Annotated in this window: 56 protein-coding genes and 1 tRNA gene (2 of these 57 cut by a window edge); 41 read left to right on the top strand and 16 right to left on the bottom strand. The window is 64.0% G+C overall.

What is annotated here, in order from left to right:
• On the bottom strand, positions 1-810 hold the 5' portion of the coding sequence (gene uxaC, locus H163_RS0105735; protein WP_019963601.1) for a glucuronate isomerase. The gene continues 600 nt to the left of window position 1, outside the view; the window shows 810 of its 1,410 coding nt (coding positions 1-810); its start codon is at positions 808-810; its stop codon lies beyond the left edge, outside the window.
• A gap of 104 nt (positions 811-914) precedes the next feature.
• On the opposite strand from uxaC, the gene H163_RS0105730 reads away from it, so the two are divergent.
• On the top strand, positions 915-1,622 hold the full coding sequence (locus tag H163_RS0105730) for a GntR family transcriptional regulator (protein ID WP_019963600.1): 708 nt from the start codon (positions 915-917) through the stop codon (positions 1,620-1,622).
• Between the two features lie 283 nt (positions 1,623-1,905).
• Here H163_RS0105730 and H163_RS0105725 read toward each other — a convergent pair whose 3' ends face one another.
• On the bottom strand, positions 1,906-3,342 hold the full coding sequence (locus H163_RS0105725) for a helix-turn-helix domain-containing protein (RefSeq protein WP_019963599.1): 1,437 nt from the start codon (positions 3,340-3,342) through the stop codon (positions 1,906-1,908).
• Between the two features lie 161 nt (positions 3,343-3,503).
• Here H163_RS0105725 and H163_RS0105720 point away from each other — a divergent pair, with 161 nt between their 5' ends.
• Complete coding sequence (locus tag H163_RS0105720) at positions 3,504-3,797, top strand: response regulator transcription factor (RefSeq protein ID WP_019963598.1); 294 nt, start codon at positions 3,504-3,506, stop codon at positions 3,795-3,797.
• A 104-nt stretch (positions 3,798-3,901) separates the two neighbouring features.
• On the opposite strand, the gene H163_RS0105715 is transcribed toward H163_RS0105720, so the two are convergent.
• On the bottom strand, positions 3,902-4,906 hold the full coding sequence (locus H163_RS0105715; protein ID WP_040678141.1) for a helix-turn-helix transcriptional regulator: 1,005 nt from the start codon (positions 4,904-4,906) through the stop codon (positions 3,902-3,904).
• Positions 4,907-5,048: 142 nt separating this feature from the next.
• Between H163_RS0105715 and H163_RS0105710 the strand changes: the two genes are divergently transcribed.
• Positions 5,049-5,279: a YjiS-like domain-containing protein gene (locus H163_RS0105710; protein ID WP_026355498.1), complete on the top strand. Its 231-nt coding sequence runs from the start codon at positions 5,049-5,051 to the stop codon at positions 5,277-5,279.
• Between the two features lie 100 nt (positions 5,280-5,379).
• On the opposite strand, the gene H163_RS0105705 is transcribed toward H163_RS0105710, so the two are convergent.
• Positions 5,380-6,354, bottom strand: a complete 975-nt coding sequence (locus H163_RS0105705) for a complex I NDUFA9 subunit family protein (protein ID WP_019963595.1) — start codon at positions 6,352-6,354, stop codon at positions 5,380-5,382.
• Between the two features lie 175 nt (positions 6,355-6,529).
• On the opposite strand from H163_RS0105705, the gene H163_RS0105700 reads away from it, so the two are divergent.
• The 12 genes from H163_RS0105700 to H163_RS0105645 all read left to right on the top strand — a co-directional run bounded on the left by H163_RS0105700 (position 6,530) and on the right by H163_RS0105645 (position 16,303).
• Positions 6,530-6,615, top strand: a tRNA-Leu gene (locus H163_RS0105700).
• Between the two features lie 150 nt (positions 6,616-6,765).
• A complete protein-coding gene (locus H163_RS0105695; RefSeq protein WP_019963594.1) occupies positions 6,766-7,386 on the top strand; it encodes a ribonuclease D in 621 nt (206 codons plus the stop codon).
• Between the two features lie 251 nt (positions 7,387-7,637).
• Positions 7,638-8,297 (top strand): LPS export ABC transporter periplasmic protein LptC, encoded by a 660-nt coding sequence (lptC, locus tag H163_RS0105690; RefSeq protein ID WP_019963593.1) that lies wholly within the window; start codon positions 7,638-7,640, stop codon positions 8,295-8,297.
• Positions 8,294-8,839 (top strand): lipopolysaccharide transport periplasmic protein LptA, encoded by a 546-nt coding sequence (gene lptA / locus H163_RS0105685; RefSeq protein WP_040678140.1) that lies wholly within the window; start codon positions 8,294-8,296, stop codon positions 8,837-8,839. Before lptC ends, lptA begins: the two co-directional genes overlap by 4 nt.
• 96 nt (positions 8,840-8,935) lie before the next feature.
• A complete protein-coding gene (lptB, locus tag H163_RS0105680; protein WP_019963591.1) occupies positions 8,936-9,718 on the top strand; it encodes an LPS export ABC transporter ATP-binding protein in 783 nt (260 codons plus the stop codon).
• 72 nt (positions 9,719-9,790) lie between these two features.
• Entirely contained in the window at positions 9,791-11,359 is a 1,569-nt protein-coding gene (gene rpoN / locus H163_RS0105675; RefSeq protein ID WP_019963590.1) for an RNA polymerase factor sigma-54, read from the top strand.
• Between the two features lie 283 nt (positions 11,360-11,642).
• Entirely contained in the window at positions 11,643-12,233 is a 591-nt protein-coding gene (gene hpf, locus H163_RS0105670; RefSeq protein WP_026355497.1) for a ribosome hibernation-promoting factor, HPF/YfiA family, read from the top strand.
• A gap of 79 nt (positions 12,234-12,312) precedes the next feature.
• A complete protein-coding gene (gene ptsN / locus H163_RS0105665) occupies positions 12,313-12,780 on the top strand; it encodes a PTS IIA-like nitrogen regulatory protein PtsN (RefSeq protein WP_026355496.1) in 468 nt (155 codons plus the stop codon).
• A 191-nt stretch (positions 12,781-12,971) separates the two neighbouring features.
• A complete protein-coding gene (locus H163_RS0105660; RefSeq protein WP_019963587.1) occupies positions 12,972-13,982 on the top strand; it encodes a zinc-dependent alcohol dehydrogenase in 1,011 nt (336 codons plus the stop codon).
• Between the two features lie 4 nt (positions 13,983-13,986).
• Complete coding sequence (locus H163_RS0105655; protein ID WP_019963586.1) at positions 13,987-14,388, top strand: 6-pyruvoyl trahydropterin synthase family protein; 402 nt, start codon at positions 13,987-13,989, stop codon at positions 14,386-14,388.
• The gene (locus tag H163_RS0105650; RefSeq protein WP_019963585.1) at positions 14,385-15,470 is read left to right on the top strand and encodes a glycosyltransferase family 4 protein; all 1,086 of its coding nucleotides are present in this window, start codon (positions 14,385-14,387) and stop codon (positions 15,468-15,470) included. Before H163_RS0105655 ends, H163_RS0105650 begins: the two co-directional genes overlap by 4 nt.
• Positions 15,471-15,490: 20 nt before the next feature.
• Complete coding sequence (locus H163_RS0105645; protein WP_026355495.1) at positions 15,491-16,303, top strand: class I SAM-dependent methyltransferase; 813 nt, start codon at positions 15,491-15,493, stop codon at positions 16,301-16,303.
• A gap of 64 nt (positions 16,304-16,367) precedes the next feature.
• Here the strand turns inward: H163_RS0105645 and H163_RS0105640 are convergent, their stop codons facing one another.
• The gene (locus H163_RS0105640; protein ID WP_019963583.1) at positions 16,368-17,105 is read right to left on the bottom strand and encodes a RibD family protein; all 738 of its coding nucleotides are present in this window, start codon (positions 17,103-17,105) and stop codon (positions 16,368-16,370) included.
• Positions 17,106-17,508: 403 nt separating this feature from the next.
• Between H163_RS0105640 and H163_RS0105635 the strand changes: the two genes are divergently transcribed.
• The 6 genes from H163_RS0105635 (at position 17,509) to H163_RS0105610 (ending at position 24,333) form a co-directional block, all read left to right on the top strand.
• Positions 17,509-18,042, top strand: a complete 534-nt coding sequence (locus tag H163_RS0105635; RefSeq protein WP_019963582.1) for a cytochrome b — start codon at positions 17,509-17,511, stop codon at positions 18,040-18,042.
• Between the two features lie 251 nt (positions 18,043-18,293).
• A complete protein-coding gene (locus H163_RS0105630; protein ID WP_019963581.1) occupies positions 18,294-18,542 on the top strand; it encodes an acyl carrier protein in 249 nt (82 codons plus the stop codon).
• On the top strand, positions 18,542-19,723 hold the full coding sequence (locus H163_RS0105625; protein ID WP_019963580.1) for an acyl-CoA dehydrogenase family protein: 1,182 nt from the start codon (positions 18,542-18,544) through the stop codon (positions 19,721-19,723). The genes H163_RS0105630 and H163_RS0105625 overlap by 1 nt, the downstream gene beginning before the upstream one ends.
• 31 nt (positions 19,724-19,754) lie before the next feature.
• The gene (locus H163_RS0105620) at positions 19,755-20,663 is read left to right on the top strand and encodes an amino acid--[acyl-carrier-protein] ligase (protein WP_019963579.1); all 909 of its coding nucleotides are present in this window, start codon (positions 19,755-19,757) and stop codon (positions 20,661-20,663) included.
• A 1-nt stretch (position 20,664) separates the two neighbouring features.
• Entirely contained in the window at positions 20,665-21,675 is a 1,011-nt protein-coding gene (locus H163_RS0105615; RefSeq protein ID WP_019963578.1) for a DUF1839 family protein, read from the top strand.
• Between the two features lie 210 nt (positions 21,676-21,885).
• Complete coding sequence (locus H163_RS0105610) at positions 21,886-24,333, top strand: glycosyl hydrolase 2 galactose-binding domain-containing protein (protein WP_019963577.1); 2,448 nt, start codon at positions 21,886-21,888, stop codon at positions 24,331-24,333.
• Positions 24,334-24,419: 86 nt separating this feature from the next.
• Here the strand turns inward: H163_RS0105610 and H163_RS0105605 are convergent, their stop codons facing one another.
• The 4 genes from H163_RS0105605 to H163_RS0105590 are packed head-to-tail and all read right to left on the bottom strand — an operon-like array spanning position 24,420 to position 29,917.
• Positions 24,420-26,105 (bottom strand): alpha/beta fold hydrolase, encoded by a 1,686-nt coding sequence (locus tag H163_RS0105605; RefSeq protein WP_160118245.1) that lies wholly within the window; start codon positions 26,103-26,105, stop codon positions 24,420-24,422.
• 52 nt (positions 26,106-26,157) lie between these two features.
• Positions 26,158-27,312 carry a glycoside hydrolase family 5 protein gene (locus tag H163_RS0105600; protein ID WP_019963575.1) on the bottom strand — a complete coding sequence of 385 codons (1,155 nt, stop codon included), beginning with the start codon at positions 27,310-27,312 and terminating at the stop codon, positions 26,158-26,160.
• The gene (locus tag H163_RS0105595) at positions 27,312-28,688 is read right to left on the bottom strand and encodes a lipopolysaccharide biosynthesis protein (RefSeq protein ID WP_019963574.1); all 1,377 of its coding nucleotides are present in this window, start codon (positions 28,686-28,688) and stop codon (positions 27,312-27,314) included. The genes H163_RS0105600 and H163_RS0105595 overlap by 1 nt, the downstream gene beginning before the upstream one ends.
• Positions 28,685-29,917: a glycosyltransferase gene (locus tag H163_RS0105590; RefSeq protein WP_019963573.1), complete on the bottom strand. Its 1,233-nt coding sequence runs from the start codon at positions 29,915-29,917 to the stop codon at positions 28,685-28,687. Before H163_RS0105590 ends, H163_RS0105595 begins: the two co-directional genes overlap by 4 nt.
• 230 nt (positions 29,918-30,147) lie before the next feature.
• Here H163_RS0105590 and H163_RS0105585 point away from each other — a divergent pair, with 230 nt between their 5' ends.
• Entirely contained in the window at positions 30,148-31,233 is a 1,086-nt protein-coding gene (locus tag H163_RS0105585; protein ID WP_115336385.1) for a polysaccharide deacetylase family protein, read from the top strand.
• Complete coding sequence (locus H163_RS0105580; protein ID WP_019963571.1) at positions 31,230-32,387, top strand: glycosyltransferase family 4 protein; 1,158 nt, start codon at positions 31,230-31,232, stop codon at positions 32,385-32,387. The genes H163_RS0105585 and H163_RS0105580 overlap by 4 nt, the downstream gene beginning before the upstream one ends.
• A gap of 14 nt (positions 32,388-32,401) precedes the next feature.
• Here the strand turns inward: H163_RS0105580 and H163_RS0105575 are convergent, their stop codons facing one another.
• Both H163_RS0105575 and H163_RS0105570 read right to left on the bottom strand, forming a co-directional pair.
• The gene (locus tag H163_RS0105575) at positions 32,402-33,775 is read right to left on the bottom strand and encodes a hypothetical protein (RefSeq protein ID WP_019963570.1); all 1,374 of its coding nucleotides are present in this window, start codon (positions 33,773-33,775) and stop codon (positions 32,402-32,404) included.
• Positions 33,753-35,765 carry a GumC family protein gene (locus H163_RS0105570; RefSeq protein ID WP_019963569.1) on the bottom strand — a complete coding sequence of 671 codons (2,013 nt, stop codon included), beginning with the start codon at positions 35,763-35,765 and terminating at the stop codon, positions 33,753-33,755. The genes H163_RS0105575 and H163_RS0105570 overlap by 23 nt, the downstream gene beginning before the upstream one ends.
• A 432-nt stretch (positions 35,766-36,197) precedes the next feature.
• On the opposite strand from H163_RS0105570, the gene H163_RS0105565 reads away from it, so the two are divergent.
• The 3 genes from H163_RS0105565 to H163_RS0105555 all read left to right on the top strand — a co-directional run bounded on the left by H163_RS0105565 (position 36,198) and on the right by H163_RS0105555 (position 39,235).
• Entirely contained in the window at positions 36,198-36,905 is a 708-nt protein-coding gene (locus tag H163_RS0105565; RefSeq protein ID WP_019963568.1) for a WecB/TagA/CpsF family glycosyltransferase, read from the top strand.
• A gap of 129 nt (positions 36,906-37,034) precedes the next feature.
• Complete coding sequence (gene cobA / locus H163_RS0105560) at positions 37,035-37,907, top strand: uroporphyrinogen-III C-methyltransferase (protein WP_019963567.1); 873 nt, start codon at positions 37,035-37,037, stop codon at positions 37,905-37,907.
• Positions 37,904-39,235, top strand: a complete 1,332-nt coding sequence (locus tag H163_RS0105555) for a cobyrinic acid a,c-diamide synthase CobB (protein WP_026355493.1) — start codon at positions 37,904-37,906, stop codon at positions 39,233-39,235. Before cobA ends, H163_RS0105555 begins: the two co-directional genes overlap by 4 nt.
• Positions 39,236-39,322: 87 nt before the next feature.
• On the opposite strand, the gene H163_RS0105550 is transcribed toward H163_RS0105555, so the two are convergent.
• Positions 39,323-40,651, bottom strand: coding sequence for an MFS transporter (locus tag H163_RS0105550; protein ID WP_019963565.1), 1,329 nt, complete (start codon positions 40,649-40,651; stop codon positions 39,323-39,325).
• 240 nt (positions 40,652-40,891) lie between these two features.
• Between H163_RS0105550 and cyoA the strand changes: the two genes are divergently transcribed.
• The 5 genes from cyoA to H163_RS0105525 all read left to right on the top strand — a co-directional run bounded on the left by cyoA (position 40,892) and on the right by H163_RS0105525 (position 45,964).
• On the top strand, positions 40,892-42,097 hold the full coding sequence (cyoA, locus tag H163_RS0105545) for a ubiquinol oxidase subunit II (protein WP_019963564.1): 1,206 nt from the start codon (positions 40,892-40,894) through the stop codon (positions 42,095-42,097).
• Between the two features lie 12 nt (positions 42,098-42,109).
• Positions 42,110-44,113: a cytochrome o ubiquinol oxidase subunit I gene (cyoB, locus tag H163_RS0105540; protein WP_019963563.1), complete on the top strand. Its 2,004-nt coding sequence runs from the start codon at positions 42,110-42,112 to the stop codon at positions 44,111-44,113.
• 5 nt (positions 44,114-44,118) lie between these two features.
• Positions 44,119-44,742, top strand: coding sequence for a cytochrome o ubiquinol oxidase subunit III (gene cyoC, locus H163_RS0105535; protein ID WP_019963562.1), 624 nt, complete (start codon positions 44,119-44,121; stop codon positions 44,740-44,742).
• Positions 44,742-45,143 carry a cytochrome o ubiquinol oxidase subunit IV gene (gene cyoD / locus H163_RS0105530; protein ID WP_019963561.1) on the top strand — a complete coding sequence of 134 codons (402 nt, stop codon included), beginning with the start codon at positions 44,742-44,744 and terminating at the stop codon, positions 45,141-45,143. The genes cyoC and cyoD overlap by 1 nt, the downstream gene beginning before the upstream one ends.
• Positions 45,144-45,253: 110 nt before the next feature.
• Positions 45,254-45,964, top strand: coding sequence for an SURF1 family protein (locus tag H163_RS0105525; protein ID WP_019963560.1), 711 nt, complete (start codon positions 45,254-45,256; stop codon positions 45,962-45,964).
• Between the two features lie 21 nt (positions 45,965-45,985).
• Here the strand turns inward: H163_RS0105525 and H163_RS0105520 are convergent, their stop codons facing one another.
• The 3 genes from H163_RS0105520 to H163_RS0105510 form a co-directional block, all read right to left on the bottom strand.
• Positions 45,986-46,315 carry a hypothetical protein gene (locus H163_RS0105520; protein ID WP_147290381.1) on the bottom strand — a complete coding sequence of 110 codons (330 nt, stop codon included), beginning with the start codon at positions 46,313-46,315 and terminating at the stop codon, positions 45,986-45,988.
• Positions 46,316-46,383: 68 nt separating this feature from the next.
• Positions 46,384-46,821 (bottom strand): cobalamin biosynthesis protein, encoded by a 438-nt coding sequence (locus H163_RS0105515; protein WP_019963558.1) that lies wholly within the window; start codon positions 46,819-46,821, stop codon positions 46,384-46,386.
• Entirely contained in the window at positions 46,818-47,267 is a 450-nt protein-coding gene (locus tag H163_RS0105510) for a hypothetical protein (protein WP_026355491.1), read from the bottom strand. The genes H163_RS0105515 and H163_RS0105510 overlap by 4 nt, the downstream gene beginning before the upstream one ends.
• Before the next feature lie 220 nt (positions 47,268-47,487).
• On the opposite strand from H163_RS0105510, the gene H163_RS22275 reads away from it, so the two are divergent.
• The 4 genes from H163_RS22275 (at position 47,488) to H163_RS0105490 (ending at position 50,581) form a co-directional block, all read left to right on the top strand.
• Positions 47,488-47,907, top strand: a complete 420-nt coding sequence (locus H163_RS22275) for a DUF2946 domain-containing protein (RefSeq protein ID WP_040678137.1) — start codon at positions 47,488-47,490, stop codon at positions 47,905-47,907.
• 84 nt (positions 47,908-47,991) lie between these two features.
• Entirely contained in the window at positions 47,992-49,422 is a 1,431-nt protein-coding gene (locus H163_RS0105500) for a PepSY-associated TM helix domain-containing protein (RefSeq protein WP_019963555.1), read from the top strand.
• Positions 49,423-49,547: 125 nt separating this feature from the next.
• Entirely contained in the window at positions 49,548-49,961 is a 414-nt protein-coding gene (locus H163_RS0105495; RefSeq protein ID WP_019963554.1) for a carboxymuconolactone decarboxylase family protein, read from the top strand.
• A gap of 92 nt (positions 49,962-50,053) precedes the next feature.
• Entirely contained in the window at positions 50,054-50,581 is a 528-nt protein-coding gene (locus tag H163_RS0105490) for a glycine cleavage system transcriptional repressor (RefSeq protein WP_019963553.1), read from the top strand.
• A gap of 224 nt (positions 50,582-50,805) precedes the next feature.
• Here H163_RS0105490 and H163_RS0105485 read toward each other — a convergent pair whose 3' ends face one another.
• Positions 50,806-52,104 (bottom strand): Hsp70 family protein, encoded by a 1,299-nt coding sequence (locus H163_RS0105485; RefSeq protein WP_019963552.1) that lies wholly within the window; start codon positions 52,102-52,104, stop codon positions 50,806-50,808.
• A gap of 231 nt (positions 52,105-52,335) precedes the next feature.
• Here H163_RS0105485 and flgB point away from each other — a divergent pair, with 231 nt between their 5' ends.
• The 6 genes from flgB to flgI all read left to right on the top strand — a co-directional run.
• Positions 52,336-52,716: a flagellar basal body rod protein FlgB gene (flgB, locus tag H163_RS0105480; RefSeq protein WP_019963551.1), complete on the top strand. Its 381-nt coding sequence runs from the start codon at positions 52,336-52,338 to the stop codon at positions 52,714-52,716.
• 3 nt (positions 52,717-52,719) lie between these two features.
• Positions 52,720-53,136, top strand: a complete 417-nt coding sequence (gene flgC, locus H163_RS0105475) for a flagellar basal body rod protein FlgC (RefSeq protein WP_019963550.1) — start codon at positions 52,720-52,722, stop codon at positions 53,134-53,136.
• A 2-nt stretch (positions 53,137-53,138) separates the two neighbouring features.
• Entirely contained in the window at positions 53,139-53,480 is a 342-nt protein-coding gene (gene fliE / locus H163_RS0105470; protein ID WP_026355490.1) for a flagellar hook-basal body complex protein FliE, read from the top strand.
• A 50-nt stretch (positions 53,481-53,530) separates the two neighbouring features.
• On the top strand, positions 53,531-54,319 hold the full coding sequence (flgG, locus tag H163_RS0105465) for a flagellar basal-body rod protein FlgG (protein ID WP_019963548.1): 789 nt from the start codon (positions 53,531-53,533) through the stop codon (positions 54,317-54,319).
• A gap of 129 nt (positions 54,320-54,448) precedes the next feature.
• Positions 54,449-54,913, top strand: coding sequence for a flagellar basal body P-ring formation chaperone FlgA (gene flgA / locus H163_RS0105460; RefSeq protein WP_019963547.1), 465 nt, complete (start codon positions 54,449-54,451; stop codon positions 54,911-54,913).
• A 2-nt stretch (positions 54,914-54,915) separates the two neighbouring features.
• Positions 54,916-55,276, top strand: partial view of a flagellar basal body P-ring protein FlgI gene (gene flgI / locus H163_RS0105455; RefSeq protein ID WP_019963546.1) — the start only. The gene runs 752 nt beyond the window's last position; the window shows 361 of its 1,113 coding nt (coding positions 1-361); the start codon lies at positions 54,916-54,918; its stop codon lies beyond the right edge, outside the window.

Genomic DNA, 55,276 nt, shown 5'->3' with positions numbered 1-55,276 from the left:
CTTGTCGAAAAGATGAGCCGCCTCAGCTTCGCTCAGATTCTCGGTGCGGGCCGTGGCATGGCCATGATCACTCGAGGTGGCGCCGCCCTGCTCCTTGAAATAGGCGCGGCGGATGCGGTGCGCTTCCAGATAGCCGGACCACGTCGTGGCATCGGTGCCGCACAATTCGCCCAGCTTCTCGACGGTCTCGGTGAAGCCGGCATATTCGGGGTCAACGGCTTGATCCGGCCGGTAGGCGGTGACGACACGGCCCTTCCAGCCGCTTTCGCGGATCATGCGGTGCCACTTCAGATCGTCCAGCGCGCCTTCCGTGGTGGCGATCACCTCGATGCCGAAACGCTCGAACAGGGCGCGGGGGCGGAACTCGGGACGCTGCAGGCAATCGGCGATCTGGTCATAGGTTTCGTCTGCCGTTTCGGCCGACAGGCGCTTGGTCACGCCGAACACGTCTTGGAAAGCATGATCCAGCCACATGCGCGACGGAGTGGCGCGGAACAGGTGATAATTGGAGGCAAAGATGCGCCAGATCTTGCGGCCGTCGGTCTCCGTCCAGCCGCCGTCAGCGCGCGGCACGCCGAGGCTTTCCAGCTTTATGCCCTGCGAGCAGAGCATGCGGAAGACGTAGTGATCCGGGGTGACGAAGAGCTGGGCCGGGTCCGGGAAGGGATTGTTTTCTGCAAACCAGCACGGGTCCGTATGACCATGCGGGCTGATGATCGGCAGATTTTTCACGCCTTCGTAAAGGCCGCGCGCAATGCTGCGAACGCCGGGTTCAACGGGGAACAATCTGTCAGAATCCAGCAGCGCCACGTTTGCTCTCCTCCCGAGTGATGACTTAAGCCGGAGAACGGCTCTTTTCTTCGCGTATTTCAGCTAATATGCTAGTATCCAAAAGGAGTCAATGGGAGGAAAAAATGCCGGATTCGCTACACCTGCAAGCGCTGGAGCCTGTCGGGCGGCCGCTCGTCGCCGATGCGGTTTTCGAGCAGCTCCACCGGCAGATCCTGTCGCTGGAACTGCCGCCCGGCGCCAAGATTTCGGAGATCGACGTGGCCAGGGCCATGGGTGTTTCGCGCCAGCCGGTGCGCGATGCCTTCTACCGTCTGTCCAAGCTCGGCTTCCTGCATATCCGGCCGCAGCGGGCCACATCCGTGTCGGTGATTTCCGAGCGTGCCGTGTTTCAGGCGCAGTTCATCCGCACCGCCATCGAGGCGGAAACCGTGCGCGTGGCCTGCACCCAGCTGACGGAGGCAGATCATCAGGCGCTGGTGGATATCATCGAGCAGCAGCGCGAAGCCGTCACAGGCCAGCGGCCGCTGGATTTTCATGCGCTGGATGATCTCTTCCACAAGGAGATCTGCGAACGCTCCGGTCACGCCCATGCCTGGGAAATGATCCGCGAGAACAAGGCGCATATGGACCGGGTGCGCTTCCTGTCGCTGGCCTTCGCCTCGCAGGATGCCTTTGACGATCATTGCCGGGTGCTGGAGGCCATCCGCCAGCGCGACGCCGATGCGGCGGTTGCCCAGATGCGCAGCCACCTTGCCCGCATCCGCCAGCAACTGGAACGCATCCGCGCCGGCCACATGAAATATTTCGCCCACGAGACGGGGGAGTCTTGAGGGGAAGCGGTTTCAGGGGGGATGAGACGGAATTGCCCCGCCACAGACTCGGCGTCGCCCCGGACGCAGCGGAGCGGAGATCCGGGGGCCACTCGCTTCCAGAGCGGTGAAACTGAAGCGCGGCGCAGGGGCTAACTTAAGTTCGCTCTGCACTGCGGCTTGAGACAACGGAAGCTCTCTGCAAACGAGTAGACCCCGGCTCGCGCTCCGCTTGGCCGGGGCGGCTCGGTGTCTGCTGCCAGTGTGTGCTTCACAGTACCGGCCTTTCACCTCTCTTCCCGCTTCACCGCAATGAAAACGGCACGATCCCACGCGAATCCCGTTCCACCTGGATTTCCTTGTCGAGGGCGGGGAAGGCCCGTTCCGGGCAGCTGGCGCGCGGGCAGATACGGCAGTTGATGCCGATGCGGGCCGGGTTGACCCGGTCTGTCAGGCCCAGCTCGTCGCCATAGACCAGCATGTCCGCATATTTCAGTTCGCAGCCAAGGCCAAGGGCATAGCGCCGCTCGCGCTCACCGAAACGGGTGGCGGGCTTGGAAATGCTGCGGGCCAGGCAGAGATACTGCGTGCCGTCCGGCATCTCGCCCACCTGCGCCGAGACGCGGCCCTCGTTCAGCTCAAAGGCCTCATGCACGTTCCACACCGGGCAGGAGCCGCCATAGCGGGCGAACTGGAAGCGGGTGGCGCTGTGCCGTTTGATGACATTGCCCGCCCTGTCCACCTTGAGGAAATAGAAGGGCACACCCTTTTCCCCCGACCGCTGCAGGCTGGAGAGCCGGTGGCAGATCTGCTCAAGGCTTGCCCCCGTCGTCACCATCAGCCGGTCGAGGTCATGCCGGTAGGACTTGGCGAGGGACAGGAAGGCGCCGTAAGGCAGCAGCAGGGCGCCCGCGAAATAGTTGCGTAAGGCGAGGCGGCAGATCTCCCGTGCCGCCAGCGTCGAGAAACCGGCCTTCTCCACATGACTGGAAATGAGCTTTTCCGCCGTCAGATCCGCGACGATACAGCCGAGCTGGAATTCCATGGCCGGGCGCGGCAGGCCCCGGTCCAGCGTCACGAGCCTTGCGCGGGCATCAAAGGCGACGATGGCGCCATCTGCTGCCTGCCGTTCCGTGACGTCCACCCGCACGCCGTGGGTGTCCCGCAGCCAGGCGCTGAGCCGGCCGAAACGGTCCGGCGTCCAGGCTAGGCTCAGTTTGCTGGCCAGCTCCTCGGCGCTCACATCCAGCGCATCGACATAGTTGTCGATGTAGTGGAAATGGTCGCGCACCTGATCATAGGGCGGGGTCATGCGCGGGGCGCGGCCGCTGGTCTCCCCATGGGCATCAATGGCGTCGTCCAGCGAGGCCTGCTGCTCACTCATGCGCCTGAGGGTGCCGTAGAGATCCAGAAAGGCGCGGGCGAAGTCCGGCGTGTGGGTGGCAACGCTCTTCAGGTCCTGCAACCCGACGCTGCCGTCATGAAAGCGGGTGTCCGCCAGCGCCTCGCCAAGGTCGGCCACCAGCCGGTCAAGGTCGCTCGCCTCGAAACTGGCAAGATCGGCACCGAACTCGCGGCTGACGGCGATCAGCACCGAGGCGGAGACCGGGCGGATGTTGCTCTCCAGCTGATTCACATAGGAGGGCGACAGATCCAGCCGGCTGGCAAAGGCCACCTGCGTGAGACCTGCCCGTTCGCGCAGCTTGCGCAGCACATGTCCGGCGAAAAGCTTTCTGGCCATCGGTTTCTCAAATTGCGAAGATTTTACAATTTAACATGACACACTTTTGCATATCGCAGAAGGCCCACCAAATGGCTATGGTCCTTGCATCACACAGGCCCGGGAGGAGGTGGTTGCCCGGGAGGCGCCGCCGGACGGGCCTGCAACGAAAGGGAGCGCACATGCTGGATCAAGTCGTGGAGAGCTGGCACCATCCGGTCGAACTGCATCCGGTGATGCCGAAGCCTGTTGCCGGGCTCACGGTATCGCAGGAGCGGGTCGCCCTGCTCACCGAGCGCCAGAAGGACGTGATGCGCATGCTGGCCGACGGTCTGATCAACAAGCAGATCGCGCACCGCCTCGACATCAGCGTCGCCACCGTGAAGACCCACATTGCCGCCGCCGTGCGCCGCATGCGCGCCAAGAACCGCATTCACGCGGTGGCAATGCTGATTCGCGCCGAGGGCGGCTGCTGACAAGCCCGCGTGGCGCCTGAGCCTTGCCAGGGCCGGATGCAGCAGCATCCCCGGGCCTTGGCTAAAGCCCGCCAGGCAAACAGCTTCTGGGAGGAAGCCGCCGCTCATCCCTGATGGGCCGCGGACATCGCGGCGAGTTCCGCCGCGAAAAGAGGCCGGAGGGCGCTGGGCTCGATGAGCTCGGCGCCCGGGCCCAGCCAGCGCAGCAGCGGGAACAGCCGGGCCTGCGTTGTGTCCGTCAGGGTGATTCTCACCTTGCCGTTTCCCGCCGGTGAAAACACCGCATGCCGGTAGTACCAGTCCCGCGCCAGCGTGCGCGCCTGCTCATCACTCACCAGAATGATGCCGGACGGGTCTTCCGACTGCCAGCGCCGCATGGCGCGGGACAGCCAGGCACCATTCAGCAGGGCTTGCACCGAAAACTCCTTCGGCGGACGGAAGCGCAGGCCGCTCACCTCCATGTTGAAGATGCGGTCGGCCCGGTAGATCCTGAGGTCATCCGCCTCGACGGAGCGGCCCGCCAGATACCACAGATCCCGGTCGAAGATGACGCCCAGCGGCTCCACCTCATGGGCGCGCGGTTCCGTCCGGCTGGGGTTATGATGCTCGAAGCGCACGCGGCGGCCTTCCAGCAGCCCTTCCATGAACCGGTCCAGCGCCTCCTGCCAGCCTGCATTGGGCTCGATCGAGGGCGAATCATGGAAAATGTCCGGCGGCAGCGGCTCGACCCCGACGATTCGCTCGCCGTTTGTCAGCAGCTCCTGTGCCGGGCGGGGCAGGGAAGCGATGAGCTTGCGCTCCGCCGTTTCAAGATCAGCCGCCAGCGGCGTGGTGCGCAGGCCCCGCGCCACCGACAGCACGATCAGCAGCGCCGCCGTCTCGCGGCGCGTCAGGGCGACGGGCGGCTGGATATAGCCCTTGGCAAGGCGGTAACCGCCCTCCGCCCCGCGCTCTGCCTCCACCGGCACGCCAAGCGCAATGAGCCGGTCCACATCCCGGTATATGGTGCGCAGCGACACCTGGAACCGCTCCGACAGGGCGGTGGCCGTCACCAGCTTGCCGCTGCCAAGCAGCAGCAGGATGCCAAGGGCACGTTCGATCGGGTTCATGTCGGCCTGCCGGTTCTCAGGAAACAAAAAAGAATCAGAATGAGAACATAACAGGATCAAACCTGACTCGCAGCTGTCAGGTTTGGGCTGGCATCCTTGCTTTCACTGGCCCCGCAGAGGGCGAATGCAAGGAGGCAGGATCATGAATGGAAACGGCACATCAGACCGCAAGGCACCGGCAGCATCAGGGTTCTTGCCATTTCTGGCAGGCCTCATGGCGCATATTGGCAGCTGGCTGCATGAAGAGCGCCTGCGCCGCATACGCCGCCGCAACATCGCCCATCTGGACGAGCGGCTGCTCAAGGACGTCGGGCTGACACCATCGGGCCACTGGGTTGAGCCGCGGCCGAAAAAGCACAGGGGCGTCAAATGACGCCCCTGCAAACTCAACCGTGTTCCGTGGCCGTTCAGGCCCCAGATCCTTTCCCTGCGTGGCCTTTCAGGCCACCCAGATCCTTTCCCTGCGTGGCCCTTCAGGCCACGCGGTGGGCATCATACTGCCCGTGCTCGCGGAAGCGGGTCAGGTAGGACGGCAGAATGGCTGCCAGCGAGGACGGGTTGATGCCGAGACCAGCCAGCGTGCGGCCTTCGGCTTCGGCATCTGCCGAAACAACGTTGTCCACACGCAGCATCTTCACCTGGTCCACGGTCAGCAGCGGCTTGGGCAGCAGCTGCAGCACGCGTGCCTGCATTGTGGCCGCGCCAAAGGGCAGCGGCAGCAGCAGGCACTTCCGGCGGGTGATCTCCAGCATCAGCTCAAGGCATTCCTTGAAGCTCTTCACTTCCGGGCCGCCCAGTTCATAGACAGCGCCCGGCTTGCAGCCGCCATCCACAGCCTTGGCAACCGCAGCGGCAACATCACCGACATAGACCGGCTGGAACTTCGTGACCCCGCCGCCGACCAGCGGCAGGACCGGGGACATGCGCGCCATGGCAGCAAAGCGGTTGAAGAAGTCATCTTCCGGGCCGAACACGATGGACGGGCGCAGGATGACGCTGTCCGGCAGCGTTTCCAGAACGCCAGCCTCGCCGGCCGCCTTTGTGCGGGCATAGGCGGCGGGAGATGCCGCGTCAGCGCCGATGGCCGAGACGTGGACGATGCCGTTCAGGCCTGCAGCGCGGGCTGCTTCCGCAATGGCGCGCGGACCGAAGCCCTGCACGGCATCAAAGCTCTGGCGGCCGGACTGATAGAGAATCCCCACCAGATTGACGACCGCATCCGCCCCCTCGACGGCGCGGTCTACAGACCAGCGGTAACGCAGGTTCGCCTGAACCGGCATGATCTGGCCAACGCCGCCCAGCGGCTGCAGGTGCTCGGCCAGATCCGGACGGCGCACGGCCGCGCGAATCCTGTAGCCGCGGCGTGCCAGTGCAAGCACCACATGGCGGCCGAGAAAGCCGGAAGCACCGAAGACGGTAACGAGTTTTCCATTGAGCGCCGAATGCATTGCGGCCGGCTCCTTAGTCGCGTCACTTGAAGCAATGGGCCGCCCGGATGGCGGCGCACCTAGGGTTCTTAGCCCTTTGATCCCCGCCTGTGAAGGCGGCATGTGTGCAAATGCATTTTTCTCTCAAAAGGACGATTGACAAGCCCTCAGAGCACCCCTAAAAGCCCTCCTCACAGCCCAGGTGGCGGAATTGGTAGACGCACTAGTTTCAGGTACTAGCGCTCACAAGGCGTGGAGGTTCGAGTCCTCTCCTGGGCACCAAATTTCTGGATCACTACCAAGGTCCAGATCGAAAAGGTCCGCGAAAGCGGGCCTTTTTCGCTTTCAGGCCCTCCCAATGACTGCGCCGGATCTTGCCCGCTGCGAGGGAATGTGCTGAAAGAACCCGACGCAACTTCAGGATTTCCGCCGATGACCATCCGTTACCACAAGAACGACCTGCCCGATCTGTCCCACTATGAGGGTGTGGAGGCCGTGGCTGTGGACACGGAAACCCTGGGTCTCAACCCGCACCGCGACCGGCTCTGCGTGGTTCAGCTGTCGCCGGGCGATGGCACGGCGGATGTTGTGCAGATCGCCCGCGGCCAGAAGTCGGCCCCGAATCTCGCCCGTCTGTTCACCGACCCCGCCAAGGTGAAGATCTTCCACTTCGCCCGGTTCGATCTGGCGGTGCTCTACCAGTATCTCGGCATCACCGTGTCACCGGTCTGGTGCACCAAGATTGCCTCCAAGCTGGTGCGCACCTACACGGACCGGCACGGCCTGAAGGACATCACCCGCGAACTGGTGGGTGTCGACCTGTCGAAGCAGCAGCAGAGCTCGGACTGGGCGGCTGAAACGCTGACGGATGCGCAGCTTGCCTATGCTGCGTCCGACGTGCTGCACCTTCATGCGCTGCGTGCCCAGCTGCAGATGATGCTGGAGCGTGAAGAGCGAACCGGCTTCGCGCAAGCCTGTTTTGAGTTTCTGCCCACCCGTGCAAGGCTTGATCTGCTCGGCTGGGAGGAACAGGATATTTTTGCACATAGCTGAACAGGCGCTTCCGTCAGCTTGGCCGGCACTGCGTTGCATCTTTTTAACGTTCGTCGCATACCCCATATGCGGTTGCGTGTTTGGACGGCAGAATGACATGACTCCCGCATGGCGTGCAGTTGTGCGATCACCAAGTGGTGAGTCTGTGTGTGCGGCCACGAATCCGGCGCAAGTCTGCGTCAGGTGAATGTGCCAGGCCCTCTTGCGGGGCCCGCATGACAGTGTGACGCGGCCGCGAGCCGGGAGAAAAGATGGATCAGACGACACAGCGCTCCGGGGATGTGGCAGACGGACGGGTCAACAAGGCCCGTGTCAACGCGCGCCGCCACTCAGGCCGCGTGCGCGCCCTTCGCATCCTGCTGCCGGTGCTCGGACTGGTCGTTCTGCTGGGCATGGGCGGGCTGATCTTCGTCTTCAATCTCCTGAACAGCCTGGGCATTGGCAATGTGACCCTGACTTCCGAGGGGCTGGTCATGGACCGGCCGGAACTGTCGGGCAATGACGGTGACCGCACCTATCGGGTTCTGGCAGAGCGTGCCATCCAGCGTCTGACCAATCCGCGCATCATCGATCTGGAAATGATCACGGCCGAGATCGTCTCCAATCCGGAAGAAAAAGCGCAGATCACGTCCGACAAGGGCACCTATGACAGCAGCGCCGAGACGCTGCAGCTGTTCGAGAATGTCAGGATCAACTGGAGCGGCAAATATGCCATCGAGTTCCAGCGCGTTGATGTGGACATGAAGACGGGCGCGGTCGTGACGGACAGGTCGATGCAGGTGCAGTCGAAAGGCGGCGATATTCAGGCCAATGGCTTCACATATGATCAGGAAAATGGCATTGCCCGTTTCACTGATGGTATCAAGATGGTGCTGCGACCCGGCGCCGACAAAACGGAGAACCCGCAATGAAGGGTATCAGGACTTTGCTGACCCTCGCCGCACTGGCGATTGTACCCGTCGGGGCCTCCGCCCAGACCTTCAACAACGCGTTCCAGGGCTTCGGCCAGGACAATGAGCAGCCGATCCAGATCGAAGCCCGTGAGCTTCAGGTCGAGGATAATTCCAAGGTGGCAACCTTCACCGGCGACGTGGTCGTGGTGCAGGGCGAAACCACGCTGAAGACCCAGCGCCTGAAGGTCTTCTACGATGGCTCCGCCGCTCAGGGCGCTCAGCAGGATATCTCGCGCCTCGAGGCTTCGGGACGTGTTTTCATCACCTCGAAAGACCAGACGGCTACGGGCGATGAAGCCAACTTCGACATGGCTACCAACATGATGGTGATGACCGGCCGTGAGGTCGTGCTCAGCCAGGGGCCGAATGTGGTTGTCGGCAACAAGCTGACGGTCAATCTGACCACGGGTCAGGCGGATCTCGAAGCGCCCAAATCCGGCCGTGTGAAGGTCCTCATTCAGCCCAACAGCCTGAATAACACTCCGCCTGCCGGAAACTGAGTCCATCATCCGCCGCAAGGGAGAGCGGCGGCTGGTTGGCCCAGCGTGTGTGCAAGAGCTGTCTCTTACCGTGAGGATGCTTCCCGCGTGAAATGGTTGCCCTTCCCCTTTTCCGGCCGTGACGCCGCCGGACCCGAATCCGACGAAGCCTATGCCGGCGGCGCATTGACGGTCGAAGGCATCGGCAAAAGCTACCGCAAGCGCCAGGTGGTCAAATATGTCTCGCTGACGGTCAATCCGGGCGAGTCCGTCGGGCTGCTCGGGCCGAACGGGGCGGGCAAGACGACCACGTTCTACATGATCACGGGCCTGATCCGCCCGGATCAGGGGCAGATTACCCTCTCCGGCTTCGACATCACCAGCCTGCCCATGTACCGCCGCGCCCGCCTCGGCATCGGCTACCTGCCGCAGGAGGCCTCGATCTTCCGCGGCCTCAACGTGGAAGACAACATCCGCGCCGTGCTGGAAGTGGTGGAACCGGACAAGCGCCAGCGCGAAGCCGATCTGGATGAGCTTCTGGCTGAGTTCGGCCTCACCCATCTGCGCAAGTCTCCCTCGATCGCCCTGTCGGGCGGCGAGCGCCGCCGTGTGGAAATCGCCCGCGCGCTGGCAACCCGCCCGTCCTTCATGCTGCTGGACGAGCCCTTTGCCGGTATCGATCCCATCGCCGTGGGCGATATCCAGCAGCTGGTCCGCCATCTCACCCAGCGCGGCATCGGCGTTCTGATCACCGACCACAATGTCCGAGAAACGCTTGGCCTGATCGACCGCGCCTATATCATTGCCTCAGGCGAAGTGCTGACCGAAGGCGCTCCGCATGACATCGTGGCGGACCCGGATGTGCGCCGTCTTTATCTCGGAGAGCAATTTACGCTTTGAACAGGGCGCTGGTGCTGGGTTATAAGCAAGAAACGGACCAAAAAGCACCAGGATAGGAAACGCCCCCCGCCCATGGCAATCTCGACCAAGCTTGAGATGCGGCAAAGCCAGTCGCTGATCATGACGCCGCAGCTCATGCAGGCGATCAAGCTGCTGCAAATGTCCAATCTCGATCTGGTTGCCTATGTGGAGGCGGAGCTGGAGCGTAACCCCTTGCTGGAGCGCACGGAAGGTGGCGACGGCACGGGGGTGGCAGACGGGCAGGGCAGCGACCATGACGGTGCGCAGGATACGCCCGGCGGTGACGGTTTCGAGCCTGGCAGCGGTGAATTCAGCAGCAGTGACGGCGCCCCTTCCGAATGGCTTAAGAACGATCTGGAGCCGCAGGCCGAGAGCATCGCGTCGCAGATGGACACCGATCTCGGCAACGTTTTTCCCGATGAGCCCGGCGTGTCCGCAGCGCCGGAACCGGCCTCGCTTCTGGGCATCGACAGCCACAGGGCCAGCAGCTCGGCTTCCTCCGAGGACTATAATCTCGAAGCCTTCGTGGCTGAGGAAGAATCCCTCATTCAGGTGCTGATGGACCAGATGCATCTGGCTTTCGCCGATCCGGTGGACAAGATCATCGGCCAGCACCTGATCAACAGCCTCGACGAGAACGGCTATCTGCAGCTCGATCTGGAGGAAGCCGCTGCGCAGCTCGGCATTCCTGCTGCCCGCATCGAGGCCGTTCTTGCCGTGATGCAGGGGTTCGAGCCCTCCGGCGTCTTTGCCCGTTCGCTGGCCGAGTGCCTGGCCCTCCAGCTGAAGGAGCGCAACCGCTTCGACCCGGCGATGGAAGCCATGATCGCGCATATCGAGTTGCTGGCGCGCCATGATTATCCGGCGCTGCGCCGCATCTGCGGGGTGGACGAGGAAGACCTTGCCGACATGATCGCCGAGATCAAGGCGCTGGACCCTAGGCCGGGCCGGGCCTATGGCTCGTCCATCGTGCAGACGATGGTGCCGGACGTGCTGGTGCGCCCTGCCTCTGACGGCGGCTGGACGGTGGAGCTGAACACCGACACCTTGCCACGTGTGCTGGTCAACCAGACCTACTTCGCCTCCATCACCCGCAACGCCCGCAACGAGACCGAGCGCAGCTATCTGACCGATTGCCTGCAGACAGCGAACTGGCTGGTGAAAAGCCTCGACCAGCGGGCCAAGACCATCCTGAAGGTGGCGACCGAAATCGTGCGCCAGCAGGACGGCTTCCTGACTTATGGCATCGAGCACCTGCGGCCGCTGAACCTCAAGACCATTGCCGATGCCATCGGCATGCATGAATCCACGATCAGCCGTGTCACCTCAAACAAGTACATGGCAACCCCGCGCGGCATCTTCGAGCTGAAGTATTTCTTCTCCTCCGCCATTTCTGCGACGGAAGGGGGCGATGCCCATTCGGCAGAGGCCGTGCGCCACCGCATCAAGCAGATGATCGATGCCGAATCGCCGGACGATATTCTTTCCGACGACACGATCGTGAAGCGCCTCAAGGACGATGGCGTGGACATCGCCCGCCGCACTGTGGCCAAATACCGCGAGGCGATGAACCTCGGTTCTTCCGTGCAAAGACGCAGGGAAAAGAAGGGCTTGTCCTAAAGACAGCAAAAATTAATCGCACTCTCGTCCAGTAGGTGCTCACAAAGCCAAATTGTGATCCTATATGTTTTGGACGGGAGGTTTGATCCGCCCGGCCACTGAGGCTGCCAGAGCCGCCAATTGACTTTACGGGCAGTGCCGCCTATAGCACCGGCCGCGAAAGCAATGTCAGGGGTGTGGCGCCGAAGTGCCAACTGGGTCATGCTGTACCGTCCGGGGGTAAAAGCCCCGTGAGCCGGCTCCGGCCGGCAGGAAACGGTCCATGGAACAAGAAGAGGTCCCCATGACACTGCGGATTTCGGGTAAGAACGTTGATGTTGGCGATGCAATGCGCGTCCATGTCAACGACCGGATCGCCGACGCCCTGTCGAAGTATTTCGACGGGGGGTTTAACGGGCACGTCACGCTGACGCGCGAAGGCGCGGGCTTCAGGACGGAATGCTCGCTGCATCTCGACACGGGGATCGTGTTGCAGGTGTCCGGAGAGGACCATGATCCGCGCGCGAGCTTTGACCGCGCAGCGGACCGCATCGAAAAGCGGCTGCGCCGCTACAAGCGCAAGCTCAAGGCGCATCACAGTGCTGCAAATGGCACGCCGCGTGAATTCTATGATGCAGCGTCCTACGTACTGGCGTTGCCTGAGGAGGAAGAGGAAGTGCCGGCGGATTTCAATCCGCTGGTCATCGCCGAGACCTCGGCCCGGATCAAGACCCTCACCGTCGGCATGGCGGTCATGGAACTGGATCTGTCCGAAGCCCCGGTCGTCGTCTTCAAGAGCGCCGCGAATGGCGGCGTGAACGTCGTCTACCGGCGCCCGGACGGAAACATCGGCTGGATTGACCCAGCCTTGATTGGACAGCAGGCGGCCAACTAGGCCATCTTGTCCTCAAGTTCTGCACTCCCGGCGGGGCAACCTGCCGGGAGCGTTTTTGAGGACCAAACGGAAAAGAATGATGGATCTGAGCGATCTGATATCTCAGGAAGCGGTTGTCGTCGGTTTGAAGGCGAGCAGCAAGAAGCAGGCTATTCAGGAGCTGGCCACGAAGGCCGCGGAACTGACCGGCCTGTCCGAGCGCGAGATCTTCGACACGCTGCTGCAGCGTGAGCGGCTTGGGTCCACCGGCGTCGGGCATGGCGTGGCCATTCCCCATGGCAAGCTGGTGAAACTCGACAAGCTGGTTGGATTCTTCGCAAGGATGGAGAAGCCGATCGACTTCGATGCGCTGGACGACCAGCCGGTCGATCTCATTTTCCTGCTGCTGGCCCCGGAAGGGGCAGGCGCGGACCATCTCAAGGCGCTGGCACGGATCGCCCGCCAGCTGCGCGACACCAAGGTTGCAAGCGGCCTGCGTACGGCCGTTGATTCCCAAGCCGCTTTCGCGCTTCTGACCCAGCCGCAGTCGTCTTCGAACGCGGCCTGAACTGGCGGCGGGCGCGCCAGGCGCCAGAATGACTGAGTTTTGGAACACCCTGCCGGGCCTCCCCGGCAGGGTGTTTTCGTCTGAACTTCACGCCCAGGCACATTTTCCGCCATTCGGGCCTGTTCGTGTTGCTCCAGTCTGTGCCACCTTGCGTATAAGAGGTCAGACACGCCATTTGCAGGACAAGCCGGATGACCGCCGAACAGGATGCCGGGCACGGACAGCAGACAGCCACGGCGCTCTGGTATGTGGAGGGCGGAGCTTGCCAATTGCGCTCCGGGGAGCTGCCGCCGCTTGCGCCCGGCCGCGCACGGTTGCGCACGCTGGCAAGCGGTGTCAGCCGGGGCACGGAGCGGCTGGTGCTGAGCGGGCTGGTGCCGGAGGCTGAATGGCAGCGCATGCGCGCGCCGCTTCAGGAGGGCGCTTTTCCTTATCCGGTCAAGTATGGCTATGCCGCCGTGGGACGGGTCGAGGAAGGCCCGCCGGAGCTGCTTGGCCAGACCGTCTTCTGCCTGCATCCCCATCAGGATCTGTTTGATGCGCCGCTGGAGATGCTGGTGCCGGTGCCGCAGGGCATTCCGGCGGAGCGGGCCATTCTGGCAGCCAACATGGAAACCGCGCTTAACGCCCTGTGGGACGGTGCGCCCGCCCCCGGTGACCACATCTGCGTGGTGGGCGGCGGCGTTCTGGGTCTGCTCTGCGTGTTTCTGGCGGCAGGCATTCCCGGCACCCGCGTGACGCTTGTGGACATCGATCCCTCCCGGGCAGAGATTGCTGCGTCCTTTGGGGCCGGCTTTGCCTTGCCCACTGAGGCGCCGGGGGAGCAGGATCTCGTCATCCACGCCAGTGCCTCGCCCGAAGGGCTTGCGGCCGCGCTCACCTGCGCCGGGGATGAAGCCACCGTGCTGGAGCTGAGCTGGTATGGCGCAAAGCCGGTATCCGTGCCGCTGGGGGCTGACTTTCACAGCCGCCGTCTGGTGCTGAAATCAACGCAGGTCGGGCGCATTCCGGCGCAGCGCCGCAACCGCTGGACCTTCCGCCGCAGGCTGGAAACGGCGCTGTCGCTGCTGGCTGATGACCGCCTCGATGCGCTGCTGCACCCGCGCCTTCCCTTCGCCAGCCTGCCCGGGCGCCTGCCGCAGGTGCTTCTGCATGACCGTTCGGCTCTGGCACCGCTTGTTATCTACGACCAACCGGAGTGAGTGAATGTTTGCCGTTGAAGTCCGCGACCATGTGATGATTGCCCACTCCTTCAAGGGGGAGCTGTTCGGCCCGGCGCAGGCGCTGCATGGGGCGACTTTCGTGGTCGATGCTGCCTTTCTGGCTGACCGCCTGGATGTCAATGGCGTTGTCATCGACATCGGCCGCGCCCATGAGGCACTGAAGGAAGTGCTGTCACCGCTGAACTACCGCAACCTCGATGAGGTGCCGGAGTTCGCCGGGATCAACACGACGACGGAGTTTCTGACCAAGCACGTGCATGACCATCTTGCGCAGGCAGCAAGGGACAACCGGCTGGGCCGTCCCGGCTCCGAAATCCGGGCGATCCGGGTGACCATCTCCGAGTCGCATGTGGCCCGTGCCTGGTATGAGGCGCCTGTGGCATGACACTGGACACGGCATCGCAGTCCACACCGGCCGTCTTTGCCTTTCCAGGCAATCTCGACATGCCGACCGGCGGATACGGTTATGACCGGCGCATCATCGCCGGGCTGAAGGGACTTGGGCGGGAGGTGGAGCTGCTGGAACTGGGGGAGGGGTTTCCCTGCCCTGAACCGGAGGTGCTGCGCAGAGCCGAAACGGCCCTTGAGGCCCTGCCGGATGGCACGCTGCTGGTGGTGGATGGCCTTGCCTATGCGCTGCTGGGGGCTGTGGCGGCGCGCCTCGCGCCACGGATGACGCTCGTCTGCCTGCTGCATCATCCGCTGTGCCTTGAAAACGGTCTGGACCCGCAGCGCGCCCGCCATCTGGAAGCCGCTGAACGCGAGGCCCTGCGCCATGCCCATGAAGTGATCGTGACAAGCCACGCAACGGCGGCACGGGTGCGTGAGCTTTTCGCCGTACCGTCTGCACATCTGCATGTGGTGGAGCCGGGCACGGACCGGGCGCCGCAGGCGCTGGGCAGCGGCGGGCCGGGCCTGCGTCTCCTGTCCGTTGGCTCCATCGTGCCGCGCAAGGGGCATGACGTGCTGGTGGAGGCGCTGGCGGGTCTGACGGAATTTGACTGGCAGCTGGAAGTGGCGGGCGGCTTTCTGGACGAAGCCTGCCACACAGCGCTCCTTCAGCAGATTGCGGCATATGGGCTGGAGCGGCGGATCACCCTGCATGGGGCGCTGCCCGGCACCGTGCTGGAGGCCGCCTATGCAGCGGCAGACCTTTTCGTGCTCGCCAGCCACTACGAGGGCTTCGGCATGGCCTTCACCGAGGCGCTGGCCCGCGGGCTGCCGGTCATCGGCAGCGGCGGTCTTGCGGTGGAGCGAAGCCTGTCCGGCGGCGGCGGGATCTATGTGCAGCCCGGCAGCGTAGAGGATTTGCGTGCGGCTTTGCGCAGGCTGATGACGGACAGCGCCTTGCGCCGGCAATTGGCGGCAGAAGCGCGTGCTGCGGTCGACCGGATGCCGGACTGGACGGAGGCTGCGCGCCGGTTCTCGGCTGCGCTCGACGCAGCTGCGATCCGCATTCCGGCCTGATCAGGAGAAAGGAAAGACGGATGGCGGGATTTTCGGCTGAGTGGCTGGCATTGCGCTCCCCCGTGGATGAGGCGGCGCGCAATGCCGCAGTAGAAGGGGTGTTCCTTGACGCCCTGCCTGAGGGGCGGCTGCCGCATTTGACGGATCTGGCCAGCGGCACCGGCGCAACCGTTGCTGCGTTTGCGCCCAGGCTGGGCGAGGGACAGCGCTGGCTTCTGACCGACCATGATCCGGCCCTGCTGGCACAGGCCAGGGCCAGGCTTTCGGGTCTGGCGGGCGTTGCCATCGAGTACCGGGAAACCGATCTTGCCACAGGTTTCGGAGGTCTTGATCTGACGGCCACGGATGGGGTGACCACATCAGCCTTTCTGGATCTGGTCACGGCCGGATTTGCCGATGCTCTTGCTGCTGCGGTCAGCGCTGCGGGCAAGCCTTTTCTCGCCAGTCTCACCTATGATGGCCGGGCCGCCTGTTTTCCGCCCCATCCGCTGGATGAAACCGTGCGTCTTGCGATGAATGCGCATCAGCAGACGGACAAGGGCTTTGGCCCGGCGCTGGGCCCGGATGCTGCGCCTTATACTGCGCGTGCTTTCGAGAGAGCTGGCTACCGGGTGGTGCAGGGCACATCCGACTGGCAGGCCGGGCCGGAGCATGGTGCATTTCAGGAAGCGCTTGTGCGCGGCTGGGCGGATGCCGCCGGCGAGATGGGCGTCGATGCTGCGGGCATTGCGGGCTGGCTTGCCTACCGTCTGGCGGAGATTGCCGCCGGCCGCTCAACCCTTCAGGTCGGGCATCTCGACATCGCCGCCTTGTCCCATTCCAGCTCTCGATGAGCTTGTCTCATTGAGAGCTGGTCAAGCCCGTGCGGCGCATGCGCGAGCATCGAAAGCCCTGGTATCAGGAATAAACCGGGCAGGACCGCAGGTCGCAGTCGAGCAGCACCTCGTCACCGGCCTGATGCGGCGTCATGCGCGGACGCAGGGCCTCCTGCAGGGTCTGGATCGGTGAAAGCTCAAGCCCCATCTTCCCCGCACCGATGATCATCGGTGCGATAAGCAGGTGCAGCCGGTCGAGAGTGCGGGCTGCGATGAAGCGGGAAATCGTCTGGCTGCCGCCTTCGATAAGGATGCGGCGCAGGCCCGCCTTTGCCAGTGCCTGCACGATGGCCGAGGGGCAAAGCCCGCCGCACGTGAGCCGCTCCAGCCGAAGCACCTCAACCCCTTCGGGCCAGTCCCCACGCGTCTCTGCCGCCGTGATGACAAGACGGCGGGTGCCGTCGTCCTCGAACAGGCGCAGCTCACGCGGTACGCGGCCACTCGGATCAATGATGGCACGGGCCGGGTTTGGCCCTTCCACAAGGCGCACGTTCAGCTGCGGATCATCGGCAATGGCCGTTCCGGCGCCAACCACCACCACATCACAGACCGCGCGCAACCGGTGCAGATGCGACAGGCAGCCCGAACCGTTGATGTATTTGGAATCGCCGCTCACCGTAGCGATGCGCCCGTCAAGTGACTGGCCGAGCTGGCCGACCACGCGGGTCTCCCCCGGGTTAATGCGGATCAGCGGCCCGAAGAGGCTCTCCCACCGCTGCGGCAGGGGCTTTGCTGGTGTCCGGGCGGCAGCCAGAACCATGCTCCATTCTCCGTCATCGGCAAGGGGCGCAATGCGGAGGGCTGGATCGCGCAGGGAAGACTTGCGCTGGAGAGAGGGGGGGGCCGCATGCGGCCTTTCCCCGGCTGCCAGGGGCAATGGCGTTTGTGTCGGCCTCACCTGTACCGTTCCTCCCGGTGTCTTCAAGGCTTTTGACGCTGGTGCATCACACCCTGATACTGTTCAGGCACTTTTACGGGCCTGATCCGTTTCGAAGTACGCCCCCGAAACAGTTTTAGCAGAGATAAATAGGGTTTACCTTACGTTTGTCGACTGTACGCGCGGGAGTGGCAGTTCGATGCCTGTCTCACGTAATCGTGACAGTCCTTTGACTTCGGCGGCAGGTGTGCAATCCTGTGACGCAAGGGAAGAGGGAGAGGCTGCGATGAGCGATGACGCATTCCGCTATGGCGGCACGGCGCGCCTGTTTCACTGGGTGACGGCTGGCTTCGTGCTGGCGATGGTGCCGGCCGGGTTTGTCATGATCCGTGTTGGTCCCGGCAGCCTGCAGAACAGCCTGTTCGACTTTCACCGCTCGGTGGGTGTGGTGCTGATGCTGCTGACGCTGGCGCGCCTCGTCTGGCGGCTGCGTCACACGCCGCAGCCTCTACCAGATGCCATGCCTGCCTGGCAGCGCCGGGCGGCGGGCATCGTCCATGGTCTGCTTTATGGGTTTGTGCTGCTCAATCCGCTGATCGGCTGGGTGGCGACCTCCGCCTATGGCGCGTCTATCGAGGTTTTCGGCCTCTTCACCCTGCCGCCGCTGACAGGGCAGGACCGGGAACTGGCGGCCAGTCTCTTCCGCCTGCATATGGCGATGGGGCTGGCCTTCACCGCCCTCGTCTTCCTGCACATCGCAGCGGCGCTGCATCATCATTTCGTGCTGCGGGATGACACGCTGCGCCGGATGCTGGGATGAGGCATGCCGGCCTTCTGCCCGCAAGCCCATGCGGGCATGCTGCCTTGGCGGGTTCCTAAGGGAAAAGACCCTAAGAACGCAGAGTAAGTTTATCGCGGGTTAATGAAAACGGATGAATTGCAGTCTTGATTTAACTGTATTGTATCTTTGCGCGTGCCATGATCCCTGCGATTGCCTATCCTCGCCGCAAAGTTCCATCACTGGCCCGGTGCGAGAGGGTATGGCTGGCGTTGTTTGGGGTTGATAATTCAATGACTGCTACGATCCGTGACCTGATTTCCCGGCATGGCGGATTGCCTGTGCCCGTCGATACGCTGCGCGATGAGGACGACCTTTACGAAGCGGGCCTGTCGTCCTTTGCTTCCGTGCAGCTGATGCTGGGGCTGGAAGATGCCTTCGATATCGAATTTCCCGAGACCCTGCTGAACCGCAAGACCTTCGCCTCGATCGCGGCGATTTCAGCGGCTGTTGCTTCGCTGACAGCCGGACAGGTGGCGTGATGAACGAGTTGCGGCCGGTTCGTGCCCTTGCCCTGGCTGAGCGTGCAAGGCGCGCTGCGGCCGTGGCTGGCGCCCATGCGGATGATGTGGACGCTTCCGGCCGCTTCCCGCAGGAGGCGCTGGATGCCATGCGGGCGGAGCGTCTGCTGGGTCTGCAGATTCCGGTAGCCCTCGGCGGCGAAGGCGCCTCCACCGCAGAACTGGCGGAAGTCTGCTCCGTTCTCGGTCAGGCCTGTTCGGCTTCGGGCATGATCTTCGCCATGCACCAGATCAAGGTGTCGAGCCTTGTGGCGCACGGACAGGGCGATGCGTGGCACGAAGGCTTCATGCGCCGGATCGCGGATGAACAGCTTCTGCTCGCCTCCGCCACCACCGAAGGTGGCATTGGCGGCAACCTGCGCAACTCCATCTGCGCCATTGAGGTGGCAGACGGGATCTGCCGGCTTGAGAAGGACGCGACGGTCATCTCCTATGCGGAGGCAGCGGATGCCATCCTTGTCACCTCGCGGGCAAAGGCCGACAGCGCGCCGTCCGACCAGGTGATGACCGTGTTTCTGAAAGGCCAGTACAGCCTCGACAAGACCCATGACTGGGACACGCTGGGCATGCGCGGCACCCGCTCGGACGGGTTCCTGTTCAAGGGCGAGGCACCGGCCTGTCAGATCCTGCCCAAGCCCTTTGCCGAGATCGCGGCCCAGTCGATGCTGGTCTATTCGCACATCCTGTGGAGCGGCGTGTGGTTCGGCATTGCAGCCGATGCCTTTGCGCGGGCACAGGCCTTCGTGAAGGCCGCAGCGCGCAAGAGCCCCGGCACCGTGCCGCCCGGCGCCTTGCGCCTGGCCGAAGCGTCCAACCTGCTGCAGCTGGTGAAGTCCAACATTCTGGCGGCGCTGCAGCAGTATGAGGCGGCGCGGGAGGACGAGACGCGGCTGTCCTCCATCAGCTTTGCCGTCTCCATGAACAATGTGAAGATCGCCTCTTCGCAGACGATCCTCGACATCATCAATCACTGCCTGCTGGTCTGCGGCATCATGGGCTACAAGAATGGTACGCCTTACAGCCTTGGCCGTCACTTGCGCGATGCCCATTCGGCGCAGCTGATGATTTCCAACGACCGCATTCTCGGCAACACATCCACGCTTCTGCTGATGAACCGGCAGGACACCAGCCTTCTCGGCTGAGACATTTCAAAAAGCGATTTCCGGGGGATACATGGACATGCAGGCTTCCCTTCTCGACCGGCTGTTTGCCGCCGGTCATCTCATCGACACGGGCGTTGACGGCCTTTATGGCCGGGGCGGGGTGTTCGAGGATGTAATCCAGCGCTTTGACGCGCTTGTGTCGGCCTTCGGTGCGGACCAGCATGCCGAAGCCATCCGGTTTCCGCCCGGCATGAACCGGGCTCACTTCGAGGGCTCGGGCTACATGAAAAGCTTCCCGCAGCTGGCTGGAACCGTGCACAGTTTCTGCGGCTGCGAGCTGGACCATGTGAACCTGCTGCAATGCATGACTGAGGGCGGCGACTGGACCAGGGGGCAGGCGGCAACGGATATCGTGCTGACGCCGGCCGCCTGCTATCCGCTTTATCCCACCGTGGCGCGGCGCGGGCAGCTGCCGGAGCGCGGCGGCATCTTCGATCTTCAGTCCTATTGCTTCCGTCATGAGCCGTCGAAGGATCCGGCGCGCATGCAGCTGTTCCGCATGCGCGAATATGTGCGCATGGGCACGCCGGACGAAGTAATGGCCTTCCGCCAGTCGTGGATGGAGCGCGGGCAGGAGCTGATTGCCAGCGTCGGCCTGCCGGTCGCCATCGATGTGGCCAATGACCCGTTCTTTGGCCGGGCCGGGCGCATGCTCTCCAACAACCAGCGCGACCAGAACCTGAAGTTCGAGCTGCTGGTGCCGGTGACCTCCACCGAGAAGCCGACCGCGTGCCTGTCCTTCAACTACCATCAGGACCATTTCGGCAAGACCTGGGGCCTGACCACGGCGGACGGCGAAGTGGCGCATACGGCCTGCGTCGGCTTTGGCCTTGAGCGTGTGGCGCTGGCGCTGTTTGCTCACCACGGCCTCGACACCGGCAGCTGGCCGGCCGGGGTGCGCAAGGTGCTGTGGGGCTGAGATGGCCGTAACGGACAAGGTGTTTCCGGCGCTTTCGCCCGAGACCTATCAGCGCCATGCCTTGCATGACCTGTCGCGCGACTGGCCGGAAACCAACTGCTATCTCGACATATGGATCGAGGTTCTGGCCTCTTTGGGCCTGCCGCCGGAGGCCGCGCTGGGCTTTGCCATCACGCAGGACTTCGAGGGCGACCAGTTCACCTTCTTCAAGGTGCCGCTGGAGGATCTGGAGGCGCTCTTCGGTCTGCGGGTGACGGAACTCGCCATCTACGACCGGGTGGAGCTGCATGTGGCAGAGCAGATCCGCCGCGGGCGCCTGTGCCTTGTCGAGCTGGACAGCTTCTTCCTGCCGGACACGCAGGGCACCGCCTACCGCAAGGAGCATGGCAAGACGACGGTGGCCATCAACCGGCTCGACCTTGAAGCCCGGCAGATGGACTATTTCCATAACCTTGGCCTGCACCGGCTGGAGGGAGAGGATTTCGACGGCATCTTCCATCGCAACGCCGCACCGGACGCCCTGCCGCTGCTGCCCTATACCGAATTCGTCAAGTTCCCGGCTGCGTTGCCGCAGAAGCCGGAGATTGCGCGGCGCGCCGCGAAGATCCTTGCCCGCCATGTTGCAGCCCGGCCCGAGGCCAACCCGGTGCGTGGCTTTGCGGCTATCTTTGCCGGGCAGGTTGAGGCGATTGCGGAACGGCCTTTCGGCTTCTTCCACCTCTATGCCTTCAATACCCTGCGCCAGCTGGGTGCGAATTTCGAGCTGTTCGCAGCGCATCTTGACTGGCTTTCCGCCAACCACGCGCAGCTTGGCGGGCTGGCGCCGCTTTCGGCTCACGCGAAGGCCATCTCCTCCTGCGCCAAATCCGTCCAGTTCCAGCTCGCCCGCGCGGTGATGCGCAAGTCCTTCGACCGGCTGACGCCAGCCCTGGCACCTGCCGCAGATGCCTGGGATGAGCTGGCGGCGGGGCTGGCGGCGGTTTGTGGTGATGCGGGTGACGAAGTTGCATAACGTTTGGCCGCAGCGCCCCTCTCCCCCCTTGAGGGGGAGATGTCTGCGCCAGCAGACAGAGGGGGGGAGCAGCGTTTCCTCAAACGAATGCCTGCCGTATCAAGCCGGTAGACTGTTTACCCCCCTCTGCCCCCTGACGGGGGCATCTCCCCCTCAAGGGGGGAGAGGAAGGGGAGCGAAACTGCAGGCTGCCCATGAAGGCCCGGGCGCATGAAGATGGCAGGGCGCAAGCTTCTCACCGCAGACTGGCGCATGGTGGTGCTGCCGGTTGGGACCGTTGCAACGCTTGAGGGACTGGCGGAGCTGGAGAGCATTCCCGCGCCCGTGCCCGGAACGGCGGCGGAATCCCTTGCGCAGGCAGGGCGGTTTGATCCGGCGGCCCCCACTCCGCTGCAGGACCGGGATATCTGTTACAGCGCCGAGGTCACCGTCCAACCCGGCCGTCACCAGCTGATCTTCGAAGGGCTGGCAACGCTCTGCGAGGTCTGGTGGAACGGCACTTGCGTGCTGGAGACGGACAACATGTTCCGAAGCTACGCCGTTGAGGTGGAGGCGCAGGCGCAGAACACGCTCGTTCTCGTCTTCCGGGCGCTGACCGGGCGGCTTGCCCGCAAGCTGCCGCGCGCCCGCTGGAAAACCATGCTCATTGATGAGCCCGCGCTGCGTGGCATCCGCACGACGCTGCTTGGCCACATGCCCGGCTGGTGCCCGGAGATTGAGGCCGTGGGGCCGTGGAAGCCGGTCTGGATCCAAAAGGTGGATGCAGATGCGCCGCAGGTGGAAGCCATCTCTGCGCTGCTCGATGAAGATGGCGCCGGTCATCTGACAGTCAGTCTGCGGGGACTGGCGGAGATGGCGGGGGCTATGATCCGCTGCGCCGGTCACACTGCGGAGCTGAAGCAAACCGGCTCTGGCAGATTCACGGCCGATCTCCACCTGCCCGGCGTGGCCCCCTGGTGGCCCGCCACCCATGGCACCCCGGCTCTGCATGACGTGGTGCTGGAGCAGGACGGCCTTGAGACCCGGCTTGGCCGCACCGGCTTCCGCCGCATCGGGGCGGACCGGGGGGCGGATGGCAAGGGCTTCGGCCTGGTCCTCAATGGCGTGCCGGTCTTTGCCCGTGGCGCGGTCTGGACGAGTGCTGACCTGTTGGCGCTGCGTGATGACCGCGAGGCCTGCCGCCCGCATCTGGAAGCAGCCGTGGCTGCCGGGTTCAACATGATCCGCGTGCCGGGCTTGGGCGTTTATGCTAGCGATGATCTGCTTGATCTGTGCGATGAACTGGGGCTGATGCTCTGGCAGGATTTCCAGTTCGCCAATTTCGATTATCCGATGGCTGATGAGGCCTTTGCTGCATCCGTCGAGGTGGAGGCGCGGCAGGCGCTGGCCCGTCTCAGCCCGCATCCCTGCCTCACCGTGTTGTGCGGCGGCAGCGAAATGCATCAGCAGGCGGCGATGATGGGCTTGCCCGCAGAGCGGCGCGCCTGCCCGCTTTCGGGAGAGTTGCTGCCGCGCCTTGCGGCGGAAGAGGCGCCGCGCATTCCCTTCGTGCGCAACTCCCCCTCCGGCGGCAGCCTGCCGTTCTATCCGGGGGAGGGCATCGGCCATTATTATGGCGTCGGGGCTTACCGCCGCCCGCTGGAAGATGCCCGCCGTGCCAATGTGCGCTTTGCCGGAGAGTGCCTTGCCTTCGCCAATCTGCCGGATGACGCGGGCCTTGCAGGCCGCAAACCGTCAGATGCGGACTGGAAGGCGATGGCTCCCAAAGACCGGGGTGCAGACTGGGATTTCGCGGATGTGCGGGATCATTATGTCAGGGAGCTTTACCGGGTTGACCCACAGGCACTCGCGGCGGAAGACCCGGCGCGCTACCTCATGTTGTCCCGCGCGGTCAGCGGCGCAGTGATGGCAGAGACCTTTGCCGAGTGGCGGAGGATTGGTTCTTCCTGCCGGGGAGCGCTGGTTCTGGCGCTGAGCGATCTTGCCCCCGGCTGCGGCTGGGGTCTGATCGCGGCGGGCGGTGAGCCCAAGCCTGCGTTGCAGGCCCTGGCCCATGTGCTGCGCCCCCTTCAGGTGCTGGCGCTGGATGAGGGCACCAACGGCCTTGATGTTCATCTTCTCAATGAGACGGCAGAGCCGCGCCGGGTGAAGCTCACCTTGCAGGCGCTGCGGGATGGCCATGTGCCAGTGCTGAGTGCCGCCCGCGAGATGGAACTTGCCGCCCGGTCAGGGCAGATCATTCCTGCGGTTGATCTCATCGGCAGTTTCTTCGACATCACCTATGCCTACCGCTTCGGCCCGCTGCCGCATTCGGTCACGGTGCTGCGCCTCACAGATGCGGAGACGGGCGAATGCCTCAGCGAGGCGTTCCAATTCCCCGCAGGCCGCAATTTGCCGCCGCAGGATCTGGGTCTGACGGTGGCGGTAGAGAGATGCGAGGACGGCAGCTGGGTGCTGGAGGTGACGGCGAGCCGCTTTGCCGAAAGCCTGCATGTGGAGGATCCGTGCTTCATCGCGGAAGACAACTGGTTCCACCTTTCCCCCGGTGAGCCACGCCGCATTCGCCTCAGGCGCAGAGCCTCTGCACCGGGTGATGCGGCACCGCGCGGTCTGGTCTCGGCGGTCAATGCGCTGGCAGGTGTGGGCTACGAGACTTGATATCAAGGCTCTGAGATGCTGGCGCATCACGCCTTGAAAAGGCTCAAGCGCCGCACGGGCTCATACCAACGCTCGACGAGTTAAGCTCATCGAGCGTTGGTATGAGCCGCCTTCAGCAGATGATCGAACCAGACGGCCCGCGCTGCGGGCGGTGTCAGATTGTGATCGGCCTTTTCGAGGAAGGTGACGGACACGCCGGGAAGACCGGACGCCTTCGCACCACTGGGGCCAAGTGCCTGTTCCAGATAGGGCAGGCCGGGGTCATCGGGGCTGTAGATCAGGTCGATGGTCTGATCGCGTCCGGAGACAAGCGCCAGATCGGCGGCGATCTGCCGTTGCAGGCGGGATGAAGGCGTCAGGCCCATAGCCCAGGGCGCCGTTTTCTCTTCGGCCTTTTGCAGCGCCCGTCCGGCCATATATTTCAGGAGCCGCAGCACCGGCACGCCGCCGGAAAGCAGTTTGCGCAGCTTGTCCGGATCCAGCAGCTTGCCCGCATAGCCGGCGGCATCGTCATGGCCGAAATGCAGCAGATCGGCGATATCCTCGCGCCGGTCCCACAGCAGCCGCTGCAGGTTGACGCAGACCGCCGCCTTGATCCGCGTATCTGCGACTGCGCCACGGAGCGCCAGATAGGCACCGCTGCAGGCTCCCGTTGCGATGACAGTGCGGTGGCCGCGCGCGCCCAGCCAGTCGAGCGCATCCGTCACGTCCTGCATCTGCGGGGCGCTGTAGTGGACAGGATAGAGCCCTTCCGGTGCGGCCACGCTGTCGCCAATGTCGGAAGCATCGACCCGCAGCGAGGCGATGCCTTGCGCGGCCAGTGCCCGCGCCATGTCCCGCATGCCATGGGCCCAGCCGGTGCGCGGCGTGCCGCCCGCGGAAAAGGCCAGAACCACGGGGAGGGGGGCTTCCGGCGGGTTCACGGGCTTGCACCAGGTTCCGGCCATCTGACCGTACCGGCCCAGCATGACGGTTTCCTCGGTGAAGCTGGCGGCAGACAGGATGGCTGGCTTTGCCGGAGCTGCGGCGCCGGCCGGGACGGAGGGAGGCAAGGCCCTATCAAGCCAGAGGGCCAGCCCGGCCAGATCATCCAGCGGCGCTTGCGACAGGGTCGGATCGGTGACCATGGCGTCATAGCCGGAAAAATCGAGCCGTGTTGCCTTGGGGTGCATGGCGGCAAGGTCCGAGGCAAAGTCCACTTCGGAGGTTCGTCCGGGACGGGGCATGACGAGGACGGGCAAGCTGGCCGGGATGTCCTGCGCAGTCATCCGGCGTGAGCGGATGGCGCCCGCCAGCCCTTCGGTCATGGCGATCCCGGCCACATGAAAGGCGATGCCCGGCACCGGCGGCGTGGAAATGCCCGTTCGCTCTGCGATCATGGCGGCATTCAGCTGGTTCTCCCGCAGCCAGCTGCGGCCCGAAACGGGCGGGGCCATGAGGATCAGTGCGGTGGCACTCTGCGGCTGACGGGCCACCCGGTCCAGCGCCAGAAGCGCGCCGAGGCCAAGGCCTGCAAAGATGAACCGGTCGCACGCGCGGGCAGCGCTCAGAGCTTCGGCGGCTTCATCAAGGGCGGTTGCGGCCTGTTCCAGTCCATCGATCTCTTCCGGATTGTGCAAGGAAGCGCCCATGCCGGGCAGATCGAACCGCAGCACCGGATAGCCGGCAGCCGCCAGCCGCTCGGCCAGAAGCCGCATGCTGCGCCGGGCGCAAAGGCCAGTGTAGCCCCAGTCTTCGATCAGGATCACACCGGTGCGTGCGGGTGGTCCCATGACCAGCGCGGGTTCATGCGTCAGCGCAACCGGTGCCTGCGTGGTCACAGTTTCAGCGTGCGGGGGCATCGGCGGAACCAGCCCCTTTCTGGTTCCCGTCCGGGCCGCGCAGCTGCCACGCGCCTGCCGGGGCGAGGGAGGCGCAGGCCGGGATCTTCCCGGTCACGGGATCAAGGATATAGCGCTGCACCACCCGCATCTGCGGCCGCTCGATGCCATTGTCATCGGGCTGGATGGAGAGCGGATAGTCGCCCCACCAGTCACCGGCGGCCCAGTAGGTCCAGCCGATCCAGGTGTCCGGGTTGTCATTGACGAAACCGGCCATGCGGCCGATGGCGTCGAGACAGTCCGGGCTGGCGGTGCCGCCGAATTCGCCCAGCAGCGCCCGGCTGCCGGTGGCCTTCAGCCAGTCCGTCACCCGGCTGAGGGATTCAATCGCCATGTCCGTTGCCGGGCAGGTGCGGTTGGTGCCGGAAAAATCGTGGTCGGGATACTGGTGGATGTCGAAGGCGAAATTGTTCAGAGGATCAATGACGCCGGTCATCACCTCAGCATTGCTGCCGCCGTTCTGCTCCGCGAACCAGTGATAGGCACTGGTCCAGATGGTGCCGGGCACGAGGATCATGTTGTCCGCGCCGTTTTCCCGGATCGCCGCGATGGCCGCATTGACGGAGGGCAGCCAGAAGGCGGCATCCATATAGTCCGGCTCGTTCTGCAGCTCGAACATCACCTGTGGGTCGCCCGCATGAAAGGCGGACATGCGGCGCCAGAAATCCACGAAGGCGGCGGCTGGCACCTCCGGCGAGCCGATCTGCTTGCCGGCAAAGCGGGCGTTGGTGTGCGGGTCGAGAATGACGGTGAAGCCCATCTGCCGGGCCATGGCAACGCTTGCCAGCAGCGGCGTCAGTTCCCGGTCATCAAGCGGCCCGTAAAGCTCTGGCTGCAGCCGCTCCCATTTGAAGGGGAAGCGGACGATGTTCATGCCCTTGCCGGCCAGATAGGTGAGGGTCTTCTGCGTCGGATAGAAATGGGTGGTGCCGAGCTTGCCGACCGTATCGCCAAACTCTGCCCCGGCCACATTGGCGCCGCGCAGGCAGGCGAGGGTCTGGGCTGATGCGGGGGCGGCCGCAGGCAGGCACAAGAGGGCGGACAGAAGTCCGGCAATGAGCCTTGCGGGCGCAGGCCCGGCCGCTGCGCGCCCTGCCATCACTGCCCGTCCTTGCGGCCAGGGGGCGCGCCTGCCACGCTGCCCTGCCGCCAGTTGCGCAGCACGGTGATGATGGTGCTGGCCATATTGTCCACCCCCATGTGCTTCAGCGACCAGTTGCGGCAGAGATAGAGCACGGCAACGCTGTGCAGCGTGCCGATGGCCGCAATCCCGGCCATGCCATAGACCGGGGCGGCCAGTACAAGCGCGCCGATATAGACGGCAAAGGCGACCGACCGCATGGCCAGAAAGTAACGCTCGCCGCCGCCGATCATCATGAGGTTGGTGCCGGGCCCGAAGAAGGCATGCAGCACCGGCAGCAGGCACAGGATTGCCAGAACATTGAAATGCCCGGCAAAGCTCGGCTCGAACAATCCGAGCGCAAACTTGCCGATCAGCATCATGAACACATAGGCGAGCAGGGTTCCGGTGAAGCTGGCGGCGGAGAGGATGGAGATCAGATACTGCGCTCCGGCGGTGTTCCGCTCCTGCAGCTTTGCAGAAACCATGGGCACGCCGACGGTGTCGATGATGGTGACGGGCAGCATCAGCAGCGCGGCAAGGCGGAAGGCTACGAAATAGAATGCGGCGGCCTCAAGGCTCAGGAAGATGCCGATGAGGATGGTTTCCAGATAGAGCGAGGCCGAGACGAAGAAGCTGTTGGCGGTGAAGAACAGGCTTTCCTGCGTCCATTCCCGCTTCTGGCTGCTGCCGCCTGCCATGTGCGTCTGCCGCAGGAAGCCCCGGCCTTCCAGAGCCAGCATGCGAAGCACCTGATAGCCAACCACCAGCACCAGAAGCACCGTGGTGATCTCCATCGCCCTGGCACCGGAATCCATGAAGCCGGTCCAGGTGAAGAACGGGAAGCAGAGAAGCGTCAGGATGCGCCAGATGTTCTCGCGCGGCGTCAGCGCCAGCCCGACATTGCCCTTCACCCGGAAATAATACTGCATGTACTCGCTGACGGAAAAAACCGCAGCGAACACGAAGGCCACATGCAGGGCCTGATAATGCAGCTCAAGACCCTGCCGGAACGGATAGATGAGGGCCGTGGCGGCCGCCAGGAACAGGGCGCCGCAGGCAAGCCAGACCGCATTCATCCGCAAGAGGGCCGCGTTGCCGGGCGCATCCTCCGGATTGCCGGCGTTGCGGTAATGCTTGAGCAGCAGCACGTTCTGGCCGAGCACCAGAACAAGGCCCAGCGACGAACCAACAGAGAAGAGGAAGTTGTAGAGACCGTATTCCTCGATGGTCAGCATGCGGCTGGCCATCAGCAGAACGGAAAAGCTGAGCACGGGCGAGGCCAGCCGGCTGACCAGCGACCAGAGAAATTCCTTCACATTGACGCGGGACAGCAGCTGGCGAAGCGCATTCATTCTGCGTCGGCCTCTGTCAGCACCGGAAGGGCCGCCATTTTGCGCCTGCGGACATGGTCCAGGAAGCCGCTGAACTGCGGTCCGATCACCTCAGGCAGATAGGTCCGGGCAGAAGCCAGCGCGCCTGCACTCAGCGCGGCATAGCGGTCTGCACAAGCAGCAGTTTTCAGGATTGCCTCCTTGAGGGCGGCCGCATCGGCCGGCGGAACATGGAACCCATTGACCCCATCTACGATGTTTTCGGCCACGCCGCCTATATTGGTCGAAATGACAGGAATGGCATGGGCAAAGGCTTCGATCGATGACCGGCCGAAGGCCTCGCGCCCGATGGACGGATAGGCCAGAACGTCGATGCCTGCAAGGAACTCGTCCGCCTTCACCCAACCGTGAAACACCGTATTGTGCTGAGGAAAGCGGGCGCGGACCTCTTCGGCGTAGTTGTCCCGCGAGGCGCCTTCTCCGGCGATGTGGAACTCGATGCTGCGGTCATCCGCCAGCAGGCGGGCGGCACCGGCGAGATGGGCAAGTCCCTTGAAGTGGCTGTGCAGCCCCAGAAAGCCAACCCGCAGCGGCCGTCCTTGCGGGAAGGGGCGCGGCGCAGAGGCCTGCAGTCCGGGCAGGACTGCGGGGATGCGGCGCATCTCGGCGTTGGGGAAATAGCCCTCCAGCCGGTGGCGGTCCAGCACGTCCTGGGATTCGCCCACCACCCCGTCGACAAAGCGGGTGAAGCCGCGCTTGCCCAGAGAGGTCAGCTTGCAGCTGGTACACTGGCGCGCGCAATTCTCCGACCGCTTCTGCATCACCGAGTTCCAGCAGATGAGGAAGGAATTGAAGGCCGTATGCACCACAGGCAGGCCTGCCATTTTCGCCGCTGCCCAGCTCGCCACATTGATGTTCTCGATACTGACGGTCAGAAACAGATCCGGCTGCGTGCGCGCAATCTGCCGGCGCATGGCCGAAAAGGCGAAGGGGTTGCCGTTCTCCAGAGCATGCCAGACCGGCTTTTTCCAGCCAGCCTTGCGCTTCATGTAGTCCCAATAGACATTCGGGCTGGCAATCCGGTGCACCCGGATGCCGGACACCTCTTCCTCCGCATCCGTGTCGCCCACATTGACGACGGTCAGATCCGCTCCCTGCGACTGCAGCATCTTCGCCAGCATGAAGGAGGACGTCTGGGCTCCTCCGGGCAGGTTGGGGGGGAAGGCGGCACAGGCCATCAGGATGCGCATAGTCTGGGCTCGTCGTCGTTGCGGTTCGTCCTTGATAGCTGAGGAGTCTTGAGGAAACGTAAGGTCGGCCGGCCACATAGCAGACACGAATACGCAACCGGTAAAGGCCGGATCTGACGCTCCGGTAAATGCGGGCTTGATCAAGCCCTTGTTAAAAGAGCTATGCCATTGTCGCCTTCAGATGACGGCAGCAGCTGGCAGCGGCAGATCGGAAACGGAAACAGGCCCTCATGACACCAGTCGTGCCCGGCATTCCCCTGAAAGCAAGGATCAGGGCGTCGGTTCTTTCGGGAACCGCGCGCCTTCTGCATGGCCTTGGTCTGGATGCCGTTGTGGGGCGGCGCTATGGCGGCAGCGGCGCGGTGCTGATGTTCCACGAGTTCGTCCGCGACAGTGCCCAGACGCTGGGGCAGGGCTGCCGGATCGATGATTTCGAAGCCATCCTGACCGGACTTCAGCGCCAGGGCCGGGAGTTTGTTACGCTGGACGAGGCGCAGCGGCGGCTTGAGGCTGGCGATACGCGCCCCTTCGCCGCGCTGACCTTTGATGATGGCTACCGCTCCAACGTGGACCTGGCCCTGCCGGTGATGGAGCGCCACGGCGCGCCTGCCACCATCTTCGTGCCAACGGACATGCTCAACCGGTCCATCAATGCCTGGTGGCTGGGCCTGCGCGAACTGGCATTGCATCATGACAGGCTCGCCATTGAGCCCATGGGCCAGATCATCGAGAGCCGTACCCGCGCTGAGAAGGCGGCGGCGCTGGAGCATATGACCGCCTGGGTCTGGGCTGACTTTGCCAGAGCCGCCCTGCTGCCGGATGTCTTTGCTGCCCATGGGCTGGACATGCCGGGTCTCGTGGACAGACTGGCGATGACAGCGGAAGAGGTGAAGGCCATCGACCGGCACCCGCTTGTCGAGATCGGTGCCCATACCACCACACACCGGGCGCTTGCGCTGCTTTCAGGGCCTGAAGCGGAGGCGGACATCGCCGCCAACAAGACCTATCTCGAAGCCTTGCTCGGCCGTGAGGTCCGCTGGTTCGCCTATCCCTATGGCGCGCCGTCAATCAGCGGCACCCGGGAGGCGGAGATCCTGCGCAGGCTTGGCTTCCGTGGCGCGGTAACCACCGAGCCGGGCTGCCTCTTCCCGCAACATGCGCAAGCGCGCTGGCTCTGGCCACGGCAGAATGGCGAGTTCGCCGCTCATGCCGTGCCGCAGGCGCTTAGCGGCGCTCATGGTGTCTTCCGTGCCCTGCGCAGTGGCTGGGGCGAGCCTGCCGTCAATACGCGCCCAACCTCAGGACCTTCTTCATGACGGCACAGCTTCCCGAGCCTGTCCCGCCTTTCGCAGGCAAGACCATCGTGCACGTGGTGCGCCAGTTCTACCCGATGATCGGCGGGCTGGAGGATGTGGTGCGCAATCTCGCAGGCCGTCAGACCGGGCGCTTTGGCCGGGTGAAGGTGGTGACGCTGAACCGCCTGTTCATCGAACCGGACCGTCTGCTGCCTGCGCAGGAGACGATCGACGGCTTCGAGGTGCGGCGCATTCCGTTCCGGGGCTCGCCGCGCTATCCGCTGGCACCGTCCGTTTTCGCTGAGATTGCGGGAGCCGATCTCATCCACGTGCATGCGGTCGATTTCTTCTTCGACAGCCTTGCCTGGACATCGCCTTTCCGCCGCACGCCGATGGTGGCGACCACGCATGGCGGCTTCTTCCATACTGCCGATCACAAGCGGCTGAAGACGCTCTGGTTCAACACCGTCACGCGGCTTTCCGCCAGCCGTTACCGGGGCATTGCCTGCTGCAGCGAAAGTGATCTGGCGACCTTCTCCCGCATTGCGCCCTCGCGGGTGCGGCTGATCGAGAATGCGGCAGATCTGGAAAAATTCGGCGGCGCAGCCTCGCCCGTGCCGGTGAAGGGGCTGATGACCATCGGCCGCTTCTCTCACAACAAGCGGCTCGATGCGCTGCTCGACATGATGAAGGTGCTGCTTGCAAAAGACGGTGCGTGGCATCTGCACATCGCGGGCAGCGGCTCGGACTGGAGCGAGGCGGATGTGCGCGGCATGATCGCGGAGCGCGGGCTTGAAGCTGCAGTGTCGCTGCACTGCAATCCGTCCAACACCCGTATCCGCGAGGTGATGGGCCGTTGCAGCCTGTTCGTCAGCGCCTCGAATTACGAGGGCTTCGGCGTTGCCATGATCGAGGGGCTGAGTGCCGGTCTCCTGCCGGTGGTGGAGCCCAACACGGCTTTTGTCTCTCTTGCCCGCAAGCATCCGATGGTCCGCCTCGCAGGTTTTGGCGATCCGGTCAAGGCGGCGCAGGCTGTGGAAGAGGTATGGGCGGTGCTGATGGCCGATCCTTTGGCTCAGCGTCAGGCCGCTATTGCCTCGGCGGCACAGCACGGCTGGGCCGGAACGGCAGCCGCCTATGAACGGCTCTATGCGGATGCCTTGAAACTTGCTTGATGATGTAAGGCCGCTCAGGCCTTGCGGCCTCTCTCGAAGCCGGGTGGAAGCCTCCAGCGGCTGGTGACGGCGGGCTGAGGCCGCTTGCGGCGGAACAGGGCGGGCAGAGCAAGGCGGCTGGCTCCGGCAGGGTGCTTGCCGTTCCAGGCATCGGCGGCCCCGGCGCAGAGCCAGAGCAGGCCGCCGGTCTTGATGGTCGACAGCGAGTAGGACACGATCATCAGCAGGCAGATGTAGGCGACCATCAGCACCTTGAAGCGCCAGCCGGCATCCGATGCCGCCGGAGCGTAGACATAGAGCACCCAAAGGCCCAGAAGGCCGATGGCCCCCGTCTGGAACAGGGCAAAGGCATAGCCGCTGTCGGACAGATAGGTCTCCATGGTGGAAATGCCGAGAATGCCCTTCCAGTCCAGCTTCATCAGCAACTGGCCAGAGTAGAGCCAGCGGCCTGTCAGCGTGTCGTCCCAGCCGAGCCTGTTGCTGGCAGCGGCATAAATGATGAGCAGCAGCACGATCAGGATGGGCGCTGCCACCAGCACGGCGCGCGGGGTGATGCGGTTGAGCGGGGCAATGAGGAAGAAGCTCAGCGACACGAACATGCCGAAGCGGGCGTCGCCCAGAATGATCACCGCAAAGGCCAGCGCGAACAGCAGCAGGCGGCCCTGCATGTCCTGCCGGAACACCGCCCACATGACGAGAAACGCACCGAAGTTGCCCATCGACACCGGCTCCAGGAACACCGACGAAACACGGTGGGCACCAAGAAAGGCAAAGAAATTGCGCCCGCCCAGCCGCACGCCGCTGTGGAACAGGGGGCTGTCCTCGCCGAGGAAATTGCTGTCTGCCGTGATCGTGCCTCGGGCGACGTAATAGTCGAAGATATTGATGTTCTGGAGAAACAGGTCGAGGAACAGGTACTCGATCAGGCCGGTGGCTATGACGAGCAGCGCCGACCAGAGCACCAGCCGGTCTACCTGCCGGATGTCATGGATCTGGCGGCCCAGAAAATAGAAGATCACCGGCACCAGCGCATCGCGCACCGATTTGGGGTCAATGACCCCGCGCAGGGCCATGATCATCAGCATGTAGGCCAGATAGATGCCGATGACCACATAGAGGTTCGCCCGGCGCGTCATGGCCAGCAGCAGGGCGCAGGCGGTCAGCAGCAGCTCGCTCAGCACTACATGGTTCTGCGAGATGCCCATCACCCTCGTGTTGACGAAGGCAAGGCCGAGGTTGAAGATCAGCGTGCCAAAGATGATCGCATAAACCGCCATCAGCCAGGCGGGACTGCGCTCCTGCGGACATGCGGGCTGCACCCTTGCGCCGGCCGGGGGCAGGCGGAAACGGCCGTGGGCCGTTCCGTCAGGCTGCTTCAAGGACGACATTGCCGATCACCCGGTCCTGCCAGGGCTGGATATAGGCCAGCACCCGGTCGAGATCCGCCATCCGCGTGGCGCCCAGCTGGCTCACCAGCACGATGGCATCGCAGTTCTTCAGCAGCACCGGCAGGATCGGATTGCTTTCGGACGGGCCGCAGTCGATCAGCAGGAAATCCTGGCCTTCGTCCATCAGCGAGGCGGGGCCGGCGTATTTGCGCCGTTCATTGACCCGTTCGACGCTGAGATAGCGCGACAGGGCGGCATTGCGCTCCGGCGCCTCACCGGTTGTCCTGGCCAGCTCGCCCTTGCGCGGTATGGGCCGGTCTTCCGGCGTGCCCTGTTCTGACTGCGGCAGGGCCTGAGCCAGCAGCACATCCTCGTTCATCTCATGCAGCGCCTCGGCGATGCCCCGGGCAACAGGCCGGGTGTCCAGCATGTCAGAGGTGCGAAGAATGAGAATATTGGCGGGAAGCTCTTCCGACAGGGCATAGCGCAGGGCATAGGCAACACGGGTCATGCCCATTTGCGCCTCGTTGCGCAAGGCGGGTGGCGTGCTGCCACCTTTACGGCCCAGAAGCTTGCGTGCGGGGGCGGCTGCCAGAACCGGCAGGTTTGTGAGGACGGGAGCGCCGGTCCAGTCCACGAGGTCCCGCTCGGAGTTGAGCCGCCCGCTGACGATCTCGGCCGCAACGGCGCCACCTGCGGCCGTTGCCAGGCCGAAAATGGCAGCCGCAGCGATGATGAGCACGGAAGACGGTCCGTTCGCCGAAAGCGGCGGCTGTGCAGCGGAAAGGATGCGGGAATTGGTGGCGGTCACATTCTGCTGTTCGGCCAGTTCCTGCGCACGCTTCATGAAGAGCTGATAGACGCCCCGGCGCGTGTCGGCCTCAGCCTCCAGCTGCCGCAACTCGATCTGCGCCTGGCTCTGCGTGGAATTGGCGGACTTCAGCTGGTCGATCCGGCTTTCCAGACCGGCAAGATTGGCCTGTGCCCGCTCGAAGTCGCTGCGGATGTTGCGCTGGACGCGGGAGAGCTCATCCGAGATCTGGCGGCGGGTGTTCTGCATCTGCGCTGCAATCTCACGCATCTGCGGATGATTGGCGCCAAGCGTGGTGGAAGCGCGGGCCTCCTGCTCGGCCAGGTTCGCATATTGCACCCGAAGCGAACTCAGTACCGTGTTGGCCACGTCTACCGGGATCGCTCCGGCCTCGATATCGGACGGGCTCAGGCGGCGGATCAGCTCGAAGGTGTTCTTGGCCTTTTCCAGGTCCACTCGCGCCTGTGTCAGCTGGGTGTTGAGGTCCTGCAGCTGCTGGTTCACCACAAGGCCACCCTGTGTGGTGGAGATCAGGCCATTGTCGGCGCGGTATTTCTCCACCGCAGCCTCGGCCTGCTGCACCTGCGCCTGCAGCTGGTCGGCCTGCGTCTTCAGCGACTGGCTGGTGCGCTGGAAGCCTTCCGAGCGGGCTTTGGCGGCTTCCGCCAGATAGGCCGCAGCTGTGGCATTGGCTATATCGGCGGCCCGGTCCCGGTTGGGATGTGTCGCGGCGATCTGGAAGATGAAGGTCTTTTCGATCCGCTGCACCTGCAGCCGCTTGCGCAGCGCCTCGATCACCGCCATCCGCCGTCCGGCCGGATCGGGCGCGGAAAACAGGAAAGGCAGCAAGGTCTGCCGCAATCCCTTGCCGGAGAAGGCCGGATCATTCTCCAGCTCAAGCGAAGTCACTACCCGGTCCAGAACCGGGGTGGACATCAGCACGAAGGCCTGGCTGTCCACATCGAAGCCTTCGAGAGGCGATGCACCTTCCCGGCCGGAGAATTCCCGCCCAAGGATCTGCAGGCTCGGCGGCTCCACGAGAAGTTCAGCCGACGCCGTGTAGGCGGGGGCACGCGTCAGCGCGAAAAGCACAGCCAAGCCGGTCAGCAGCGCGGGAACAACAATGATCCACCGCAGGCGGCGCGCGAGAATTGCCGGAATGTCAGAAACTTCAACCATGACTGAAAACCGTTGGCGAGGCGATGGGCGGCAAACCTCTGGAGCTGACCGGGGCGGCGGGCATGCCCGCGCCGTAGTGTTAGGAAAGATGAAGAGATATGATTAACAATTGGAAAATGGGGTGCTATGCCAGCTTCAGACTGCCCTAGCGTTTGCAAAAGGACGGCATTTGCCATGGTAAATGAAATCATGACAACAATGTAAGAATTCTTGGTATGGCGTTGAGGATGTATAATCTATAGAGTGCCTTTCTCTTGGAAATTAAGGCGTTGTTGATCTGTTTTGACCAATTTCCCTCAGTCAAAAGAGTGTTGAAGTGGGGCGCTGAGGATGTTGATGCCTGAATTGACCTTGGGAATGCCTTTAGGGGCCGGGGTCGCGCAAATTGGTCCGCTCGGTATCAACAGGTTATCGCGTGCGCAGGCCATCGATATGCTGCGCACATCCCAGTTGTTGCGGATCAAGATGGATGTCGCCATCTGCAACGCGCATACGGTCCTCCTGGCGCTTGATCATCCGGAATATGCGGAAACACTGTCCCGCATGACACTGTTCAACGATGGGATCGGCGTAGATATTGCCGCGCGTGCCATCACGGGCAAGGCGTTTCCGGCAAATCTGAATGGCACTGACCTTGTGCCTGCGATTCTGGAGAACATTGGGCTGCCCTTGCGGATCTATCTGCTGGGGGCAAGGCCGGGTTCGGTCGCAGGTGCGGCAGAGTTTATTGGTGCGCATTACCCGCAGCATCAGGTCGCAGGATTCCATGACGGCTACTTTGCCCGCGAGGACAAGGATTCCATCATTGCGCGGATCAATGCAGCCAATGTGGATCTGTTGCTCGTCGGCATGGGCAATCCCGCTCAGGAACGTTTCATTGTCGAGAACCGGGACAAACTGAATCCGACGCTCTGCATCGGCGTTGGAGCGCTGTTCGATTTCCTGTCCGGGGAAGTGGTGCGGGCGCCGCGCTTCCTGCAGGCCGCTGGCCTCGAGTGGCTTTTCCGCCTGATGCAGGAGCCGCGCCGCCTGGGCAAGCGCTACACGGTCGGCATCTACCGGTTCCTTGCTGCCGTCTTGCGCCTGCGCGCCGAGGCCCGCCGTGCCCGGCCGGGTGGCCGCGCCATGCCCCTGCTGTAACGCCCGTTCCGGTCTCACCCCGGACTGCAAGGTCCGGCACACGGCCATCTGTGGCCGCCGCATCAGACATTCGGCGGAGGCCGGTGCATCCGGCTTGGCCGCTGGCGGCAAGGCGGGTAGAACGGGGGCATGACACGTTCTGCCACATCTCTTGCGCTGCCCCTTGCCCTTCCGGTCTTCGAGCCCGGCTGGGTGTGGCTGGCGGGTGCCGGCCCCGGCGATCCGGGGCTCCTGACGCTTCACGCCCTCAACGGGCTGCAGCAGGCGGATGCGGTGGTTTATGACGCGCTGGTCGATACCAGCATCCTCGATTTCGCCCGGCCCGGCACCTTGCTGGAATATGCAGGCAAGCGCGGCGGCAAGCCGAGCCCGAAGCAGCGCGACATCACCCTGCGGCTGATCGAGCTGGCGCAAGAGGGCCAGCGGGTGCTGCGGCTGAAGGGCGGCGATCCCTTCGTCTTTGGCCGGGGCGGGGAGGAGGCGCTGGGCCTTGCCGGCGCACATGTGCCCTTCCGCATCATTCCCGGCATCACCGCCGGCATCGGCGGCCTGGCCTATGCGGGCATCCCGGCCACGCACCGCGACACCAATCAGGCAGTCACTTTCTTGACCGGGCACGACCAGTCTGGCCTTGCGCCGGAGGCGATCAACTGGAAGGGCATCGCGGAAGGCTCGCCGGTGATCATCATGTATATGGCGATGAAGCATCTTCCGGAGATTTCGCAGGCGCTGATAACCTGTGGACGTCCTGTGGATGAGCCTGTGGCTATCGTGTGCAATGCGTCGCAGCCGGACCAGAAAGTGCTGGTGACGGCACTGGGCAGCTGCGCGCAGGATACCGAAGCGGCGGGGCTTGAGCCGCCCGCCATCGTCTGTGTCGGCGAGGTGGTGCGCCTGCGTGACGGGCTCGACTGGATTGGCGCCATGGCGGGGCGGGTTCTGGTGTCCGATCCGCTGGGGCTGTCCGGGGATCCGCAGCAGGCTGCAGGATCAGGCGCATGAGCCAGTCTCTTCCGCCTGCACTCATGCTGGCCGCGCCGTCCTCCGGCTCTGGCAAGACGGTGCTGACCCTTGCCCTGCTCGCCGCCCTGCGGCGCAACGGCCTTGCCGCGCGCGGGGCCAAATGCGGGCCGGATTACATCGATCCGAAGTTCCATGAGGCAGCCGCAGGCGCGGTTTCCGTCAATCTTGACCCCTTCTCCATGCCGCCGCCCGTGCTGCGCCAGCTTGCAGCGCAGGCCGGGCAGGGGGCCGGTCTGCTGCTGATCGAGGCGGCGATGGGCCTTTTCGATGGTGCTTCCGATGGCTCCAGCAGTGCGGCCGATGTGGCGGCTGCGCTGGGTGTGCCCGTGGTGCTGGTGATCGATTGCGGCCGTCAGGCGCAGTCGGTTGCTGCCGTCGTGCGCGGCTTCCGCGATCACCGCGCCGATGTGGAGGTGGCGGGCGTCATCCTTAACAAGGTGGGCTCTGCCCGGCATGGCGCCATGCTCAGGGCGGCGCTTGCCCCGCTTGGCCTGCCGGTGCTGGGCGAGGTGCCGCGCAGCGGGGCGCTGGTTCTGGCCGAACGGCATCTGGGGCTGGTGCAGGCCTCCGAGCGTGAGGATCTGACGCAGTTTCTTGAAGGAGCAGCGGATGCGGCTTCCCGCTCCGTTGATCTTGCAGCGCTGGCCGCGCTCGCCCGTCCGCTTGCGGCAGCTGAGGGCGTGCCGTCCGGCTGGCCCATCCTGCTGCCGCCTCCGGGGCAGCGCATTGCCGTTGCCAGTGACGTTGCCTTTGCCTTTGCCTATCCGCACCTTCTGCGGGGCTGGCAGGCGGCGGGGGCTGAAATCCTGCCCTTCTCGCCCCTTGCGGACGAGGCGCCGGACGCAGGGGCAGATGCGGTCTATCTGCCGGGCGGCTATCCGGAGCTTCATGCAGGCCGGCTTGCGGCAGCCTCCGGCTTCAAGGCCGGGATGCAGCAGGCGGTGGAACGCGGCGCTGCGGTTTACGGCGAGTGCGGCGGCTACATGGTGCTGGGCGAGGGGCTGATCGATGCTGGCGGCGAGAGGCATGCCATGCTGGGTTTGCTGCCGCTCGTCACCAGCTTTGCCGCGCGCAAGCTGCATCTGGGCTACCGGCGGCTGACCGCGCTGGGCGGCCTGCCCTTTGCGGGAGTGGAAAAAGGTGCGGCGCTGGCCGGGCACGAGTTCCACTATGCCAGCATCATCCATGAGGGCGAGGCGGAGCGGTTGTTTGCCGCCCGTGATGCGCTGGGGGATGATCTGCCTGCAATGGGGCTGCGGTGCGGAACGGTTTCGGGCTCCTACGCCCATCTGATCGCCCGCGTCTGATCCCCCGCGTCTGATCTCCCCTGGACATGCAAAAGGCCACCGGTTCTGGCGTGAACCGGTGGCCTTTGATTTTGTGGTTCCAGGCTCTCACCCGGCGGGCGGCTGCAGGGCGATCTGCCGGGCCACGGCCAGCGACAGCAGCGTGCAGACAGCACCCGAGAGCAGATAGAGCCCAGCGGCAAAGAGGCCGAACCAGGTGGAGAGCAGCAGCGCGCAGAGCGGCGCAAAGCCTGCGCCGAACATCCACGACAGGGCCGAAACATAGGCCGAACCCGTGTAGCGGTTGCGCTGGTCGAACAGCGATGCCACGGCGCCGGAGGACTGGGCCAGGTTGAAGCCGAGGATCAGGAAGCCGATCATCAGATAGGCCGTGACACCGGCCGATCCGCCATTCAGCAGCAGCGGCGCGCTGAGGGCAAAGGCAGCAATGGCCCAGGCACCCCAGACGAGGATCTTCTGTCGGCCGATACGGTCGGACAGCCAGCCGGAGAACAGCATGGCGAGGATGCCAATCCCGGCTCCGGCAGCCTCGATCAGCAGGAATGAGCCAAGGGTTTCATCGGTGTAGAGGAAGATCCACGACAGCGGGAAAACCGTGACCATGTGGAACATGGCAAAGCTGGCCAGAGGCACGAAAATGCCGACCAGCATGGTGCGCCCATCCTGCGACAGGGTGGTGGAAAGCCGCGTCGGCGTCAGCTCGTTCGACTTGAACAGCTCGGTGAACTCCGGCGTATCGACAATGCGCAGGCGGGCAAACAGCGCCACCACATTGATGGCGAAGGCCACGAAGAACGGATAGCGCCAGCCCCAGTCGAGGAAGTCGGCGGAGGACAGCGTCAGCACCAGATAGGCAAAGAGCACGGCCGCAACGGCAAGGCCGGCAACAGCGCCCAGCTGAGGGACCATGGCGTAAAAGCCGCGCCGGTCCTTGGAGGCGGTGATGGCCAGAAGCGGCGCAAGACCGTCCCACGTGCCGCCAAGAGCCAGGCCCTGGCCGAAGCGCAGCAGCACCAGCATGCCGACGGCCCACCAGCCTGCGGTCTCGTAGGACGGCACGAGGCCCATGGCCACCGTGGAGGTGCCGAGCAGGAAGAGCGCCACCGTCAGCTTGGTGACACGGCCATGGCGCCGGTCGAGCGCCATGAACATCGCCGTGCCCAGCGGACGGGCGACGAAAGCGAGCGCCACGAGAGCGAAAGACCAGAGCGTGCCGGTCAGCGGATCAACGAACGGGAAAATCCGGGCCGGAAACACGATGACCGAGGCGATGGCGAAAACGAAGAAGTCGAAGAACTCCGACGTGCGCCCGATGATCACGCCGACCGCGATATCGGACGGGGAGACATCATGCTCCGACGTGCCGCGCCCGCTCGAAGAGGAATTCGTGGATGAGATATCGGCTGTGTTCGCCATCGGATCCGGCCACTTTCATGAGGACTGACGGAGTGCGGCTGCAAGCCTGCGGCCTGTTGCTGCACCGGTAAATACGTATTTAGGGCTCAATGCCGCAGTGCGAAATTTTTTTACAGGTGACAAATTGTCGTATGTGCGCCTGCACAAATTCGCTCTAGGTGCTTTGCGCAAGATCAAATCGCGTCAGTTTGCGTTCGGGGGGAGGCAGCTGACGGGTGCGGCAAACTGTCAGGGTAAACCATGTCGAAGCTTCGCCTCCCGAGAATACTCGCTGCGTGCGGCGCCTTTCTGCTGCTGTCCGCATGCAAGGCCGAGGTCCTTGCACCGTCCGGTGACGTTGCAGCGCAGCAGCGCGACCTGCTGGTCATCTCCACGCTCTTGATGCTGATCATCATCATCCCGGTGATGCTGCTGACCTGCTGGTTCGCCTGGCACTTCCGCTCCTCCAACAAGGCAGCGGCCTACAAGCCGGAGTGGTCGCACTCCACCAAGCTGGAACTGGTGATCTGGGCCGTGCCGCTGCTGATCATCGTCTCGCTGGGTGCGATCACATGGGTTGGCACCCATCTTCTGGATCCCTACCGTCCGCTGGACCGCATTGCCAAGGGCCAGCCGGTGAGCCCGGACGTGGAGCCGCTGCAGGTGCAGGTGGTGGCGCTCGACTGGAAGTGGCTCTTCATCTACCCGCAATATGGCGTGGCTTCGGTGAACGAGCTGGCAGCGCCGGTGGACCGGCCGATCCAGTTCACGCTGACGTCTTCCTCAGTGATGAATGCCTTCTACATCCCCGCCATGGCCGGCATGATCTATGCGATGCCGGGCATGCAGACGACGCTGCATGGCGTCTTCAACGAGGAAGGCACCTATCAGGGTCTTGCCTCGCACTACTCCGGCGCCGGTTTCTCCGGCATGCGCTTCAAGGCTCTGGCGAGCGATGCCGCCGGTTTCGAGGCCTGGGTCGAGGCCGCACGTGCAGGCGATCAGACGCTTGACCGCCCGTCCTATCTGGAGCTTGAGCGCCCCAGCGAGAACGTGGCACCGGCCACCTTCGCCAGCGTCGATCCGGAGCTTTTCCCGCGCATCGTCAACATGTGCGTCGAAAACGGCAAGATCTGCATGGCCGAGATGATGGCGCTGGATGCGCAGGGCGGCACCGGTCTTGCCGGCACCGTCAACATGTCCTCGCTCATCTATGACAAGTACGACCGCCGCGGCACCCGTGAGCCGGTTCTTGGCTGGGCGCCGTTCCAGGTGGTTGGCTTCTGCTCCACCGAAGAACTGCAGCAGATGCTGTCGGTGAAGCCGGCCTGGGCAGATGCACGCCCCGTCATCTCCGGCCCGCTGCGCGGCCACGGGCTCTCCCAGCCTGCTTCGCTCTTCGGTCAGCGCGATGACCGTTCCATCACTTACGCACTGCCGTTCTCCGGCTCTGCGCCCCAGCTCTGACAGGATCCGGGCATGGCCACGATAGATCACTCGACCACATTTCTTCTGGGGCGCCTCAACTGGAGCGCAATCCCCCAGGACCCAATCGTCTGGGCAACCTTCGCCGTTGTGGCGGTGGGCGGCATCGCGCTTCTTGCGGGCCTGACCTACTTCCGCCTCTGGGGCTATCTCTGGAAGGAATGGTTTACGACCGTCGATCACAAGAAGATCGGCATCATGTACATCATCCTTGCGCTGATCATGCTGGTGCGCGGCTTTGCCGACGCCATCATGATGCGCATCCAGCAAGTCTGGGCCTTCAACGGCTCGGAGGGCTATCTCAACGCCCACCACTACGACCAGATCTTTACGGCCCATGGCGTCATCATGATCTTCTTCGTGGCGATGCCGTTCGTCACGGGCCTGATGAACTATGTGGTGCCGCTGCAGATCGGCGCGCGCGATGTCTCCTTCCCCTTCCTGAACAATTTCTCGTTCTGGATGACGGTCGGCGGCGCGGTGCTGGTCATGGCCTCGCTCTTCGTGGGTGAATTCGCGCAGACCGGCTGGCTGGCCTTCCCGCCGCTGTCGGGCATCGGCTACAGTCCATGGGTGGGTGTCGATTACTACATCTGGGGCCTGCAGGTCGCGGGTGTGGGAACAACGCTATCGGGCATCAACCTGCTGGTGACCATCATCAAGATGCGCGCCCCCGGCATGACCCTGATGCGCATGCCCGTGTTCACCTGGACCTCGCTCTGCACCAACGTGCTCATCGTCGCTTCCTTCCCGGTGCTGACGATGACGCTGATCCTGCTGACGCTTGACCGCTACATCGGCACAAATTTCTTCACCAATGACCTTGGCGGCAACGCCATGATGTACATCAACCTCATCTGGATCTGGGGTCACCCGGAAGTGTACATCCTCATTCTGCCGCTGTTCGGCGTCTTCTCGGAAGTCACCTCCACCTTCTCCGGCAAGCGGCTGTTCGGTTACAGCTCCATGGTCTATGCCACGGTGTGTATCACGGTTCTCAGCTACCTTGTCTGGCTGCACCACTTCTTCACCATGGGCTCGGGCGCCTCGGTGAATGCCTTCTTCGGCATCACCACGATGATCATTTCCGTGCCGACGGGTGCGAAGATCTTCAACTGGCTCTTCACCATGTACAAGGGCCGGGTGCGCTTCGAACTGCCGATGATGTGGACCGTCGCCTTCATGCTGACCTTCACGGTCGGCGGCATGACGGGCGTTCTGCTGGCCGTTCCCCCGGCTGACTTCGTGCTGCACAACTCGCTGTTCCTCGTGGCGCATTTCCATAACGTCATCATCGGCGGCGTGCTGTTCGGCTGCTTTGCCGCCATCGCCTACTGGTGGCCCAAGGCCTTCGGCTTCAAGCTGAATGTATTCTGGGGCAAGGTGTCGTTCTGGTGCTGGGTTGTCGGCTTCTGGCTGGCCTTCATGCCGCTCTACATCCTCGGCCTGATGGGCGTGACGCGCCGCATGCGGGTGTTCGATGATCCGGACCTGCAGATCTGGTTCATCCTCGCCGCCGCGGGTGCTGCGCTGATCGCCGCCGGTATCGCCGCCTTCTTCATCCAGATCGGCGTTTCCATCTGGAAGCGGAAGGAAAACATGGACCTGTCGGGCGACCCCTGGGATGGCCGTACGCTGGAATGGGCAACCTCTTCGCCCCCGCCGGCCTACAACTTCGCCTTTACCCCGGTGGTGCATGATCTCGATGCCTGGCACGACATGAAGCAGGCCGGACAGAAGCGCCCGAAGGCAGCGTTCCTGCCGATCCACATGCCGCGTTACACCGGCACGGGTGTCATCCTCTCGGGTCTGGCCACGGTCTGCGGCTTTGCCCTCGTCTGGTACATCTGGTGGCTGGCCGCACTGTCCTTCCTGGCGCTGATCGCCGTGGCGATTGCCCATACGTTCAACTATGACCGCGACTATTACGTGCCGGTCGATGAGGTCGAGCGGGTGGAAGGTGCCCGTGATCTCGAACTTGCGAAGATTGGAGCCTGAATCCGATGAGCACCACGGCCCATTCGGCAGGCGCTGCCGCAACCTACTGGGAAACCGAGCCGCATCATCATCCGGACGGCGCGTCGACCAAGCTCGGCTTCTGGATCTACCTGATGAGCGACTGCCTGATGTTCGCAGTCCTCTTCGCCTGCTTCGGCGTGCTGGGGCAGAGCTATGCGGCCGGTCCCGGCCCCAAGGCCCTGTTCGACCTGACCCTGATCGCGATCAACACGGGCTTCCTGCTCGTGTCGTCCATCACCTTCGGCTTTGCCATGCTGGCGATGTATGAGGGCCGTCAGGCCCGCATGCAGATGTGGCTGGCGGTGACCCTGGCTCTTGGTCTGGCGTTCCTGGCGCTGGAAATCTACGAGTTCCACCATCTGATCCACCTGGGGGCCGGGCCGCAGCGCTCTGCCTTCCTGTCGGCCTTCTTCGCGCTGGTCGGCACGCACGGCCTGCACGTCGCCTTCGGCTCCATCTGGCTGGTGACGCTGATGGTTCAGGTGAACCGCAAGGGTCTCATTCCGGCCAACACCCGGCGTATGGAATGCCTCAGCATGTTCTGGCATTTCCTCGACGTGATCTGGATCGGTGTCTTCACCTTCGTCTATCTTCTGGGGATGATCTGATGTCCGCACATTCCATCAAACCCCACAGCCATCATGGCGATCATGGGCAGGGCAATGTTGGCCATGACCACGGCAGCTACAAGTCCTATCTGATCGGCTTCGTGCTCTCGGTCATCCTGACGGCTATCCCTTTTGCCATCGTCATGACCGGCGGCTTTGAAAGCCGCGCGGTGACGGCGGTGATCGTGATCGGCTTCGCCGTCGTGCAGATCCTCGTGCACATGGTCTACTTCCTGCACATGAACAGCCGTTCGGATGAGGGCTGGACCATGCTGTCGATGATCTTCACGGTCATCGTGGTGGTGATCATGCTCGCTGGCTCCCTGTGGGTGATGTACAACCTCAACACCAACATGATGCCGCAGATGGATCACACCCAGATGCAGGGCTTCGGCTCCTGATCTCAGGCCGATGCCTGCAAAGCGCATCTGCATTGCTTTTGGAAAGGGGGCTCAGCCCCCTTCCTCCGGCCAGCTGTGTTGTGGCCGGACTTCCAGCCAGAGGAGGCTTGATGTCTGCCGGAACGCGCAAATGGCTGCTTCTTGGCCCCGGCCTTCTGGCTGTGGTGCTCTTGGCCGGCCTTGGTATCTGGCAGGTGCAGCGCCTTGGCTGGAAGAATGCGCTTATCGCGCGGGTTGAGGCCGGTCTTGCGGCGCAGCACGTTGCCGCGCCCGGTCCGGCGGACTGGCCGCAAATCACCTTCGACACCGCCGAATACCGCCGCATCACCGTGTATGGACATTACCTGCCGGTAACCGACCTGCTGGTGATGGCCGTGACGGCGCGCGGACCCGGCTTCTGGGTCATGTCACCCTTCGAGACGCAGGACGGCTGGCGGCTGTTCGTGAACCGGGGCTTCGTGCCGCAGGACCGGCAAAACCCGGAAGACTGGCCCCGCCCCGAGGGAGCGGTTGAGGTTTCAGGCCTTCTGCGCCTCAGCCAGCCGGATGGCGCCTTCCTGCGCTCCAATGATCCTGAAGGCGGGCGCTGGTTCTCGCGCGATACGGCAGCGATGGCGCAAAGCCTCGGGCTTGGTGAGGCCGCGCCTTACTTCCTCGATGCGGGTGAGACGGAGGGGGCGGCTGACAGCCTGCCCATTGGCGGGCTCACCGTCGTCAGCTTCCCCAACAATCACCTGCAATATGCGCTGACGTGGTTCGCCCTCTCCGGCGGCCTTGCCTTCCTGCTGTTCTGGGCGTTCCGCAGGAGCGGGGAAGACTGACGCTTCCCCTGCCGTGGCGGCTCACTTGCGCGGTGCGTGGCGCAGAACGCGGTAGCTGTAGCCATCGTCCTCGCAGCCGATCCACTTGCTGCCCGGCTCCTGCGCGATGTTGACGGCGACCCGCAGCGGTTTCTTGCGGTTGCCCGAGCGCTCGTAGGTCACCCTCTGCTTCTGCGCCGTGTTGTTGCGGATCACGATGCCGCCGGCATTGGCAGGGCACTGGCGGTCGAAGGCAGTGCTGGTGATCGCAACCGGCTGGTCCGAGCCTTCCACCCGCTTCTCGCCTGTCGTTGCGGCGCAGCCGCCAGAGGCGAGGGTGAGGGCAATCAGGGCGTATTTTGTCGCAGACATGTCTGAGGTTCCCATCATTCGCAAGGCGTCCCGTCCTTCTGGACAGGGACTTGCAGTCCTTCTCTTGCCTATTCTTGTGGCAATGCCATGGCCGCAGCCAGAGCGATGGCCGCCCGTTCTGACTTGCGTCTGGCAAGCACCAGATGCCCGCCCGGTCCTGCGGCGGCCAGCGCCGCGCCCTCGCAGACGCTGTGGCAGCCGACAGCAGCAAAAACACGCGCCGAAGGGGTGGCCAGACGCGGCGTTTCCTGCTCCAGCCGCGTTGCGCCGAAAGCAAGCAGCGGCACGCCGAAATGCGCCGCGAGCGCGCCGATGGCCGCCTCCCCGGCCTTGAGATCCAGCGTGGCGATGGCGGCAACAGCTTCCGCCGGAAGGCCTGCCTCCTCCAATGCGGCGCCCGCCAGACTGATCAGCTCCGCAGAAGCGCAGCCCTGGCTGCAGCCTGCTCCAACAATCACCAGCCGGGCGCCGTGTGGCTGGTGCCCGTATGCGGCTCCGGCAGTCATGGGTCCTGCTTGTCCTGCGCCTTTTCCTCGCGCAGGGAAGGCAGGCGCTTGTGCCTTATGGAAAGATCGCCGGGTTTGGCGGCTTCGTCGGGGGCGGGGGGTGCCGTGACCACCTGCGTATGCATCTTGCGCCCCCGTGCCCTGCGGGGTGGCTCACCGGAGGCTGAGCCGCCGTGGGACAGGAAACCGAGGGACCTCAGCCCCTTCGGGTTGCCAGACTTGCTTGCCGGCACGCCTTGAGGCGCGGCTCCTGCGCTGCGGGTGGACCGCATGGGAGCCGGAGCTTCAGGTGCGGGGGAGGGCGCAGCCTGCCGGGGCAGCGGCCCCGCCTGATTGGCAAGCGCAGACACGCCCGCCCGCCGTCTGGATGGCAGGGTGCCTGTTTCGCCCTCTGGCAGACCGGAGCCATCAGCGCCATCGTCATGCCCGCTTCCCAGTCCCTTCACGTCAGTCTCTCCTGCTGGCGGGGCGCTGCCAGAAGCCGCGCCGGATAGGTCACACACCGGAAAAGGAGCGCGCAAGAGCCGCCGCGCGCCGTCAGGCCCGACCCTAGTTGAGCCATCCTGCCCTCGCAAGGTCCGGGTTTCCCCTATTGTTCCAAAGAAGGTGATCGGCTAGACAGCAAGAGAGGAAAGCTTGCACCGGGCAGGCTGGGGGCTTACGCGTTTGTCTTCCCTATGGACAGATCTGCGCCATGATGCGCGTGTGCTGGCGGTGTGGATTGCACTGCTCGCCGTGCTGTTTCATGCCCTCATCCCAGCGGGTTTCATGCCCGGCCGTTCCAGTGGCGGCGAGTTTACGATCGTCATCTGCTCTCCATCCATGATGGAAGGACTGCAGACCATGACGATGGATGCATCTGGCGAGGAAAAGCCCGCAGGCCCGGAAGACCAGCGCAAGGGCAAGGGGCAGGCTGCACCCTGTTCCTTCTCTGCCGTTCTGGCAATGGCCACGCCTGAAGCCTCTCCCGCCCTGCCTCTGCCGGTTCTCTCCGGGGGCCGTCTTCTCTCCGTATTCGACAATGCAGGCCATACGGCGGGCATATATGCCGGTGCCGGGGCGCGCGCGCCGCCCGTCCTGATCTGATCCCCTCACCTTTCATTCCAGAACACCCTGCCGGTTGATGCTGCGTGCCTTGAAGCGCGCGTCTCCGGCCATGAGGATCAGACCATGACCGATGTTGTTTCCGGCACCGCGCAGGACGCGGACCGCGCCGCCGATGCTTCTCTTCTCGCAGCTTTCTACCGTGCCGCCTGGCGCTGGCATTTCTATGCGGGCCTGTTTGCCGTGCCCTTCTTCTGCATTCTGGCCGTCACCGGCATGATGATGATGTACATCGGCTACTTCGATGGCCGGGATGGCGAGAACATCAGCGTGAACGTGCCGCAAGGCGCCGTAGCGCTGGCTGTTTCCGAACAGGCGGACAAGGCCGTTGCCGCGCTTGGCGGCGGCACCATGGTGGAATGGCTCAGCCCGCAGGCTGAAGACCGGGTGGGCGTCTTCCGCATCCGCACCGATGCCGGACAGGAGATGGTTGCCATCAACCCCTACACGGGCGATGTGGTGGAGACCTGGGGGCGCCGCGCTGGCTGGTATGACATGGCCGACAACATCCACAGCGACCTGCTGCTGGGCACGCCAGGCGACCGGATGCTGGAGATCGCCGCCGGTTTCGGCATCATCCTGATCATCACTGGCCTTTACATGTGGTGGCCGCGTGAGGGCGGGCTCGGCGCGGTTCTGCTGCCGCGCTTCAATCAGAAGGGCCGTGCCTTCTGGAAGACGCTGCATGGCACCGTCGGCTTTTATCTCTCCGCCTTCCTGCTGCTGTTCCTTCTGTCCGGCATGTCCTGGACGGGTGTCTGGGGTTCGAAGCTGACACAGGCCTGGAGCACATTCCCCGCTGCCAAGTGGGACAACGTGCCCCTGTCTGATATCACCCATGCCGAAGCCCTGAACCATGACGGCGTTGCCAATGTGCCCTGGGCTCTGGAACAGACCCAGATGCCGGAATCCGGTTCCACCGGCGGCGTGATCGGTGTGGCGCCGGGCGTTGCCGTCGATATCGACAGCCTTGCCTCGCTCGCCAGGGCAGTGGGCTTCAACGCCCGCTACCGCATCTCCTATCCGAAGGGCGAAACCGGCGTCTGGAGCATCAATCAGGACACCATGAGCTCGGATGCCAAGGATCCCTTCTCGGACCGCACCGTGCATGTGGACCGCTATACCGGCCGCATTCTCGCCAGCGTCGGCTTCGAGGACTACTCGGTTGCCGGCAAGGTGATGGCCGTCGGCATTCCGCTGCACATGGGCCTCACCGGCCTGTGGAACCTGATGCTGAACACGGTGATCTGCCTGTCCGTGATCTTCCTGTCCCTCAGTTCGGTGGTTCTGTGGTGGAAGCGCCGCCCGGCGCGTGGTGGCGCCCGTCTGTTCGCGCCGCAGGTGCCGTCCAACCTGCCGCACTGGCGCAGCGCCATGCTGGTGATGCTGGCCGTGTCCCTGTTCTTCCCGCTGGTCGGCCTGACGCTGATCGCGGTGCTGGCGCTGGACATTCTGGTCATCTCCCGCATTTCGCCGCTGGCCCGCGCGCTGCGCTGAGCCTGACCGCATGATGATCAAAGGGCGCGGCAGGGGACTGCCGCGCCCTTTTGTCTTTTCAGCGGGTGTTTCCCTGCCGCCGCAAAGCGGTCTAGTCTGGCCATCCAACGGGAGGATAAAACCACATGGCAACAGTGAAACTGATCTCCGATGCAGAAGCCGGGCCGCAGGTGGCGGCGGTCTTTGCCGACATCCGCAAGACGCGCGGAACGGATTTCATCAACAATTTCTGGCGTGCACTGGCCGCAGATCCCGCCGCACTGGAGCGCACATGGGCCGAGGTGAAAGCCATCATGGCAACGCCAGGTGCCCTCGATCCGCTGACCCGCGAGATGATCTATATCGCTGTATCGGTGGCCAACGGCTGCTCCTATTGCGTCCACTCGCATACGGCCGCGGCCCGCGCCAAGGGCATGAGCGAGGCGCAATATGGCGAACTGCTGTCCGTCATCGGCCTTGCCGCCAAGACGAACCATCTGGTGACGGCGCTGCAGGTTCCCGTTGATCCTGCGTTTGATGCGGGCGCAGACGCCCGATAGGCTTTGCCTCCAGCCCGCAGCATGCCTAAGGTGCGGGCAGAAGGGGCGGGCCGTATGACGGCCTGCCGGATAGATCGAGAGGAAGAATAGCCATGGGCCGCCATATCGTACTGACTGCCATTGCCAAGGACCGGCCGGGCCTTGTGGATGCACTGGCCAGCGTCATCGCCGCAGCCGGCGGCAACTGGCTGGAAAGCTCCATGGCGCGCCTCGGCGGCGAATTTGCGGGCATCGTCAGCGTCGATGTGCCGGAAGACCGGGCGGCGGAGCTGGAGGCAGCTCTCGCTGCGCTCTCAGCGCAAGGTATTTCGGTCAATGTGGTTCGCGGCGGTGGCGGCAATGGCACGGAGGGCCGCCGGCTGCGGCTGGATCTGGTCTGTCAGGACCAGCCGGGCATCCTGCGTGCGGTCACGCAGGTGATTGCCGCCCAGGGCGCCAGCATCGAAACGCTGGAAACCATCGTCTCTCCCGGCTCCATGTCGGGTGAACTGCTCTTCCGCGCCAGTGCCGACCTGATCCTGCCGGACACCACCAGCATCGCCAGCCTCGAAGCCGCCATCCAGGCGATTGCCGCCGACATCATGGCCGATATCGAGATGAGCGAGGATACGGAGGACTGAGAGGCTGTTTGGGCACCACGGCACGGCGTTGCAGCCCCTCTCCCCCGGCAATGCTTACAACGGACTGCCAGCCAGGCACCAACCCCTCTCCCCCTCAAGGGGGGAGAGGGGCGCTGCGTAAAAACGAAGGTCAGATCTTCCTCCGTGCGCCTAATGTAAACACTGCCCTCCAAAGGGTAGGGAGCTGAAAGGCTCTGCCGGAGCGATCAGCTACGATCTCCGCCTTAGGCAGCCACGGCCCAGGCGGCGGCGTCTTCGCGGGCTCCGATGAGGGAGAGGCCCTTGGCGACGGAGGACATTTCCTCCCCGCCTGACAGGCGCTCCGCTCCGAAGCGGTCTGCGAAGAGCTTGCGGATCGCGGGCACGAATGAGGTGCCGCCGGTCAGGAACACCTTGTCCACGTCCTTTGCCTCCAGATTTGCGCTGGCGAGCGTTGCCGTCAGCGCATCGCTGATGCGGGTGAGGTCGTGGGCGATCCACTCCTCGAAGTCCGCCCGGCGCACGGTGGCGGCGAAATCCTTGCCGATGGGGGCAAAACGCAGTTCCGTTTCCTCATCGAAGGACAGCCGCGCCTTGCACTCCGACACGGCCTTGTAGAGCGGATAGCCCTGATCGGTGTCGACCAGTTCGATGAACAGCTCGATCTTGTCCTGATCGAGACAGGAAGTCAGCATCTTCTTCAGCTCGCGGTAATCGGCGGAAGCCTTGAAGACCGACAGCATGTGCCAGTGGGCGAAGTTGGAGAAGAGGTTCGGCGGCACTTCCAGCACCTTGCCCATGCTGCGGTACTGGCTGCCCTTGCCCAGTTCCGGCAGGATCACCTTGTCGACGATGCGGTAATCCAGCGTGTTGCCGGCGATGCCGAGGCCGCCATGGCCCAGCGGCTCGGCCGTGAGGCCGCTGGCGTTGCGGGCAAAGCGCATCAGCGAAAAGTCGGTGGTGCCGCCGCCGAAGTCGGCGACGAGAACGGTGGCCTCGCCCTCAAGCCGCTGCGCATAGGCAAAGGCCGCTGCCACGGGCTCATAGACGAACAGCACTTCTTCAAAGCCGAAGCGGGAGAGGGCCGAGCGGTAGCGCTGCATCGCCAGCGCATCATCCGGTGCGCCGCCCGCGAAGGTCACCGGGCGGCCGATGACCAGCCGCCCGCCGCCGGTATCCAGCGCCTCGTCGCGGTGTGCGCCCGCGCGGCGCAGGAAGGTCTCCAGCAGGTCCTCGAACTCATAGTGGGTGCCGAACACGCCGGTGCCCTTGAACAGCTTGCTGGCGACGAAAGTCTTCAGAGACTGCAGGAAACGGCACTCGCCCGTGTGTTCCATGAACTGGCGGATGGCCCACTGGCCGACGTCGGCGCGCTCGTCCGGATGGACGCCGCGCGGCGGTTCCAGAAAGGACAGTACGGAAGGCAGGCTCTCAACCTGATCCGGAGCATGACCAAAGGTGATGCTGCTGGCGTTGCCTGCTGCCGTGCAGGCGGTCAAAACCGTATTGGACGTGCCGAAATCAAGACCGATGGCCGGACGCATGGCGGGCTCCCTGAAATGTCGCTGGAGTGGGACGCCGTGCAGGCGCGCAAGGGACGTGCGCATTAGCCGATCCCGCCGCCTTGCGCAAGGGCAGGGGCCGGTTTTCTGCCTGTCCGGCCGGTGCCTTGCACCTGCGCCAGCCGTACCGTCAGGGCCGGTGTCGAAAGCCTCGGACAAGGTTGACACCCTAGATCTGTTACCGAACGCCACAACAGGCTTCGGAGAGCGACGTTGGAACCTGTCTATCTGAACAGTCTTGCATCCCGTCAGGCCGACTGGCTGTCGGTGCGCCAGGCAACGGTGGCGCAGAACATCGCCAACGCCAACACGCCCGGCTATGCCGCCCGTGACATCGAAGACTTCACGACGCTGATGGATGAAACCAGCCTGGTGATGACCGCAACCCACGGCCGCCATATGGGCGGCCTCGGTGAAGCGCCTGAGGCGTCCAAGGTCGGCAAGGCGGAAAGCTGGGATGTGGCTCACTCCGGCAACAGCGTCAATCTGGAGCAGGAGCTGATGAAGGCCGGTGAGGTTTCGCGCGATCACGCGCTCAACACCAGCATCATCAAGTCCTTTCACCGCATGTATCTGGCAAGTCTGAAGGGATAAGCGATGATCGACCCGCTGGCCGCAACTCTCAAGATCTCCGCTTCCGGCCTTCGCGCCCAGTCCGACCGGCTTCGTGTCGTGTCGGAAAACCTTGCCAATGCGCAATCGACCGGCAAGACGCCGGGCTCAGACCCTTACAAGCGCAAGACCATTACCTTCGAAAGCGAGGTCGACCGGGCACTCTCCGCCGATCTCGTGAAGGTCAAGGGTATCGGCTCCGACAAGGCGCCTTTCAACGTCGAATATGATCCGGGTCACCCGGCTGCCGACGAAAATGGTTACGTCAAGATGCCGAACATCAACATGCTGGTCGAAATGGCCGACATGCGCGAGACGAACCGCTCCTACGAAGCCAATCTGAAGATGATGACGCAGGCCCGCAGCATGATCATGCGCACCATCGACCTTCTGAGGGATTGAAGATGATCGACCAGATTTCCGCCATCAAATCAGCCGGTGACGGTATCACGTCGCAGGTCTCCCAGACCCGCTATGTCGCAGGCGGCGTGCCGCTGGGCGGCACGGCGCCTGCCAATGCGGTGCCCGAGGTCAGCTTCACGGACACAATGGCTTCCGTGACGCAGGAGGCCATCGAGCGCGTGAAGGAAGGCGAAGCCGTCTCGATCGCCGGCATCAGCGGCAAGGCTTCGGCCCAGCAGGTGGTGGAAGCCGTGATGGCCGCCGAGGCCTCGCTGCAGACCGCCATCGCCATCCGCGACAAGGTGGTTTCCGCCTATCAGGAAGTCAGCCGCATGGCCATCTGAGGCTCCGGCCCGGATGATCTTGAATTCAGCCCGCACCATGGGAGTTTGACATGAAAGCTCTGGCAATCGCAGCGACCGGCATGAGCGCCCAGCAGCTCAATGTCGAAGTCATCGCCAACAACATCGCCAACATCAACACCACCTCCTTCAAGCGGGCGCGGGCCGAGTTCACCGACCTGCTCTATCAGGCCGAGCGCTTGCAGGGTGTGCCGAACCGGGGCGGTGAAGATCCGGTGCCGGAAGGTGCGCAGCTGGGTCTTGGTGTGCGTTCCGCCGCCATCCGCAAGCTGCACATCCAGGGCACCATGAACCAGACCGGCAACGAGCTGGACATCGCCATCGACGGGCGCGGCTGGTTCCAGGTGACGGGTCCGGAAGGCGAGGTGCTCTACACCCGCGCGGGCGCCTTCAACAAGAATGCCGAGGGCCGCATTGTGACGCTCGATGGCTATGCCATCGAGCCGGCGATCATCATTCCGCCGGAGACCGTTGAAGTCACCATCAATGAGTCCGGCACGGTCTTTGCCAAGGTGGCAGGCCAGGTGAACCCGCAGGAGCTGGGGCAGCTGGCCATGACCAACTTTGCCAATGACGTCGGGCTTGAGGCCGTCGGCGGCAACCTGTTCCGTGAAACCCCGGCGTCCGGCCCTGGCATTGCCGGTCTCGCCGGTGATCCGGGCTTCGGCATCATCCGCCAGGGCTACACGGAGGCCTCCAACGTGGATCCGGTAAAGGAAATCACCGAGCTGATCTCGGCGCAGCGCGGCTACGAAATGAACTCCAAGGTTATCAAGGCTGCCGACGACATGTTTGGCGTGGTGACGCAAGGGATCCGCTGATCCGTAAGGGCAGCTAGAGCACTTTCGTCAAGCCCGGGTGGACGGGAGTGTTCCATCCCTTTGTCTTCGCGCAATTGCGGACGCAGAACCGGTTCCCGCTTCTGCAGGAAACGCTCCAGGAGAGCAGCGATGCTGACACGGCTTTTCATCTGCATGATGCTGGCAGGCCTTGCCCTGACGGCCGCCATGACCGGTGCGCGTGCCTCCTCTCTGGATCTGCCGGTGCTGCGGTCCGGCGTCCGGCAGGGCGAGGTGATCAGTGCCGATCAGGTGATCATCCGCCGGTTCCCCCTGCGCACGGTGCAGCGGTTCTCCGTGATCGAGCACCGGGAAGAACTGGTCGGGCGTGTCGCCCGCCGCTCGCTGCAGCCGGGTGTTCCCGTGCCCGCAACAGCTGTGGCGGTGGAAACGGTGATCAAGCGCGGCGAGCCTGCCCGCCTGATCTTCCGCGAAGGCGGCCTGCAGATCATTGCCCAGGTCGAGGCGCTGCAGAATGGATCCGTCGGGTCTTTCATCCGCGCCAGAAACATCGACAGCGGCCTCATCATCACCGGCCGGGTTCAGCCGGACGGCTCCATTCTGGTAGGTGATTGACCATGCGGCGGATTTTCCTTGCAGTTCTGGTCCTGGCCATGGGCGCCGCCGGCCTTGTGGCGCCTGCGGGCGCCATGGTGCGCATCAAGGATATTGCCTCGCTCCAGGGCGTGCGTGACAACCAGCTCGTAGGCTATGGCCTCGTCATCGGCCTGCAAGGCTCCGGCGACACGCTGCGCAATGCCCCTTTCACGGAACAGTCCCTCCAGTCCATGCTCGACAGCATGGGCATCAACGTGCGGGACGCGCGCTTGCGCACCCGCAATGTCGCGGCAGTGGTGGTGACGGCGGATCTTCCAGCCTTCATCGGTCAGGGATCGCGCATTGACGTCAGTGTCTCGTCGCTGGGCGATGCGTCGTCGC

This window comes from Pannonibacter phragmitetus DSM 14782, assembly GCF_000382365.1.
Lineage (GTDB): Bacteria > Pseudomonadota > Alphaproteobacteria > Rhizobiales > Stappiaceae > Pannonibacter > Pannonibacter phragmitetus.
The sequence above is the reverse complement of the archived record's forward strand: the minus strand, read 5'-3'. Positions and strand labels throughout refer to the sequence as shown.

Excerpts from the sequence above, each read along its gene's own strand:
- H163_RS0105730 (WP_019963600.1), top strand. The coding sequence starts at position 915 with ATGCCGGATTCGCTACACCTGCAAGCGCTGGAGCCTGTCGGGCGGCCG.
- H163_RS0105725 (WP_019963599.1), bottom strand. The coding sequence starts at position 3,342 with ATGGCCAGAAAGCTTTTCGCCGGACATGTGCTGCGCAAGCTGCGCGAA.
- H163_RS0105720 (WP_019963598.1), top strand. The coding sequence starts at position 3,504 with ATGCTGGATCAAGTCGTGGAGAGCTGGCACCATCCGGTCGAACTGCAT.
- H163_RS0105715 (WP_040678141.1), bottom strand. The coding sequence starts at position 4,906 with ATGAACCCGATCGAACGTGCCCTTGGCATCCTGCTGCTGCTTGGCAGC.
- H163_RS0105710 (WP_026355498.1), top strand. The coding sequence starts at position 5,049 with ATGAATGGAAACGGCACATCAGACCGCAAGGCACCGGCAGCATCAGGG.
- H163_RS0105705 (WP_019963595.1), bottom strand. The coding sequence starts at position 6,354 with ATGCATTCGGCGCTCAATGGAAAACTCGTTACCGTCTTCGGTGCTTCC.
- H163_RS0105695 (WP_019963594.1), top strand. The coding sequence starts at position 6,766 with ATGACCATCCGTTACCACAAGAACGACCTGCCCGATCTGTCCCACTAT.
- lptC (WP_019963593.1), top strand. The coding sequence starts at position 7,638 with ATGGATCAGACGACACAGCGCTCCGGGGATGTGGCAGACGGACGGGTC.
- lptA (WP_040678140.1), top strand. The coding sequence starts at position 8,294 with ATGAAGGGTATCAGGACTTTGCTGACCCTCGCCGCACTGGCGATTGTA.
- rpoN (WP_019963590.1), top strand. The coding sequence starts at position 9,791 with ATGGCAATCTCGACCAAGCTTGAGATGCGGCAAAGCCAGTCGCTGATC.
- hpf (WP_026355497.1), top strand. The coding sequence starts at position 11,643 with ATGACACTGCGGATTTCGGGTAAGAACGTTGATGTTGGCGATGCAATG.
- ptsN (WP_026355496.1), top strand. The coding sequence starts at position 12,313 with ATGGATCTGAGCGATCTGATATCTCAGGAAGCGGTTGTCGTCGGTTTG.
- H163_RS0105660 (WP_019963587.1), top strand. The coding sequence starts at position 12,972 with ATGACCGCCGAACAGGATGCCGGGCACGGACAGCAGACAGCCACGGCG.
- H163_RS0105655 (WP_019963586.1), top strand. The coding sequence starts at position 13,987 with ATGTTTGCCGTTGAAGTCCGCGACCATGTGATGATTGCCCACTCCTTC.
- H163_RS0105650 (WP_019963585.1), top strand. The coding sequence starts at position 14,385 with ATGACACTGGACACGGCATCGCAGTCCACACCGGCCGTCTTTGCCTTT.
- H163_RS0105645 (WP_026355495.1), top strand. The coding sequence starts at position 15,491 with ATGGCGGGATTTTCGGCTGAGTGGCTGGCATTGCGCTCCCCCGTGGAT.
- H163_RS0105640 (WP_019963583.1), bottom strand. The coding sequence starts at position 17,105 with ATGGTTCTGGCTGCCGCCCGGACACCAGCAAAGCCCCTGCCGCAGCGG.
- H163_RS0105635 (WP_019963582.1), top strand. The coding sequence starts at position 17,509 with ATGAGCGATGACGCATTCCGCTATGGCGGCACGGCGCGCCTGTTTCAC.
- H163_RS0105630 (WP_019963581.1), top strand. The coding sequence starts at position 18,294 with ATGACTGCTACGATCCGTGACCTGATTTCCCGGCATGGCGGATTGCCT.
- H163_RS0105625 (WP_019963580.1), top strand. The coding sequence starts at position 18,542 with ATGAACGAGTTGCGGCCGGTTCGTGCCCTTGCCCTGGCTGAGCGTGCA.
- H163_RS0105620 (WP_019963579.1), top strand. The coding sequence starts at position 19,755 with ATGGACATGCAGGCTTCCCTTCTCGACCGGCTGTTTGCCGCCGGTCAT.
- H163_RS0105615 (WP_019963578.1), top strand. The coding sequence starts at position 20,665 with ATGGCCGTAACGGACAAGGTGTTTCCGGCGCTTTCGCCCGAGACCTAT.
- H163_RS0105610 (WP_019963577.1), top strand. The coding sequence starts at position 21,886 with ATGAAGATGGCAGGGCGCAAGCTTCTCACCGCAGACTGGCGCATGGTG.
- H163_RS0105605 (WP_160118245.1), bottom strand. The coding sequence starts at position 26,105 with ATGGGACCACCCGCACGCACCGGTGTGATCCTGATCGAAGACTGGGGC.
- H163_RS0105600 (WP_019963575.1), bottom strand. The coding sequence starts at position 27,312 with ATGGCAGGGCGCGCAGCGGCCGGGCCTGCGCCCGCAAGGCTCATTGCC.
- H163_RS0105595 (WP_019963574.1), bottom strand. The coding sequence starts at position 28,688 with ATGAATGCGCTTCGCCAGCTGCTGTCCCGCGTCAATGTGAAGGAATTT.
- H163_RS0105590 (WP_019963573.1), bottom strand. The coding sequence starts at position 29,917 with ATGCGCATCCTGATGGCCTGTGCCGCCTTCCCCCCCAACCTGCCCGGA.
- H163_RS0105585 (WP_115336385.1), top strand. The coding sequence starts at position 30,148 with ATGACACCAGTCGTGCCCGGCATTCCCCTGAAAGCAAGGATCAGGGCG.
- H163_RS0105580 (WP_019963571.1), top strand. The coding sequence starts at position 31,230 with ATGACGGCACAGCTTCCCGAGCCTGTCCCGCCTTTCGCAGGCAAGACC.
- H163_RS0105575 (WP_019963570.1), bottom strand. The coding sequence starts at position 33,775 with ATGTCGTCCTTGAAGCAGCCTGACGGAACGGCCCACGGCCGTTTCCGC.
- H163_RS0105570 (WP_019963569.1), bottom strand. The coding sequence starts at position 35,765 with ATGGTTGAAGTTTCTGACATTCCGGCAATTCTCGCGCGCCGCCTGCGG.
- H163_RS0105565 (WP_019963568.1), top strand. The coding sequence starts at position 36,198 with ATGCTGCGCACATCCCAGTTGTTGCGGATCAAGATGGATGTCGCCATC.
- cobA (WP_019963567.1), top strand. The coding sequence starts at position 37,035 with ATGACACGTTCTGCCACATCTCTTGCGCTGCCCCTTGCCCTTCCGGTC.
- H163_RS0105555 (WP_026355493.1), top strand. The coding sequence starts at position 37,904 with ATGAGCCAGTCTCTTCCGCCTGCACTCATGCTGGCCGCGCCGTCCTCC.
- H163_RS0105550 (WP_019963565.1), bottom strand. The coding sequence starts at position 40,651 with ATGGCGAACACAGCCGATATCTCATCCACGAATTCCTCTTCGAGCGGG.
- cyoA (WP_019963564.1), top strand. The coding sequence starts at position 40,892 with ATGTCGAAGCTTCGCCTCCCGAGAATACTCGCTGCGTGCGGCGCCTTT.
- cyoB (WP_019963563.1), top strand. The coding sequence starts at position 42,110 with ATGGCCACGATAGATCACTCGACCACATTTCTTCTGGGGCGCCTCAAC.
- cyoC (WP_019963562.1), top strand. The coding sequence starts at position 44,119 with ATGAGCACCACGGCCCATTCGGCAGGCGCTGCCGCAACCTACTGGGAA.
- cyoD (WP_019963561.1), top strand. The coding sequence starts at position 44,742 with ATGTCCGCACATTCCATCAAACCCCACAGCCATCATGGCGATCATGGG.
- H163_RS0105525 (WP_019963560.1), top strand. The coding sequence starts at position 45,254 with ATGTCTGCCGGAACGCGCAAATGGCTGCTTCTTGGCCCCGGCCTTCTG.
- H163_RS0105520 (WP_147290381.1), bottom strand. The coding sequence starts at position 46,315 with ATGTCTGCGACAAAATACGCCCTGATTGCCCTCACCCTCGCCTCTGGC.
- H163_RS0105515 (WP_019963558.1), bottom strand. The coding sequence starts at position 46,821 with ATGACTGCCGGAGCCGCATACGGGCACCAGCCACACGGCGCCCGGCTG.
- H163_RS0105500 (WP_019963555.1), top strand. The coding sequence starts at position 47,992 with ATGACCGATGTTGTTTCCGGCACCGCGCAGGACGCGGACCGCGCCGCC.
- H163_RS0105495 (WP_019963554.1), top strand. The coding sequence starts at position 49,548 with ATGGCAACAGTGAAACTGATCTCCGATGCAGAAGCCGGGCCGCAGGTG.
- H163_RS0105490 (WP_019963553.1), top strand. The coding sequence starts at position 50,054 with ATGGGCCGCCATATCGTACTGACTGCCATTGCCAAGGACCGGCCGGGC.
- H163_RS0105485 (WP_019963552.1), bottom strand. The coding sequence starts at position 52,104 with ATGCGTCCGGCCATCGGTCTTGATTTCGGCACGTCCAATACGGTTTTG.
- flgC (WP_019963550.1), top strand. The coding sequence starts at position 52,720 with ATGATCGACCCGCTGGCCGCAACTCTCAAGATCTCCGCTTCCGGCCTT.
- fliE (WP_026355490.1), top strand. The coding sequence starts at position 53,139 with ATGATCGACCAGATTTCCGCCATCAAATCAGCCGGTGACGGTATCACG.
- flgG (WP_019963548.1), top strand. The coding sequence starts at position 53,531 with ATGAAAGCTCTGGCAATCGCAGCGACCGGCATGAGCGCCCAGCAGCTC.
- flgA (WP_019963547.1), top strand. The coding sequence starts at position 54,449 with ATGCTGACACGGCTTTTCATCTGCATGATGCTGGCAGGCCTTGCCCTG.